At 65.1% G+C, this 57,361-nt stretch carries 48 protein-coding genes and 4 tRNA genes (2 of these 52 cut by a window edge); 15 read left to right on the forward strand and 37 right to left on the reverse strand.

What is annotated here, in order from left to right:
- Positions 1-1,249: the 5' portion of an ammonium transporter gene (locus ACQCSV_RS12570; RefSeq protein WP_354153707.1), read on the reverse strand. 101 nt of this gene lie to the left of the window's left edge; 1,249 of the gene's 1,350 nt are visible here — the first part of the coding sequence; the start codon lies at positions 1,247-1,249; the stop codon falls past the left edge of the window.
- A gap of 226 nt (positions 1,250-1,475) precedes the next feature.
- Between ACQCSV_RS12570 and ACQCSV_RS12575 the strand changes: the two genes are divergently transcribed.
- Complete coding sequence (locus ACQCSV_RS12575) at positions 1,476-2,717, forward strand: MFS transporter (RefSeq protein ID WP_354153706.1); 1,242 nt, start codon at positions 1,476-1,478, stop codon at positions 2,715-2,717.
- Positions 2,718-2,798: 81 nt separating this feature from the next.
- On the opposite strand, the gene ftsY is transcribed toward ACQCSV_RS12575, so the two are convergent.
- From ftsY to coaD, 7 genes are all read right to left on the reverse strand, one after another.
- Positions 2,799-4,001 (reverse strand): signal recognition particle-docking protein FtsY, encoded by a 1,203-nt coding sequence (gene ftsY, locus ACQCSV_RS12580; RefSeq protein WP_426938521.1) that lies wholly within the window; start codon positions 3,999-4,001, stop codon positions 2,799-2,801.
- Positions 4,002-4,055: 54 nt separating this feature from the next.
- Positions 4,056-7,646 (reverse strand): chromosome segregation protein SMC, encoded by a 3,591-nt coding sequence (gene smc, locus ACQCSV_RS12585; protein WP_426938522.1) that lies wholly within the window; start codon positions 7,644-7,646, stop codon positions 4,056-4,058.
- A 140-nt stretch (positions 7,647-7,786) separates the two neighbouring features.
- Positions 7,787-8,734: a bifunctional DNA-formamidopyrimidine glycosylase/DNA-(apurinic or apyrimidinic site) lyase gene (mutM, locus tag ACQCSV_RS12590; RefSeq protein ID WP_354153703.1), complete on the reverse strand. Its 948-nt coding sequence runs from the start codon at positions 8,732-8,734 to the stop codon at positions 7,787-7,789.
- 8 nt (positions 8,735-8,742) lie between these two features.
- Positions 8,743-9,483 carry a ribonuclease III gene (rnc, locus tag ACQCSV_RS12595; RefSeq protein WP_426939562.1) on the reverse strand — a complete coding sequence of 247 codons (741 nt, stop codon included), beginning with the start codon at positions 9,481-9,483 and terminating at the stop codon, positions 8,743-8,745.
- Positions 9,484-9,504: 21 nt separating this feature from the next.
- Positions 9,505-9,708 carry a 50S ribosomal protein L32 gene (gene rpmF / locus ACQCSV_RS12600; RefSeq protein WP_009356569.1) on the reverse strand — a complete coding sequence of 68 codons (204 nt, stop codon included), beginning with the start codon at positions 9,706-9,708 and terminating at the stop codon, positions 9,505-9,507.
- A gap of 36 nt (positions 9,709-9,744) precedes the next feature.
- On the reverse strand, positions 9,745-10,269 hold the full coding sequence (locus ACQCSV_RS12605; RefSeq protein ID WP_185260838.1) for a YceD family protein: 525 nt from the start codon (positions 10,267-10,269) through the stop codon (positions 9,745-9,747).
- 124 nt (positions 10,270-10,393) lie between these two features.
- A complete protein-coding gene (gene coaD / locus ACQCSV_RS12610) occupies positions 10,394-10,894 on the reverse strand; it encodes a pantetheine-phosphate adenylyltransferase (protein WP_185260839.1) in 501 nt (166 codons plus the stop codon).
- A gap of 43 nt (positions 10,895-10,937) precedes the next feature.
- Here coaD and ACQCSV_RS12615 point away from each other — a divergent pair, with 43 nt between their 5' ends.
- Together ACQCSV_RS12615 and ACQCSV_RS12620 are read left to right on the forward strand one after the other, a co-directional pair.
- Positions 10,938-12,167, forward strand: coding sequence for an aminotransferase class I/II-fold pyridoxal phosphate-dependent enzyme (locus ACQCSV_RS12615; RefSeq protein WP_426938523.1), 1,230 nt, complete (start codon positions 10,938-10,940; stop codon positions 12,165-12,167).
- Entirely contained in the window at positions 12,167-12,955 is a 789-nt protein-coding gene (locus tag ACQCSV_RS12620; protein ID WP_426938524.1) for a spermidine synthase, read from the forward strand. Before ACQCSV_RS12615 ends, ACQCSV_RS12620 begins: the two co-directional genes overlap by 1 nt.
- Before the next feature lie 3 nt (positions 12,956-12,958).
- Here the strand turns inward: ACQCSV_RS12620 and rsmD are convergent, their stop codons facing one another.
- The 4 genes from rsmD to thiL are packed head-to-tail and all read right to left on the reverse strand — an operon-like array spanning position 12,959 to position 17,895.
- Entirely contained in the window at positions 12,959-13,540 is a 582-nt protein-coding gene (gene rsmD / locus ACQCSV_RS12625) for a 16S rRNA (guanine(966)-N(2))-methyltransferase RsmD (protein ID WP_426938525.1), read from the reverse strand.
- A 9-nt stretch (positions 13,541-13,549) separates the two neighbouring features.
- Positions 13,550-15,832 carry an ATP-dependent DNA helicase RecG gene (locus ACQCSV_RS12630; RefSeq protein WP_354153697.1) on the reverse strand — a complete coding sequence of 761 codons (2,283 nt, stop codon included), beginning with the start codon at positions 15,830-15,832 and terminating at the stop codon, positions 13,550-13,552.
- Positions 15,822-16,832 (reverse strand): DAK2 domain-containing protein, encoded by a 1,011-nt coding sequence (locus ACQCSV_RS12635; RefSeq protein ID WP_354153696.1) that lies wholly within the window; start codon positions 16,830-16,832, stop codon positions 15,822-15,824. The genes ACQCSV_RS12630 and ACQCSV_RS12635 overlap by 11 nt, the downstream gene beginning before the upstream one ends.
- Positions 16,833-16,854: 22 nt before the next feature.
- A complete protein-coding gene (gene thiL / locus ACQCSV_RS12640) occupies positions 16,855-17,895 on the reverse strand; it encodes a thiamine-phosphate kinase (RefSeq protein WP_354153695.1) in 1,041 nt (346 codons plus the stop codon).
- A 122-nt stretch (positions 17,896-18,017) separates the two neighbouring features.
- On the opposite strand from thiL, the gene ACQCSV_RS12645 reads away from it, so the two are divergent.
- Complete coding sequence (locus ACQCSV_RS12645; protein ID WP_354153694.1) at positions 18,018-18,521, forward strand: DUF3515 domain-containing protein; 504 nt, start codon at positions 18,018-18,020, stop codon at positions 18,519-18,521.
- A 73-nt stretch (positions 18,522-18,594) separates the two neighbouring features.
- Here the strand turns inward: ACQCSV_RS12645 and ACQCSV_RS12650 are convergent, their stop codons facing one another.
- The 6 genes from ACQCSV_RS12650 to leuC form a co-directional block, all read right to left on the reverse strand.
- Positions 18,595-19,743 (reverse strand): D-alanine--D-alanine ligase family protein, encoded by a 1,149-nt coding sequence (locus ACQCSV_RS12650; protein ID WP_354153693.1) that lies wholly within the window; start codon positions 19,741-19,743, stop codon positions 18,595-18,597.
- Between the two features lie 2 nt (positions 19,744-19,745).
- Positions 19,746-20,795, reverse strand: a complete 1,050-nt coding sequence (locus tag ACQCSV_RS12655; protein ID WP_354153692.1) for an NAD(P)H-dependent glycerol-3-phosphate dehydrogenase — start codon at positions 20,793-20,795, stop codon at positions 19,746-19,748.
- Positions 20,795-21,562: a lysophospholipid acyltransferase family protein gene (locus tag ACQCSV_RS12660; protein ID WP_354153691.1), complete on the reverse strand. Its 768-nt coding sequence runs from the start codon at positions 21,560-21,562 to the stop codon at positions 20,795-20,797. The genes ACQCSV_RS12655 and ACQCSV_RS12660 overlap by 1 nt, the downstream gene beginning before the upstream one ends.
- Before the next feature lie 10 nt (positions 21,563-21,572).
- Positions 21,573-22,898: a UDP-N-acetylglucosamine 1-carboxyvinyltransferase gene (gene murA / locus ACQCSV_RS12665; RefSeq protein WP_354153690.1), complete on the reverse strand. Its 1,326-nt coding sequence runs from the start codon at positions 22,896-22,898 to the stop codon at positions 21,573-21,575.
- A gap of 215 nt (positions 22,899-23,113) precedes the next feature.
- Positions 23,114-23,716, reverse strand: coding sequence for a 3-isopropylmalate dehydratase small subunit (gene leuD / locus ACQCSV_RS12670; RefSeq protein ID WP_354153689.1), 603 nt, complete (start codon positions 23,714-23,716; stop codon positions 23,114-23,116).
- 9 nt (positions 23,717-23,725) lie between these two features.
- Positions 23,726-25,180: a 3-isopropylmalate dehydratase large subunit gene (gene leuC, locus ACQCSV_RS12675; protein ID WP_282329022.1), complete on the reverse strand. Its 1,455-nt coding sequence runs from the start codon at positions 25,178-25,180 to the stop codon at positions 23,726-23,728.
- 113 nt (positions 25,181-25,293) lie between these two features.
- Between leuC and ACQCSV_RS12680 the strand changes: the two genes are divergently transcribed.
- Together ACQCSV_RS12680 and ACQCSV_RS12685 are read left to right on the forward strand one after the other, a co-directional pair.
- Positions 25,294-26,013, forward strand: a complete 720-nt coding sequence (locus tag ACQCSV_RS12680; RefSeq protein ID WP_185260852.1) for an IclR family transcriptional regulator — start codon at positions 25,294-25,296, stop codon at positions 26,011-26,013.
- Between the two features lie 67 nt (positions 26,014-26,080).
- Positions 26,081-26,620, forward strand: a complete 540-nt coding sequence (locus tag ACQCSV_RS12685; RefSeq protein ID WP_354153688.1) for a DUF1697 domain-containing protein — start codon at positions 26,081-26,083, stop codon at positions 26,618-26,620.
- 5 nt (positions 26,621-26,625) lie between these two features.
- Here the strand turns inward: ACQCSV_RS12685 and ACQCSV_RS12690 are convergent, their stop codons facing one another.
- The 13 genes from ACQCSV_RS12690 to ACQCSV_RS12750 form a co-directional block, all read right to left on the reverse strand.
- Positions 26,626-28,242, reverse strand: a complete 1,617-nt coding sequence (locus ACQCSV_RS12690) for a GTPase (protein WP_354153687.1) — start codon at positions 28,240-28,242, stop codon at positions 26,626-26,628.
- Positions 28,239-30,008 carry a dynamin family protein gene (locus ACQCSV_RS12695; RefSeq protein WP_426938526.1) on the reverse strand — a complete coding sequence of 590 codons (1,770 nt, stop codon included), beginning with the start codon at positions 30,006-30,008 and terminating at the stop codon, positions 28,239-28,241. Before ACQCSV_RS12695 ends, ACQCSV_RS12690 begins: the two co-directional genes overlap by 4 nt.
- Positions 30,009-30,168: 160 nt before the next feature.
- Positions 30,169-30,244 (reverse strand) — tRNA-Glu (locus ACQCSV_RS12700).
- Between the two features lie 143 nt (positions 30,245-30,387).
- Positions 30,388-30,459, reverse strand: a tRNA-Gln gene (locus tag ACQCSV_RS12705).
- A gap of 446 nt (positions 30,460-30,905) precedes the next feature.
- Positions 30,906-31,643 (reverse strand): HAD family hydrolase, encoded by a 738-nt coding sequence (locus ACQCSV_RS12710; protein ID WP_354153685.1) that lies wholly within the window; start codon positions 31,641-31,643, stop codon positions 30,906-30,908.
- Positions 31,643-33,157 carry a glutamate--tRNA ligase gene (gene gltX, locus ACQCSV_RS12715; RefSeq protein ID WP_354153684.1) on the reverse strand — a complete coding sequence of 505 codons (1,515 nt, stop codon included), beginning with the start codon at positions 33,155-33,157 and terminating at the stop codon, positions 31,643-31,645. The genes ACQCSV_RS12710 and gltX overlap by 1 nt, the downstream gene beginning before the upstream one ends.
- Before the next feature lie 20 nt (positions 33,158-33,177).
- On the reverse strand, positions 33,178-33,954 hold the full coding sequence (locus ACQCSV_RS12720) for a fumarylacetoacetate hydrolase family protein (protein WP_058932084.1): 777 nt from the start codon (positions 33,952-33,954) through the stop codon (positions 33,178-33,180).
- A gap of 56 nt (positions 33,955-34,010) precedes the next feature.
- Positions 34,011-34,808 carry an MBL fold metallo-hydrolase gene (locus ACQCSV_RS12725; protein ID WP_354223087.1) on the reverse strand — a complete coding sequence of 266 codons (798 nt, stop codon included), beginning with the start codon at positions 34,806-34,808 and terminating at the stop codon, positions 34,011-34,013.
- 178 nt (positions 34,809-34,986) lie between these two features.
- Positions 34,987-36,099 (reverse strand): branched-chain amino acid aminotransferase, encoded by a 1,113-nt coding sequence (locus tag ACQCSV_RS12730; RefSeq protein WP_354153682.1) that lies wholly within the window; start codon positions 36,097-36,099, stop codon positions 34,987-34,989.
- A 112-nt stretch (positions 36,100-36,211) separates the two neighbouring features.
- Complete coding sequence (locus ACQCSV_RS12735; RefSeq protein WP_426938527.1) at positions 36,212-37,264, reverse strand: 3-isopropylmalate dehydrogenase; 1,053 nt, start codon at positions 37,262-37,264, stop codon at positions 36,212-36,214.
- Between the two features lie 177 nt (positions 37,265-37,441).
- On the reverse strand, positions 37,442-39,001 hold the full coding sequence (gene metG, locus ACQCSV_RS12740; protein ID WP_354223091.1) for a methionine--tRNA ligase: 1,560 nt from the start codon (positions 38,999-39,001) through the stop codon (positions 37,442-37,444).
- A 34-nt stretch (positions 39,002-39,035) separates the two neighbouring features.
- Positions 39,036-39,791: an ABC transporter ATP-binding protein gene (locus tag ACQCSV_RS12745; protein ID WP_282329009.1), complete on the reverse strand. Its 756-nt coding sequence runs from the start codon at positions 39,789-39,791 to the stop codon at positions 39,036-39,038.
- Positions 39,788-42,583 (reverse strand): FtsX-like permease family protein, encoded by a 2,796-nt coding sequence (locus ACQCSV_RS12750; RefSeq protein WP_354153679.1) that lies wholly within the window; start codon positions 42,581-42,583, stop codon positions 39,788-39,790. Before ACQCSV_RS12750 ends, ACQCSV_RS12745 begins: the two co-directional genes overlap by 4 nt.
- On the opposite strand from ACQCSV_RS12750, the gene ACQCSV_RS12755 reads away from it, so the two are divergent.
- Positions 42,513-42,719: a hypothetical protein gene (locus ACQCSV_RS12755; protein ID WP_354153794.1), complete on the forward strand. Its 207-nt coding sequence runs from the start codon at positions 42,513-42,515 to the stop codon at positions 42,717-42,719. The genes ACQCSV_RS12750 and ACQCSV_RS12755 overlap by 71 nt on opposite strands.
- A 67-nt stretch (positions 42,720-42,786) precedes the next feature.
- On the opposite strand, the gene serA is transcribed toward ACQCSV_RS12755, so the two are convergent.
- The 5 genes from serA to ilvD all read right to left on the reverse strand — a co-directional run bounded on the left by serA (position 42,787) and on the right by ilvD (position 50,155).
- Positions 42,787-44,376 carry a phosphoglycerate dehydrogenase gene (gene serA / locus ACQCSV_RS12760; protein ID WP_426938528.1) on the reverse strand — a complete coding sequence of 530 codons (1,590 nt, stop codon included), beginning with the start codon at positions 44,374-44,376 and terminating at the stop codon, positions 42,787-42,789.
- Positions 44,377-44,502: 126 nt separating this feature from the next.
- Complete coding sequence (gene ilvC, locus ACQCSV_RS12765) at positions 44,503-45,528, reverse strand: ketol-acid reductoisomerase (RefSeq protein WP_354153677.1); 1,026 nt, start codon at positions 45,526-45,528, stop codon at positions 44,503-44,505.
- 98 nt (positions 45,529-45,626) lie between these two features.
- Complete coding sequence (ilvN, locus tag ACQCSV_RS12770) at positions 45,627-46,139, reverse strand: acetolactate synthase small subunit (protein ID WP_354153676.1); 513 nt, start codon at positions 46,137-46,139, stop codon at positions 45,627-45,629.
- A gap of 2 nt (positions 46,140-46,141) precedes the next feature.
- Positions 46,142-48,049, reverse strand: coding sequence for an acetolactate synthase large subunit (locus ACQCSV_RS12775; RefSeq protein ID WP_354153675.1), 1,908 nt, complete (start codon positions 48,047-48,049; stop codon positions 46,142-46,144).
- 384 nt (positions 48,050-48,433) lie between these two features.
- Positions 48,434-50,155: a dihydroxy-acid dehydratase gene (gene ilvD / locus ACQCSV_RS12780; protein ID WP_354153674.1), complete on the reverse strand. Its 1,722-nt coding sequence runs from the start codon at positions 50,153-50,155 to the stop codon at positions 48,434-48,436.
- A gap of 208 nt (positions 50,156-50,363) precedes the next feature.
- Here ilvD and ACQCSV_RS12785 point away from each other — a divergent pair, with 208 nt between their 5' ends.
- The 3 genes from ACQCSV_RS12785 (at position 50,364) to ACQCSV_RS12795 (ending at position 52,671) form a co-directional block, all read left to right on the forward strand.
- Entirely contained in the window at positions 50,364-51,338 is a 975-nt protein-coding gene (locus tag ACQCSV_RS12785) for a hypothetical protein (RefSeq protein WP_354153673.1), read from the forward strand.
- Entirely contained in the window at positions 51,292-52,479 is a 1,188-nt protein-coding gene (locus tag ACQCSV_RS12790) for a PQQ-dependent sugar dehydrogenase (RefSeq protein WP_426938529.1), read from the forward strand. The genes ACQCSV_RS12785 and ACQCSV_RS12790 overlap by 47 nt, the downstream gene beginning before the upstream one ends.
- A gap of 116 nt (positions 52,480-52,595) precedes the next feature.
- A tRNA-Lys gene (locus ACQCSV_RS12795) sits at positions 52,596-52,671 on the forward strand.
- A 167-nt stretch (positions 52,672-52,838) separates the two neighbouring features.
- Here ACQCSV_RS12795 and ACQCSV_RS12800 read toward each other — a convergent pair.
- On the reverse strand, positions 52,839-53,294 hold the full coding sequence (locus ACQCSV_RS12800) for a MarR family transcriptional regulator (protein WP_354153790.1): 456 nt from the start codon (positions 53,292-53,294) through the stop codon (positions 52,839-52,841).
- Positions 53,295-53,389: 95 nt separating this feature from the next.
- Between ACQCSV_RS12800 and bcp the strand changes: the two genes are divergently transcribed.
- From bcp to ACQCSV_RS12825, 5 genes are all read left to right on the forward strand, one after another.
- Positions 53,390-53,863, forward strand: a complete 474-nt coding sequence (gene bcp / locus ACQCSV_RS12805; RefSeq protein ID WP_354153671.1) for a thioredoxin-dependent thiol peroxidase — start codon at positions 53,390-53,392, stop codon at positions 53,861-53,863.
- Between the two features lie 157 nt (positions 53,864-54,020).
- A tRNA-Leu gene (locus ACQCSV_RS12810) sits at positions 54,021-54,102 on the forward strand.
- A 270-nt stretch (positions 54,103-54,372) separates the two neighbouring features.
- Positions 54,373-55,044, forward strand: coding sequence for a fasciclin domain-containing protein (locus ACQCSV_RS12815; protein ID WP_354153670.1), 672 nt, complete (start codon positions 54,373-54,375; stop codon positions 55,042-55,044).
- A 193-nt stretch (positions 55,045-55,237) separates the two neighbouring features.
- Complete coding sequence (locus ACQCSV_RS12820) at positions 55,238-56,860, forward strand: ABC transporter substrate-binding protein (protein ID WP_426939563.1); 1,623 nt, start codon at positions 55,238-55,240, stop codon at positions 56,858-56,860.
- Between the two features lie 79 nt (positions 56,861-56,939).
- A protein-coding gene (locus tag ACQCSV_RS12825) for a malate:quinone oxidoreductase (protein ID WP_354153669.1) crosses the window boundary here: on the forward strand, positions 56,940-57,361 show its 5' end (the start). Its footprint extends 1,081 nt past the window's final position; only the first 422 of its 1,503 coding nucleotides appear in the window; the start codon lies at positions 56,940-56,942; the stop codon falls past the right edge of the window.

Genomic DNA, 57,361 nt, shown 5'->3' on the forward strand with positions numbered 1-57,361 from the left:
ACGGCTGGAAGCTCCCGCCGTGGCCGCCCACTCCGAACTCGTACGCCGTTTCGGCGTGCAGGCTGAGGTCAACGCCAACAGCTTCCTGTTCCTGGGATACCCGGAAGCCCATGGTCTTGTGGATGGCGAAGGCGATGATCGCCGTGAGGGTCGCCGAGTAGGCGATGACGATGCCTGCCGCTGCGAGCTGGGCCCAAAGCTGGGCCGCGCCGCCGCCGTAGAAGAGGCCGCCGCCCACACCGTCGGCGGGGAGTGCGATGAAGCCCAGGGCAACCGTTCCGATGATGCCGGAGACCAAGTGAACGCCCACAACATCCAGGGAGTCATCGAAGCCCCAGCGAAACTTGAGGCCGACGGCCAGGGCCGAGGCGACACCGGCGACGACACCGAGACCGAGCGCGCCCACCGGGCTGACGTTGGCACAGGCAGGGGTGATGGCAACCAGGCCGGCAACCACACCGGAGGCTGCCCCAAGGGAGGTGGGGTGTCCGTCGCGGATGCGCTCTGTGACGAGCCAGCCGAGCATTGCCGCGGCAGGGGCTGCGAGGGTGTTGACCCAGATCAGGCCGCCCTGCTCAGCAGTGGTGGCCGCGCCGCCGTTGAAGCCGAACCAGCCGAACCACAGGATGGCTGCACCGAGCATCACGAACGGGATGTTGTGCGGGCGGTGGTTGGGGTCTTTGCCGAATCCGCGGCGGTTGCCGATGATCAGGACGAGTACGAGGGCTGCCACACCGGCATTAATGTGGACCACGGTGCCGCCGGCGAAGTCGATGGCCGGGCCGAGGGCCTGGCCAATGGCGCCTTCGGAGCCGAAGAGGCCGCCGCCCCAGACCATGTAGGCCAGGGGGCAGTAGACGAGGGTGACCCAGACGGGGACGAAGACGGTCCAGGCGCCAAACTTGGCGCGGTCAGCGATCGCGCCACTGATGAGGGCGACGGTGATGATGGCGAAGGTGGCGGCATAGCCGACCTTGATGAGCCCGTCAGGGCTGGTGATGCCTTCAAGGCCGAAGGTGGCGAACGGATTCCCGACGATCTGCAGGAACCCCTCGCCGGAGCTCATCGAAGCGCCCCAGAGCACCCAGACTACGCCGACCATGCCGATGGAGATGAAGCTCATCATCATCATGTTCAGTGCAGCTTTGGCGCGCGTCATGCCGCCGTAGAAAAATGCCAGACCTGGTGTCATGAACAGCACGAGTGCTGCTGCCACCATGAGCCATACGTGACCTGCGGTAAGTTCCATGGTGCACGTCCTCCCTGTGATCGATGCTGCGGAATACTCCGCCTTACTAACGCCTTTTGCGTCCTGCATCGAGTCTGTCGCTGCGGTGTTTCGGCCGCAGAGGATTTTCATTGCTGGCTTGTTACAACAACCTCCCGGAAGTAAATGGTGCATATCTGGCTTGTTACGGTTATGTTTCACCACTGCCGCCGACCCTCGGCTGCCTACCTTGCAAGGAAACCGCCCCATGACGGCACCATCACGCGTGAGCCGCGCCACAACGCGGATTTTGTCAGTTGTCCGCCCGCAGAGGCCCACGCTTCCGCGCGACATCAAGGTGATGCTCGCTGCGGCGTTCCTGATTGCCCTCGGCTTTGGGCTGGTGGCGCCGGTTCTGCCCCAGTTCGCCACCACTTTCGACGTCGGGGCGACGGCCGCCGCCGTGATCGTGAGCATCTTCGCCTTCATGCGGCTGGTGTTCGCGCCGGCGGGCGGGGCCTTGATAGCCCGTTGGGGTGAGCGGCCGGTCTATGTGGCGGGGCTGCTGATTGTTGCGGTTTCAACCGCGGCATGCGCCTTTGCCCAGGACTATTGGCAGCTCCTGGTCTTCCGGGGGCTTGGCGGTGTGGGCTCAGTGATGTTCACGGTGGCTTCCATGGCCCTTGTGGTGCGACTGGCACCGCCGCAAAGCCGGGGCAGGATATCCGGCGCCTACGCATCCGCGTTTCTGATCGGCAGCGTCCTGGGCCCGGTGGTGGGCGGGCTGCTGGCTGGATTCGGCTTGCGGGTCCCGTTCCTTTGCTACGCGGCCGCGCTGATCCTTGCTGCCGCTGTGGTGCAGACCCAGCTCAGCCACGCGCCGTCGGCGGACCGGTCCACGGTGGGCCGCGCCCCTGACATGCCGTTCATCGAGGCCTGGCAAGTTGGTGCGTACCGCTCGGCACTGATGTCCAGCTTCGCCAACGGCTGGGCCACGTTCGGTGTGCGGATGGCCATCGTCCCGCTGTTTGCGGTTGCTGCGCTCGGCGCCGGTCCGGAGGCTGCCGGGCTGGCGCTGGCCGTTTTTGCTGCCGGCAATGCCGCCGCGCTGACATTCTCCGGCCGGCTGGCGGACAGCCTGGGCAGGCGGCCGTTGATGGTCGTCGGGCTCCTGGTCGCCGGGCTCGCCACGGCCGCCATCGGCTTCACGTCCCACCTGGGGTGGTTCCTGGCCGCCTCGGTTGTAGCCGGGGTGGGGTCCGGTCTGCTGGGACCTGCCCAGCAGGCAGCCGTCGCTGATGTCATCGGCAATGAGCGCTCCGGCGGGCGCGTCCTGGCCGCCTACCAGATGACCTCGGACGTCGGCGCCATTGCCGGACCGGTCCTGGTGGGAGTTCTGGCAGACCGGCTGGGCTACGGCTGGGCATTCGGGGTCACCGGCGGTGTGCTGGTGCTCGCGGCGGCCTGCTGGGCTGTGACGCGAGAGCCGCTTAAACGAATTGAGGGGTGAGTTCCCGCCACTGAAGCTTCGGCTTAGCGGCGGGGACTCACCCCTCGTTTGCTTAACCCGGTGTTTGGGTAAACCCGGTTCCTAGTTCAGCAGGGCGTCGACGAAGCTCTCGGCTTCGAACGGGGCCAGGTCATCGGCGCCTTCGCCGAGTCCGATCAGCTTGACCGGCACGCCGAGTGATTTCTGGATGGCCACCACGATGCCGCCCTTCGCGGTCCCGTCCAGTTTGGTCAGGACAATGCCGGTGATGTTCACTACCTCGGCGAAGACGCGGGCCTGGTTCAGGCCGTTCTGGCCGGTGGTGGCGTCCAGAACCAGCAGGACCTCATCCACCTCGGCCAGCTTTTCGATGACACGCTTGACCTTGCCGAGTTCATCCATGAGGCCGGTCTTGTTCTGCAAGCGGCCGGCGGTGTCGATCATGACAACATCGACTTCCTGGTCAATGCCGGCCTTAACCGCCTCATAGGCGACGGACGCTGGGTCTGCGCCGTCGACGTCGGACTTCACGGTGGGTACACCCACACGCTGGCCCCACGTGGCCAGCTGCTCGGCGGCTGCGGCGCGGAAGGTGTCCGCCGCGCCCAGCAGGACGTCCTTGTCCTCGGCAACAAGCACGCGGGCGAGCTTGCCCACGGTGGTGGTTTTGCCCACGCCGTTGACGCCGACCACCAGCACGATGGCCGGCTTGTCCGCGTGCCTGTCGGTGCGCAGTGCGCGGTCCATGGTGGGGTCCACCAGCTTGATCAGTTCCTCGCGGAGCAGAGCCTTGACCTGGTCGGGTGTCCTGGTGCCGAGTATTTTCACGCGCTCCCGGAGGGCGTCGACCAGCTGCATGGTGGGTTCGGTGCCGAGGTCGGCCAGCAGGAGGGTCTCCTCCACTTCATCCCAGACGTTCTCGTCGATTTTGTCGCTGGAGAGCAACGCAAGCAGGCTCTTGCCGAGGATGTTGTTCGACCGGACCAGACGCTCGCGGAGCCGGGTCAGGCGGCCGGCAACGGGGAGGGGGGTCTCAACCTGGATGGTTTCCAGGCCTGCCACGTCATCAGGAACGTCGGTGACTTCAAGGACTTCGAGGTCGACGCCGGCGGGAGCGTTGCGCTCGGCCGGAACCACGGGCGCGTCCTCGAGCAGTGTTCCCCCGCCGGCGACGGGATCATTGGCGTCACGGGTCCCGGGGTACTGGGTGATGTTCTTCCGCGTCTTCAACAGGACCGGGATCAGCCCGCCAATAACCGCCAGGGCAGCAACAATGGACAGAATAATGGGGAGGATGTCATTCACTCCCCTAGCTTCTCACAAACGTGGCAGGGGATCGGGTGGCCACCTGCGCGGACTCTATACGTCGGCGCCCAGCCGCTGGCTGATGACGGTGGACACGCCGTCGCCGCGCATGGTGACGCCGTACAGGGCATCAGCCACTTCCATGGTCCGTTTCTGGTGCGTGATCACGATCAGCTGGCTGGACTCCCGCAGCTCTTCGAAGATGGTGATGAGCCGGCCGAGGTTGGTGTCATCAAGGGCCGCTTCAACCTCGTCCATAACATAGAACGGCGAGGGGCGGGCTTTGAAGATAGCAACCAAAAGGGCGACGGCGGTGAGGGACCGTTCTCCTCCAGACAACAGTGAGAGGCGCTTGATTTTCTTGCCGGCAGGTCGCGCTTCGACCTCGATTCCGGTGGTGAGCATGTCCGAAGGATCCGTCAGCACCAACCGGCCTTCGCCGCCGGGAAAGAGGCGTTCAAAGACGTGGACGAACTGGTCCCGGGTGTCCTCAAAGGCCTCGGTAAAGACACGCTGGACCCGGTCATCCACTTCCTTGATGATGTCCAGCAGGTCCTTGCGGCTGGATTTCAGGTCCTCCAGCTGGGTGCTGAGGAACTGGTGCCGTTCCTCCAGGGCGGCGAACTCCTCGAGCGCCAGCGGGTTGACCTTGCCCAGGGCTGACAGGTCCCTTTCGGCTTTCCGGAGGCGCTTCTCCTGCTCCTCGCGGACAAAGGGCTTGCCGTCGGGGACCGGTGTGCCGTCGTCGTCCACCGGGGTCCGCAGGGCCGCCCATTTGTCGCCACTTTCCGCTGCGGGGACGGGCACGGGAACGTCCGGGCCGAAGTCCGCCACCAGGACGTCCGGCGTGATCCCGAGTTCTTCGATGGAACGTGTTTCCAGGGCTCCAATCCGCGCCCGCTGCTGGGCGCGGGCCAGTTCGTCCCGGTGAACCGAGTCAGTTAGTTCCGCCAGCTCGCGGGCCAGGATGTCATTGGTTGTCCGGGTCTCCAGCAGCGCACGGTCCCCTTCTTCCCGGTTCTCTTCGGCGAGGTCGCGTTCATGCCGGGCCAGCGCCACAGACACGTCGATGAACCGGAGTGCCAGCTCCACCGCAGCGGAGACAGCAGCCGCCCGTTGGGCCTGGATCCGACGGCGGCGCGCCCGTTCGGCGGCCTCTTCGCGTGCCCGGCGTTCAGTGGCCGCTGCCCGTTCCAGCGACAGAGCCCGGTTGCTCGTGGCGGTCAACTGCTCTTCCGTGCTGCGCAGCGAAAGCCTCGCGTCCATCTCCGCAGACCTGGCCAACGACGCCGCCAAAGCGAGGGCATCACGTTGTTCGGTGGAGGGTTCCTTTTCAGCCGGCGCCTCCTGCGCCGCAGCAAGGCGCGCGGTAACGGCGGCGAGCGCCTGCTCCTCTGTCACAACATTCGCCTCCGCCCTGGCCAGCGAAGTGGCCAGCCTGTCGCTTTCACCGACGGCGCTGCGCAGGATGGAGTTCAGGTGGCCGAGCCTTTCGGCCACGGCCGCGAGCCGGGCGTCGGAATCGTGCAGGCGGTCCAGGGCAGCCTCCGCTCTCGTCCGGGCCTCGGCGCGCCGGGCCTCGGCGCCGGCCAGGGCGAATCGGTTCCGTTCCAGATCCGCGGTGACAACGGCCAGCCGGGCCTCGGCGTCGTCCACGGCGGCCTGCACCTCGAGCAGGGACGGCGCATTTGCCGAGCCTCCGGTCACCGTCAGGGCGGTGAACACATCCCCGGCCCGGGTCACGGCTGTCAGGTCCGGCCGTTCGGCAACGAGCAGCCCCGCACCATCCAGGTCTTCAACAACTGCCACCCCGGTCAGGAGCGCGGCCACCGTAAGGGCGGCCCCGCCCTCGGCGGATGCCAAGTCCACAGCCCAGCGTGCGCCTGCCGGCAGGAGCTCGCCCGTGCCGGAAGTTGCGTCCCGCACGGGCACAGCAGACGCCAGCAGCAGGGAAGCACGCCCCGCATCGTCGTCTTTAAGAAGTTGAACCACGACGGCGGCCACGTCAGGATCCAGGACCACGATCGCTTCGGAGGCCCCGCCCAGCGCCGCGGCAATCGCAGCCTCATAACCCGGTTGAATAGTCAGGCTCGAGGCAAGCGCCCCCGCAACGCCATCCAGCCCGGAGTTGAGGGCGTGCGCCGCGCCGTCTTTTCGGTTGAGGCCAAGCTGCAGTGCGTCCCTGCGGGCCAAGAGGGCGTCACGTTCGCGGACAGCTTCCCGCCCCACGGACGTAAGCTCGGCAATCTCCTGGACGACGGCGTCGAGCTCTGCGCTGGCGTCCTCGTAGTCGGCGTCGAGGCTTTCCTCCCCCTCCTCCGCCCCCGCCACCTGGGTTTCCAAGGCGGTGAACTCGGACTGGGCCCGGTAGCGGCGTTCCTGTCCGGCGGCGAGTGACTCCCGTAGACGGCCCAGCTCGGCCTGCGCGGATTCAACCCGCGATCGTGCGGCACCAACCTGTCCGGCAAGCTTCGCAAGGCCCTCGCGGCGGTCCGCTGCGGCCCGGAGGACGGCAGTCAGCCTTTTCTCCTCGGCAGACGCCTCGAGTTCGGCCGCGTTCTTCGCCGCCGTCGCCGAGTCCAGCGCGCTGCGCCGGTCAAGGATGTGGCGCTCCAGCTCCATCAACTCATCCCGGACCCGGACGGCTTGCCGTTCCAGCTGCTCAGGATCCCTGCCCGAGTACGGTTCGGCATCAACGGCACCCAGCAGGCGGCCGCGTTCCTGGGCCAGTGAGCCCAGGGAACGAAGCCGTTCCCTGGAAGCGGAGAGCCGGTACCACGTATCCCGGGCGGCGTTGAGCTTTGGTGTTGCCTCGGCTGCGAGCTGTTCCACGGCTGCCTGTTGCCGGCGGCCCGCCTCCAGCTGCTGCTCCACCACCGCGCGGCGGGCCTTCAGCGCCGTTTCGTCGGCCACGTCCTGCTCAAGTGAACTCTGTTCCTGGACGAGGTCGTCGGCCAACAGCCGCGCGCGTGCGTCGCGGACGTCGAACTGGACCCGTTGGGCGCGGCGTGCCACATCGGCCTGCTTGCCGAGTGGCGTGAGCTGGCGCCTGATCTCCCCGGTCAGATCGCTCAGCCGCTGCAGGTTCGCCTGCATGGCTTCAAGCTTGCGGACCGTTTTTTCCTTGCGGCGGCGGTGCTTGAGGATCCCGGCCGCCTCCTCGATGAAGCCGCGGCGGTCCTCCGGCGTGGCGTGCAGGACCTTGTCCAGCTGGCCCTGGCCCACAATGACATGCATTTCCCGCCCCATACCGGAATCCGAGAGCAGCTCCTGGATGTCGAGGAGGCGGCAGCTGGCACCGTTAACGGCGTATTCTGAGCCGCCGGTGCGGAAGAGAGTCCGCGAGATGGTGACTTCGCTGTATTCGATGGGCAGGGCACCGTCGGTGTTGTCGATGGTCAGGGAGACGTGGGCCCGGCCAAGCGGCGGGCGCCCGGAGGTCCCCGCAAAAATGACATCCTCCATTTTGCCGCCGCGGAGCGTTTTAGCTCCCTGCTCCCCCATCACCCAGGAGAGGGCGTCCACCACGTTGGACTTGCCGGAGCCGTTCGGCCCCACGACTGCCGTGATGCCAGGCTCAAAATCGAAGGTTGTGGCCGATGCAAACGACTTGAACCCACGGACGGTAAGGCTTTTGAGGTGCAAGGTGTTTCTGGTCTCCTGAGTGGCTGAAGCGGCTGCTTTGCTGCCCCAAATCTACTGTGTTATAGCGGAAAGCCGCGGATTTCCGGGCGTCTGTCCCTGCACCGGACAGCGCCCGATCATGCCCGGCAGGGCGCGGCGCGCTACCAGCGTCCGTTGCGCGGGCGCGGCTGACAGACCGGGCAGGAGTATGAGGACCGATTCATGAACTGCTCGCGGCGGATCGTGGAGTTCATTCCGACGGCGGCACAACGGCTGCAGGGTTTGCCTTCCCGCCCGTAGGCGTTCAGGGAGCGGTCGAAATAACCAGAGGCGCCGTTGACGTTGACGTACAACGCATCGAAACTGGTGCCCCCTGCCGCCAGAGCGTCCAGCATGACCTCGCGGGAGCTGGTGATAAGCCGTTCCGCGTCGCCGCGGCGCAGCGTGTCGGTGGGCCTGGCGTAGTGCAGCTTTGCCCGCCACAGGGCCTCATCGGCATAGATGTTGCCGATTCCTGAGACGAGTCCCTGGTCCAACAACGCGCGTTTAAGGCCCGTCCTGCGCTTGCGCAGCCTGCCGTAAAAAAGGTCAAAGGAAAACGCCGGGTCCAGCGGGTCCCGGGCGATGTGGGAAGCTTCCTCAGCGATCAGCGCAACGGGAGATTCGGACTGGCCGCCAGGGCCGCCGTCGTCCGTGGGAATCATGCCGGTGACGAACAGCCCGCCGAAAATCCGCTGGTCAACAAACCTGAGTTGTTCAGGCATTCCGGCCACGGGGCTCAGCCGCAGCCTGACCTTGAGGTGTTTCTCGTCCGGCACTTCGCCGTCCTGCATCAGGAGCTGGCCGCTCATCCCGAGGTGGGCCATCAGGGCAACAGGCGGTGCGCCAGCGGACTCCGCAGCCGCGCTCAGCGGCATCCACAGGAATTTTCCGCGGCGCACAATGTCCACAACCTTGGTGCCCTGGAGGTTGCCCCTGAAGTCTTCAGGGCCCATTGCATGCCGGCGGAGGGAGCGCGGGTCCAGCACGTCTACCCCTGTGATGGTTCGGCCGCGGACCCAGCTCACCAGTCCGCGGCGGACCACTTCAACTTCAGGCAGTTCGGGCACGGCTCAGCCTAGACGCTGCGGGAAGACTCTGGTGATGCGCCCTCCGCTGCAGGGGCAGCGGCGGCTCCGGGAGTTCCGGAGAGCTGACGCCAGGCGTCCGCGGCAGCTTCCTGTTCCGCTTCCTTCTTCGAGTGGCCTGATCCGTTGCCGTACGGTTTGCCACCAATATTCAGGACCGCTGTAAAGGTCCGGGCGTGGTCCGGCCCCGCCCCCTCAACGGCGTAGTAGATAGTGCCCATCTGCCTGCTGGCTGACAGTTCCTGGATGCTGGTTTTCCAGTCGGTGCCGGCGCCGAGGGCGGCAGCATCCTTCAGGAGCGGGCCAATCAGGCGCATAACCAGCTGACGGGCAGTCTCGATGTCGTTGGACACGTAGGTGGCACCAATGAGTGCTTCCATGGTGTCCGCCAGGATGGAAGCCTTGTTCTTGCCCGCGGTGAGCTTTTCGCCCTGCCCCAGGTAGATGTAATCCCCGATGCCGAGGCTTCGGCCGATGCCGGCGAGGGCGCGCGTGCTGACCACCGCAGAGCGGCGTTTGGCAAGGTCGCCCTCTGGCAGGGTGGGATTGTCCCGGTACAGGGCATCGGTCACGGAGAAGCCCAGGATGGAGTCGCCCAGGAATTCGAGCCGCTCGTTAGTGGGGATGCCGCCGTTTTCGTAGGCGTAGGAACGGTGTGTGAGAGCAAGACGAAGCGTCCCGGCGTCAATGGAGACACCGAGACGCTTCAGAAGCTCTTCAGTTGAAGACATCATGTCAGCCCAAGCGGCCGATTAGACGTCTGCGACCTTGCGGCCCTTGTACTCAAGGAACAACGCAGTGCCAGCCGAGTCGGTAACGACCTTCGCCTGGTGCGGCAGGCTGTAAGTAACCTGGCCGTTCTCTACGGTCTTCACCAGGTGGGGGGCAGTTGCCTTCCACTGGGAGCGGCGGGCGCGGGTATTCGAGCGAGACATTTTCCGCTTCGGGACAGCCACGGCTAACTCATTTCTCTCTAGAAAAACACTTACAAATCAGTTTTGCCGGTCAGGCTTAGCCAAGTCAGCTAGGGCAGCCCAGCGAGGATCTACGACCTCGTGGTGGTGCCCCGGCTCGTCTTCCAGGCGTACTCCGCATTCGGAGCAAAGGCCCTGGCAGTCTTCCCGGCACACCGGCTGGAACGGCAGCATGGTTACAACTGCGTCCCGCAACACCGGCTCAAGATCGATTAGATCGTACTCGATTCGATATTGCTCTTCTTCGTCTTCTCCGTCGGAGAACTGAGCGCCCTCGTAGAAGAAAAGTTCTTGCACATTGACCTCAAGGTCATACGCAAGGGGATCCAGGCATCGGCCGCACTCGCCTTTTACTTCGGCGACCGCGGTTCCTGATACCAGAATTCCTTCGTGTACGGCCTCAAGCCTCAGATCCAGCTCGATGTCCGAGCCTTCCTGAACGCCAATGAGTGCCACACCAAGGTCACTTGGTGCGGGTACATGTTCTTTCAGTGTCCGCATGCTTCCCGGGCTGCGCCCGATGTCCTTGACGTCGAACGCCAAGGGCGAACTAGCATCTCGTTTAATGAGAACTCCTGTTGAACATATGACCGACGTACCATCCTAGCCTGAAGAACCGCAGGGACTCAAACCAGGCGACGGACGGCCGTCGAAGTACCGGACTAGCCTACCCTCTTGGCGGCTGATCGGAGGCAGACCCGCCCGCGAGCAACCTTTTATGTACCGACCGGGGCACATAGTCGGACACGCTGCCACCCAGACCGGCCACTTCTTTGATCAGGGTGGATGACAAATGCAGGTAGTGCGCCTCGGCCGGCAGGAACACCGTTTCGACGCCGCTGAGCTGGCGGTTCATCGTGGCCATCGGAAGTTCGTAGTCGAAGTCTGAGGACGAGCGGAGACCTTTGACGATCGCGGAGACCCCTCGCTGGCGGCAGTACTCGGCCAAAAGACCGTCGCCCACCGGTTCCACCACAATGCCTTTGAGTGACGCCAGGGTTTCGCGCGCCATATCCAGGCGGTCCCCCAGACTGAACATGTACTTCTTCGCATAATTGGTCGACACCGCCACGATCACCTCATCGAAGAGGCCCGCGGCACGGGCGATGACCTCGAGATGGCCGTTGTGAATGGGGTCAAAGGATCCGGGGCAGACAGCGCGTCTCATCCACCGAACCTACCGCATGGGACGGCCGGGATACCATGACTGGATGCATCCACCACGGGACCTTTCCATGTCCACAGTGCCTGCCCCGTGGCAGCGCACCGCCTCAGGCGCCAACCTGTTGGGACCCGCCGGCCAACTGGGCGTCACCATCTTCGAGGAGATGACCACGCTGGCGGGGCAGACCGGCGCCATCAACCTCGGGCAGGGTTTTCCTGACGAGGACGGACCGCTGGAAATCAAGGCGGCCGCGGTGGCCGCCATCGAAGCCGGAGCCAACCAGTACGCACCCGGTAAGGGCATCCTGGAACTGCGTGAGGCCGTGGCCGCACACCAGGAGCGTTTCTACGGGCTGACCCCGGACCCGTTGACCGAGGTCATCATCAGCACCGGCGCCACCGAAGGGATCGCCGCAACGTTGCTGGCGTTCGTCGGCCCCGGTGATGAGGTGCTGACGTTTGAACCCTTTTATGACGCGTATGGCGCCGTAATCGGCCTGTCCGGCGCCACCCACGTCACGGCCCCGCTGCTGGCTCCGGACTTTTACCCGGACATGACGGCGCTGGAAGCGGCCTTCACCGACCGCACCAGGGTGGTGCTGTTGAATAATCCGCACAACCCCACCGGTACCGTCTTCCCCCGGCATGTCCTGCAGCGCGTCGTCGAGCTTGCCACAAAGCATGACTGCCTCATCGTCACCGACGAGGTGTACGAGCACCTCACCTTCGGGGTCAGGCACATTCCCGTCGCCTCGCTGCCGGGTGCCGCTGAGCGGACCATCACCATCTCGTCCGCCGGAAAGACCTTCTCCTTCACCGGCTGGAAGATCGGCTGGCTGACCGGCCCGGAACACCTGGTGGCGGCTGTCCGCACGGTCAAGCAGTTCCTGACCTACAGCTCCGGTACACCGTTCCAGTCGGCCATTGCGACCGGCCTCGCGCTGCCGGACGAGTTTTACCGGGGCGTTTCGGCAAGTCTCCAGAAGAAGCGGGACATCCTCAGCGAGGGCCTCCGCGCCGCAGGATTCGACGTTTACACGCCGCAGGGAACGTATTTCGTCACCGTGGACATATCACCCCTTGGCATCAGCGACTCCGTGGATTTGGCACGAAGGCTACCCGGACTGGTGGGAGTGGCCGCCATCCCCGTCCCCGTCTTCTGTCACCCGGAGGGCGCGGAACGGACACGGAGCCTGCTCAGGTTCGCGTTCTGCAAGAAAGTTGAGCTCCTCGAGGAGGCCGCCGCCAGGCTGGCAACCCTCAGCGGAAAGCTCTGATGGCGGAGCCGGGCGGCACACGATCCACGCGGTTCCTGCGGACCACTGGACAGCACGCCTCCATCGAGCCCGATGCCTTCACCGACGGCGGCTACGTGCTGAGCATCGGCGGGGCCGAGCAGTCCCACGTTAATCTGGCGCATCCTGAGGAGATCTTCTACGAGTACCTGCGACGGATCGGCCACATGGTGGACCTCGCCGCTCCCGAAGGCCGGCCAATCACCGCGCTCCATCTTGGTGCCGGAGCCCTGACCCTTGCGCGCTACATCCAGGCGACGAGGCCTGGATCCGTCCAGTATGCGGTGGAGCTGGAACGCGAGCTCCTCGACTTTGTCCTGCAGCACCTCCCCCTTCCTGACGGAACCGACCTGCATTCCGTGATCGGCGATGCCCGCGACGCCCTGGCGGAGCTGGACCCTGAACTTCACTTCGACGTCGTGATCCTGGACATTTTCTCTGGTCCGGAAGCCCCGGCCCACATCGCCTGCCAAGAGTTCTACCAGGAGGTCCGGGCACGCCTCGCAACGGAAGGCTTGCTGATCGTGAACGTGGGCGACGAACCCGGGCTGACCCTGGTGCGGAGTCAGGCTGCCGCCATGCGCAGCGCCATGGCGGACGTTGCCGCCTTCGCCGAAACCGGGATGTTCGCGGGCCGCTACCCCGGCAACATCATCCTCGCCGGAACGCAGACTCCGTGGCCCGAAGCCTGGACAGCCGAATTGACGGAACGAGGCCCGCACCCCGCGAAGGTTCTCGCCGGCGTGGACCTGGATGGGCTCGCCGGCTGAATCTCAGTCCTCCGGAAGCACCGAAGGCTCGGCAAACCAGAGCCGCGTTTCGCCGTACTTCTTCTCCGCGAACTGTTCCAGGCCGGCCGGCCAGAACGGCTCCGGTGAACGCGTGGACCGCTCCACCACCACCACGGCAGCAGGGGCCAGGTGATGCGCTAATTTGCCCAGCACCGCCGACAGGGCCGGATCATCCAGCGGATACGGCGGGTCCAGGAACACCAGGTCCCAGCTGGACGGCTCCGCCGCGCGCTCCAGGAAGGACTCCACCTTGGACCGGTGGACCGTCACGGCCTTGCGGCCCAGTACACCGTTGATCAGGTCCGCGTTGCGCTGGCACACGGAACTGGCCTTGGCATCGAATTCCACCAGGTCAACGGTGTCAGCGCCCCTGCTGCCGCTCTCCACGCCCAACGAGCCGGACCCTGCGTACAGGTCCAGGACCCGGGCACCGGCAATGATCCCAAAGGCGTCGAGCCGGGAGAACAGCGCCTCCTTAACGCGGTCGGTGGTGGGCCTGGTGAGGGAGCCGGGGACGCTGACCAGAGGTGTCCCGCCTGCGGCGCCCGCGATGATGCGGCTCATGGCCGCCTCCTATCCGCGCTCAAGGAACGCCTCCTTCTCGGGGTTCAAGTATTCGTCGATGGCCTCCGCCAGCCGCGGATGCCGCGCCAGGGCAGGATCTGCGCCCACAATTTCCTGGGCGTCCTGGCGCGCCTGCGCAATGATGTCCTCGTGCTCCAGCACGCGCAGCAGTTTCAGTGTGGAGCGGCCGCCGGACTGCGAAGCGCCCAGGATGTCGCCCTCGCGGCGCAGCTTCAAGTCCTCCTGCGACAACTCGAAGCCGTCGGTGGTTGCCGCGACGGCGTCCAGCCGGCGGCGGCTCGGGTGCCCGCGTTCCAGGGTGGTGACCAGCAGGCACGTCCCGGGAAGCCCGCCGCGGCCCACCCTGCCGCGCAGCTGGTGCAGCTGGGAAATGCCGAAGCGGTCGGCGTCGAGGATCACCATCAGCGTTGCGTTATGGACGTCGACGCCGACTTCGATAACGGTGGTGGAGACCAGGAGCTTGGTCCGGTTGGCGGTGAAGTCGGCCATCGCGGCGGTCTTCACTGCGGCGTCCAAACGGCCGTGCATCGGCCCAAGGGGCACACCGGCCAGGGCCGGCTCCTGCTGGAGATGTTCGACGACGGCAGTCACCGACGCGAGCTCGCGCGCAGCGCCGTCCCCTGCCACGTCAGCCACGGAAGGTTCCGCTTCCCCGGGAGTGAAATCGCCGTCGTCGTCCGTTCCGATCCTGGGGCACACCACATATACCTGGTGCCCGGCGTCGATTTCCTCACGGGATCGGGACCAGATGCGGTCGGCCCAGCCGGGATTCTCGGCCAGGCCCACCACATGCGTGGAAATCGGCGCCCGGCCGGCGGGGAGTTCGTCCAGGACGGAGGTTTCGAGGTCGCCGAAGACCGTCATGGCCACGGTTCGTGGAATGGGCGTGGCCGTCATGACCAGCAGATGCGGCGGCTTGTTCGCCTTTGACCGCAGGACGTCCCGCTGCTCCACGCCGAACCGGTGCTGTTCGTCCACCACGATCAGGCCAAGGTCGTAGAACGCGACGTTGTCGCTGAGCAGCGCATGCGTGCCGATCACGATCCCTGCCGCGCCGGATGCGGCGTCCAGCATGGCCCGTTTCCGGGCGGCGGTCGGCATGGAGCCGGTGAGGAGAGTGACCTGCACGGCCCCTTCGGCCAGGCTGCCCAGCAGCCCGTCAGGGGACAGCATGGGGTCGCGGGACAGGGAGCCCAGGGTCCGCCGGATGGAATCGAAGTGCTGGGCGGCGAGGACCTCCGTTGGCGCCAGAAGCGCAGCCTGCCCGCCGGCATCCACCACCTGCAGCATGGCCCGCAGCGCGACGATGGTCTTGCCCGAGCCGACCTCGCCCTGCAGCAGCCGGTTCATGGGGCTGTCCTGCGCCAGTTCTGCCGCAAGCTTTTTTCCGACGGCGTCCTGCCCGGCGGTGAGGGTGAAGGGAAGCTGCTTGTCGAACGCCGTCAGGAGCCCGTTGGTGGCCGGGCGCCGCGCCGTGGCTTCTTCGGCCGCAAGCTGGGCCCGGCGTCGTGCCAATGCCGCCTGCAGGACCAGGGCCTCCTGGTAGCGCAATCGCTCCTGGGCCTTCTTCCAGTCTGCGTGCGATTCCGGCTTGTGGATGAGTCGGTAGGCCTCAGCCACAGGCAGGAAATCCTCCCGCGCGGCGACCGCCTCCGGCAGCGGATCCGGCAGGGCGTCCAGATCCACTGTTTCCAACAGCGTGGAAATGACTTTCTGAATCGACCAGCTGGTGAGTTTTGCGGTGGCCGGATACACCGGGATGGGCATGGCGGCGAGCTTTTCGGGGTCTGTGGCCGGCATGTCCGGGTCCTCGTCCAGGAGGTGGAAGTCCGGGTTGGTCAGCCCCAGTGAGGGGCCGTACCTGGTCACCTTGCCGGAGAACATCACGCGGCGGCCGGGCAGGAGCTGGGCTTGGGCCCGGTAGCCGCTGAAGAAGGTGATCTTGAGCGTGCCGTGCCCGCTGCCGGGGCCCACGGCGGCAAGGCGCGGACGTCCGTGGGAGGCGGCGTCGTCAGTAATCACGACGTCGGTGATGGAACCGCGGCGGGTATGCATCTTGCGCGTGCTGTTGGAGAGCACCCGCGCAATGAGCGTGACCTCCTCGTCCACGGGAAGCTCGCTGATGGGTGTCAGTTCGCCGCGGTTCAGGTAGCGGCGGGGGAAGTAATTCAGCAGGCCGCCCACTGTGGCGATGCCCAGGTGCTTCTCAATAGCCTGCGCTGACCGCTTTCCGATCAGGCGTTCCAGGCCAAGGCCGAGTTCAGCGCTCATGCCCACTGGAGTTCACCGGAGCTGGTTCGGGATCCCGGGCCATGGCGAGTTCGCTGACCGAAATGTCACTGGGTTCACCAAGGGATCGGATCAGGGCGACCGCGGGTGCGGAGTCCGGGACGTGGACGTGGACCCGCCACCGGTAGCTGCCCTCAGCATCGGCCAGGCTGTCCACCTGGCTCATGATGACGGACTCGCCGATTTCGTCGAGCCGCTGGCGCAGGGTGGCCGCGCTGAGAGGCGAAAGGCTGATGGTGCACATGACCTCAACGCCGTCGTCAACCGGCATGTCAGCATGGATGTGGGGGTCCTGCACGTCATAGCCGTGGAGCCCGTCGAGGAGTTCGCCCTGCAGCCCTTCGCCCAGGACGGCTGAACGGAGGCAGTCAAGGATGAGCAGCATGCCAACGCCCCCGGCATCGACCACATGGGCGGCTTCAAGGGCGGCCAGCTGGCTCTCGGTGCTGACGACGGCTTCTAATGCACCGTTGACGGCAGCGTCGAGGGCTTTGCCCAGGGCTTGATTGCTGTCGTCGCCGTTGTGCCCGGCGTCCACCGCCGCGGCGGCCCGGGCGGCGGCTTCCATGACCGAGAGCATGGTGCCTGGGACGGGATCGCTCAACGCGGACCAGGCCCGGATCTGGGCACGGTTCAATGCGGCGGCCAGGAGGGTGGACGTCAGGCGGGTGTGACCGGCCAGGGGCTCAGCCGCGGCGCAGAGGAAGACCGCGAAGAGGGTTCCGGAGTTACCGCGGGCCTGCTCCATCGCGGCCCGGCCGGCGCGCGCCAGCACTGCCCCGACATCCGACTGGCCAGCATCAGCAGGGACTGCCTCGTCCTGCCCTGCAGGGTCTCTGTGCAGGGCACGGGCGGCTGCCCGCACGGTGAGGTAAAGGTTTGTGCCGGTGTCACCATCCGCCACGGGGAAGATGTTGATGGCATTCAGGCGGTCGCTGTGGTTGGCCACGGCGGTTTCAGCGTTGTCCAACCACCGCTTCATCGCTAGCGCGTTGGCCGCAACCTTAGTCTGCAAAGTGATCCCATCCCCCGGTGCCAGCGGCGTGACCCGCAATTGTGACGCCCGGTGGTGTGGAGCTTTCCGGGGCATGTACTGAGCCTATCGCAGTGAATCCGGCAGGCAGCTGAACGCCGGCAGGGAACGTGGCCAGCAGCCCGTGGTCCTCTCCCCCGCCAAGTACCCAGGCCATGGGGTCAGCGTGGAGAAGGTCCGACGCCGGACGCAGGGCTTCTGCGAGAGGTTTCAGTGCTGCGGGGTCAAGGTCCAGGGCGACGCCGCTGGCGGCGGCGAGGCGGCCGCCGTCGCGCACCAGTCCGTCAGAGATGTCCAGCATGGCGGTTGCACCGGCGGCCATGGCCAGCGGCCCGGCCGTCAGTGGCGGCCGCGGTCTGCACTGGAGTTCCACGAGCATCCGCTGCGCCGGTGGCAGTGACTGCACCGCGTTCTCCGATTCCAGGAGCGCCAGACCGGCTGCGGCCCGGCCCACGGTCCCGGCCAAGGCCACGACGTCCCCGGCCCGGGCCCCTGACCGCAGCACGGCCTTGCCGCCAGCCAAAGAACCCAGCACGGCGACCGTCACAGAGATTTCCCTGCCGCGGCCCAGATCACCCCCGGCCACCGAGCAGTCGGTGGCCCCGAGTTCCCTGATACCCGCGGTCAGGCCGTCCGCCAGGTCCGCCACCCAGCTGACAGGAGTTGCGGGCGGCAACGTCAGGCTCACCACGAGCGACGTGGCCACGGCGCCCATGGCGTTGATGTCGCTCAGGTTCTGGGCCGCCGCCTTCCAGCCGACGTCGAAGCCTGTGGTCCGGTAGCCGTTGTTCCACTCGAGGCGGAAATCCTGGTCCTGGGTCTGGGTGTCGATGCTGATTACCGTCCTGCCGTCCGGAGCGGCGACAATGGCGGCATCGTCTCCAGGGCCGAGCAGGGTTGCCGAACCGTGATTTCCACCCATTTCCAGCCGCGGGAAGATCCGGGCCAGCAATTCGGTTTCGGACAGCGCGGCGACAGTCAGCGTTTCTTCAGTCAACGGGATTTCAGGCACGCCCCTACGCTACAGCGCGGCACCGACATTGTTGATCGGCCAGTCGCTGGCCAGTTGCTCTAGAGGGCCGCACGGTCCATTGGGCGTCCCGCAGCACACGGCAGCGACGATAGGCTGGATGGATGCGCAATCCCCGTTTTCCCCTGCCTATCCGCGTGTCCGGAATCCTGCTGACTGCGTCCGTCGCAGGAGCTCTTCTGTCCGCCTGCGCCCCGACCGTGGATGTCACCGCCGCCGGCGATGCGGCGAACCCGGCCTGCGCACCGATGATGGTTGCCCTTCCGGACGCCATCGGCGATGCTGCCCTGCGGAAAACCAACAGCCAGGCCACTGCGGCGTGGGGGGACCCGTCCCAGGTGATCCTGCGCTGCGGCGTTAATGTTCCGGGCCCGACGACAGACCGGTGCGTGAGTGTCAACGGCATCGACTGGGTCATCAAGGAAGGCGATCCAGTGTGGACGCTGACTACCTTCGGCCGCGAACCCGCCACGGAAATCCTGATGGATCCGGAGAAGATCAGCTCCGCGACCGTCCTGGCGGATCTTTCCGCGTCAGTCGGAAAGGTCCCGGCCAGCCGGAACTGCGTGGGCCAGGCAGATCTGCAGAACCTGCCCACCACCCGGTAGAAGGGCAGGTGGTGGGCCCACGCCGGTAGGGTTCCCTGGCCGAAGCGGAGCGAGGTTAGGGTACCGGTGGGGACTACCGAAGACCGGTCTTCCGGTTTAAGGCCAGGTAAATCAGCTCATCAATCAGGGCCGCATAGTCCAGGCCTGACGCTGCCCACATCTGCGGGTACATGCTCTTGGGCGTAAACCCGGGCATGGTGTTGATCTCGTTGATGATCAGGTCACCGTCGGGCGTATAGAAGAAGTCCACGCGGCTCAGGCCCTCGGCCCCCACCGCGTCAAAGGCGGCCGCCGCGAGTTCCCGGACGCGCACGATGGCTTCCTCGGGAATGTCGGCGGGGCAGCTCAGCGAGGCGGCGTCGTCTTCAACATACTTGGCGTTGAAATCGTAAAATTCGTGCGTTCCGGCGGCGACGGAAATTTCACCCGGCATGGACGTCCGGGGGGAATCGGTCCCGCGTCCTTCCAGGACGGCACATTCAATTTCCCGCCCTACGATGCCGGCCTCGATGACCAGCTTGAGGTCGTGGCGTCGGGCTTCCTCGACGGCGGCGTCGAGTTCCTCAAGCGAGTCCACTTTGGAGATTCCCATGGACGAACCCGCCCGCGCCGGCTTGACGAACACCGGGAAGCCGAGCTGGTCCACCTTTTTGCGGACGGCCTCCGCGTCCTTGACCCACTGCCGGTCCGTGACGGCAATGTAGGGCCCCACGTGCAGCCCGGCGGCCTCGAACACAACCTTCATGTAGTGCTTGTCCATGCCTACAGCCGACGCCAGCACGCCGGCGCCGACGTAGCGGGTGTCGGACAGTTCCAGGAGCCCCTGGATGGTGCCGTCCTCGCCAAAGGGACCATGGAGAAGGGGAAACACAACGTCCACCGTGCCGAGTTCCTGCGCGACCTGGTTCGGCGAGGCGACGATCAGCTGGTGCTCGCCGCCGATCTCGGCCAGTGTCACGGTTTGTGCTGACGGAGCTACCTCCGGCAGCGACGACGCGGATAGCGACCACTGGGTGGTATCCCCCGAGGCCAGCACCCACTGCCCCGATTTGGCGATGCCGATGGGGATGACTTCGTACTTGTCTTTGCTGATGGCGCCCAGCACGCCGGCGGCGGTCACGCAGCTCACGGCATGCTCGCTGGACCGGCCACCAAAAAGCACCGCGACGCGGGGTTTGGCCCGGGGGGCTGAGTCCGCTGCGGTCAGGTTATCGTCGGACATCGTCAGTAATCGCCTTCGGGTTTCAGGTCCCGGGCCAGCAGCAGCGGCCCCAGTTGGTCAACGGACAGTTTGCCGGCCAGGACGGCTACGACGGCGGCAGTAATGGGCATTTCAACACCCAGCTTCCCGGCAAGTTCGTGGACAGCCTGGCCGGACTTTATACCTTCGGCTGTTTGGGTCATCTGCTGGGCCAGTTGCTCGAGGGTGAGTCCCTGGCCCAGCATCCGGCCAGCCGTATGGTTTCGTGACAGCGGCGAGGAACACGTTGCCACCAAGTCCCCCAGACCGGCCAGCCCTGCCATGGTCCGGGCGTCGCCACCAAGGGCAAGCGCGAGCCTTGACGTTTCGGCCAAGCCCCGCGTGATCACGGAGGCCTTGGTATTGTCCCCCATCTGTTTACCTTCACAGATGCCCACGGCCAACGCGATGACGTTCTTGACGACTCCGCCGATTTCCACGCCGACCACGTCCGCTGTGGTGTATGGACGGAAGTATGGCGCTGTGCAGCTCCTCGCGATCCAGCCTGCGGCGGCCGCATCGGTACAGGCCACCACTGAGGCCGTGGGTTCCTCACGGGCGATCTCCATGGCCAGGTTGGGGCCGGAAACCACTGCGATGCGTTCCGCGGGAATCCCCAGTTCATCGCTGATGACCTCGCTCATCCGAGCGTCGGTGCCGAGCTCCAGGCCCTTCATCAGTGACACCACCATGGCGTCAGAAGCAATCAGCGGCTTCCATTCACGTAGCTGGAGGCGCAGTGACTGGGCCGGAACAGCGAGGACCACCAGGTCCGCGCCCGCCAGCACGGCACGGACGTCCGTGGACGCTGAGATGCAGGGCGGCAGTTCGGTGTCCTTCAGGTACTGGACGTTGCGGTGCGTGCTGTTTATTTGCTCCACCACTTCGCTGCGCCGGCCCCAGATTCGGATGCTACGTTCTTCCCCCGCTACGCCGGCCGCGTCGGCGAGAATCTTGGCGAATGTGGTACCCCAGGAACCGGCGCCCAGGACAGCGACAGACCGGGCGGAACCCTGACGGCTTCCGTCAGCCATCAGGTGGCATCCGCAGCGTCGTCAGGATTTTCCCGCACAACGAAGCGACCGTGCGTGGCTTGATTGTGCTTGGAAGGGTCCCAGCGTTCAGCGGGCGGCTCCTCCCCGCGGATGTCGGCCAGCAAACCGGTCACGGCATCCATGATCTTCTCGGTAGCCGCGGTCAGCGTTGCCTTGTCCAGTGGCCGGCCCATGAACTGGCTGAGGTCAACGGGCTTGCCCACCATCACCCTGGACGTCCTGCGCGGGAAAAGGTGGAACCGCTTCGCATAACGCGGGAACACCTCATGGGCCCCCCAGTGAGCGATCGGAACCACAGGAATGCCGCCTTCCAAGGCAAGACGGGCAGCGCCGGTGTGGCCCTTCATCGGCCACATGGCGGGATCGCGCGTGAGCGTACCTTCGGGGTAAATGATGATGGCACCGCCGTCCGCCACAATCTCCTGGGCAAGCTGCAGCGAGCGGTTCGCTCCCGCCGTCGAGCGTTCCACCGGGATTTGCCGGGTGGCACGCAGGACCGCGCCCAGCACCGGAACCTTGAACAGTCCGGCCTTGGCCAGGAAGTGCGGGGCGCGCTTCTGGTTGTAGAGAATATGCCCCACGATCAGCGGATCGATTTCCGTGCAGTGGTTGGGCGCAGCAATAAATCCGCCGGCGGGGAGGTTCTCGAGGCCTTCCCACTTCTTGTTCATCATTGCGTTCAGCACCGGTCGCACTATAGCTGCGACCACAACGAATGTGGCCTGGCTCTTGGCCGTTTCCTTCACGTACCCACCGCTACTTTGTCGAGCTGATGTCGAAGTCGGCGCCGAGGCCGGACAGCTTTTCGGTGAAACGCTCGTAGCCGCGGTTGATGATATCGATCCCGGTCACCCGCGACGTGCCGGAAGCGGCCAGCGCCGCGATCAGGTGGCTGAAGCCGCCCCGCAGGTCCGGTACGTCGATGTCGGTGCCCTTAAGCTGGGTGGGGCCGGAGATGACGGCGGAGTGGAGGAAGTTGCGCTGGCCGAAGCGGCACGGCACGCTCCCCAGGCACTCGCGGTGAACCTGGATGCTGGCGCCCATCCGGATAAGCGCATCGGTGAAGCCAAACCTGTTTTCGTAGACGGTTTCATGGACGATTGATACGCCTTCGGCCTGGGTCAGCGCCACCACGAGCGGCTGCTGCCAGTCGGTCATAAAGCCGGGGTGCACGTCGGTTTCCAGAACCAGCGGGTTGAGCTTGCCGCCCCGGTGGTAGAAGCGGATGCCGTCCTCGCCGATGTCCATGCCGCCGCCCACCTTCCGGTAGGTGTTCAGGAACGTCATCATGTCCCGCTGTGAGGCGCCTTCAACGAAAATGTCACCGCGGGTCACCAGCGCCGCGGAGGCCCACGACGCCGATTCGTTGCGGTCCGAAAGGGCGCGGTGGTTATAGCCGCCCAGGTCACGGACGCCTTCAATGCGGATGGTCCGGTCTGTCTGGACGCTGATGATGGCGCCCATCTTCTGCAGCACGGCAATGAGGTCGATGATCTCAGGCTCGGTGGCGGCGCCGGAAAGCTCGGTGATCCCTTCGGCGCGGGTGGCGCTGAGCAGCACCTGTTCCGTGGCGCCGACCGAGGGATACGGCAGATTGATCTTGGCGCCGTGCAGGCCCTTGGGCGCGGAGATATGGATGCCGCCCGGGCGCTTCTCCACCACGGCGCCGAACTGGCGGAGCACGTTGAGGTGGTAGTCGATGGGCCGGTCACCGATCTTGCAGCCGCCAAGGTCCGGAATGAAAGCCTCACCGATCGCATGGATCAGGGGTCCGCAGAGCAGGATGGGGATCCGTGAATCACCGGCGTGGGCATCGATCGCAGTGCTCGGGGCGGTTTTTGCCGCCTTCGGATCCAGGGTGAGGTCGCCGCTGACGGGATCCTTGACCACTGTGACTCCGTGCAACTGCAGGAGCGAGGTGACAACCTCCACATCCTTGATCTCCGGAACGTTCCGCAACACCGACGGCTCGTTGCCCAGCAATGCTGCCACCATTGCCTTCGGAACAAGGTTTTTGGCCCCCCGGACGCTGACGCGGCCTGTAAGCGGGACTCCGCCGCGGATTGTCAGAACACTACTCATATACCGGTTTCCTTACGATTACTCGCCCCAAAATCCATGCAAAGGCTCCAGCTAAGCATAGGAGGTTGCGTTACCGAACCGAAATACGGCGTGCGCAGCGCCGTCGTGACTTCCCAACGTCGCCACCGCCAGGAGAGATGCAACGCGGGGTCATTTACGGCCCGTCCTGGGACCTGACATGGGCCGCAAGTGACCCCGCGTTGCCCCAGCGGTACTCAGGAAAGGCGGGCCGGAAGCGTTGTGGGCATAAAGGCCGGACGGGTGGTCTCGAAGGCGGTGATGTCCTCTTCGTGCTGGAGGGTCAGGCCAATATCGTCCAGGCCCTCCAGAAGGCGCCAGCGGGTATAATCGTCGATCTCAAAGGGTGCCACGATACTGCCGCAGCTGACGGTCTTGGACGGCAGGTCAACGGTGACTTCGGTGCCCGGGGCGTTTTCCAGTTCCTTCCAGATCAGTTCGATGTCGTCCTGGGCGAGCTCGGCGGCCAGCAGTCCCTGCTTGCCGGAGTTGCCGCGGAAAATATCGGCGAACCGGGAGGAGAGGACGGTCTTGAAGCCGTAGTCCTTCAGGGCCCAGACGGCGTGTTCACGGGATGAACCGGTGCCGAAATCCGGGCCCGCCACCAGGACGGAGCCGGCGTTGAACGGCGCCTGGTTCAGGATGAAGGCCGGGTCCTTGCGCCAGGCCGAGAACAGGGCATCCTCGAAGCCGGTACGGGTGATCCGCTTGAGGTAGACCGCGGGGATGATCTGGTCCGTATCAACGTTGCTCTGCCGCAGCGGGACGCCGATGCCGGTGTGGGTGGTGAACTTTTCCATGGCGGCCTCCTAGGCTGCGTTGGTGCGGATGGCGGCGGACTCGGGAGCAGGATCGAGGTCCGACGGCGAACTCAGGGTGCCACGGATGGCCGTGGCCGCTGCCACCACCGGAGAAACCAGGTGGGTGCGGCCGCCCTTGCCCTGACGCCCTTCAAAGTTGCGGTTTGAGGTCGAGGCGCAGCGCTCCCCCACCTCCAGCTGGTCCGGATTCATGCCCAGGCACATTGAGCAGCCCGCGAAGCGCCACTCGGCACCAAAGTCCTTAAAGACCTTGTCCAGGCCTTCTGCCTCTGCTTCGAGCCGCACGCGCGCCGAACCGGGTACCACCAGCATCCGGATGTTGGGGTCCTTCTGGCGGCCGCGGATGATGTCCGCGGCCGCGCGAAGGTCCTCCATGCGTGAGTTGGTGCAGGAGCCCAGGAAGACCGTGTCCACCCGGATCTCCTTCATGGGTGTACCGGCGGTCAGTCCCATGTACTGCAGGGCGCGTTCGGCGGCAGCCTTGGCGTTCTCGTCGCCGAAGTCCTCCGGGGACGGCACCTTGGAAGACAGCGAAACGCCTTGGCCCGGGTTAGTGCCCCAGGTGACAAACGGCTCCAGCGTGTCGGCATCCAGGTCCACCTCGACATCGAACGCCGCGTCGTCGTCGGTCCTTAGCGTGTTCCAGTACGCGACGGCGGCATCCCAGTCCGAACCCTGTGGCGCATGCGGGCGGCCAAACATGTAGTCGTAGGTGATTTGGTCCGGGGCCACCAGGCCGGCGCGGGCACCGGCTTCGATGGACATGTTGCAGATGGTCATCCGGGCATCCATGGACAGCGCTCGGATGGCGGAACCGCGGTATTCCAGGACGTAGCCCTGGCCTCCGCCGGTACCGATCTTGGCAATCACGGCCAGGATGATGTCCTTGGCGGTGACGCCCGGGCGCAGGGTGCCTTCAACGTTGATGGCCATGGTCTTGAACGGCTTCAGGGACAGCGTCTGGGTGGCCATGACGTGCTCCACCTCGGACGTGCCGATGCCCATCGCCAAGGCACCGAACGCGCCATGGGTGGACGTGTGGGAGTCACCGCAGACAACGGTCATGCCAGGCTGGGTGAGGCCCAGTTGCGGGCCAACAACGTGCACAATGCCCTGTTCCGCGTCGCCGAGCGAGTGCAGGCGGACACCGAACTCCGCGCAGTTGTTGCGCAGCGTCTGAATCTGCGTGCGGCTGGTGAGATCGGCGATGGGTTTGTGGATGTCCAGCGTGGGAGTGTTGTGGTCCTCCGTGGCGATGGTGAGATCCGGGCGGCGCAGCTTGCGGCCGGCCAGGCGCAGGCCCTCGAAAGCCTGCGGAGAAGTCACCTCATGGACAAGGTGAAGGTCAATGAAGAGGAGGTCGGGCTGGGCATTGGCTCCTTCGCCCTCGCCTTTGCGCACCACATGTGCGTCCCAGACTTTCTCGGCCAGTGTCTTTGCCACGGCCATCTCCCTTCACTGCTGTTTGGCTGTTTGGTTCCACTGAACCAGCAGGGCTGCATTTTGTGCCAGCCCAAAGATTTGCATCTCAGATAATGAGACGTCAATATCATTACATGGACAATTCTAGTGGAGTCGGTGTCATTGATAAAGCAGCCCATGTGCTTGATGCATTGGAGGCCGGACCCACCACGCTGGCACAGCTGGTGGCCGCCACTGGCCTGGCCCGGCCCACCGTGCACAGGCTTGCCCTGGCCCTGATCCACCACCGGCTGGTGAGCCGCGATATCCAGGGCCGGTTTGTCCTCGGCAGCCGCCTGGTGGAGCTCGCCTCCGCCGCCGGCGAGGACCGCCTCATCGCTTCCGCAGGCCCGGTCCTGATGCAGCTGCGCGACGCCACCGGCGAAAGTTCCCAGATCTTCCGCCGCCAGGGCGAATGGCGTATTTGCGTCGCCTCCGCGGAACGCCCCATCGGCCTGCGCGACACCATCCCCGTGGGCACGAAACTCTCCATGAAGGCCGGCTCCGCCGCGCAGGTGCTGCTCGCCTGGGAAGACCACGACCGGCTTCTTGAGGGCCTTCAGGCCGCGCGCTTCACGCCCACCGTGCTGGCAGGCGTACGACGGCGGGGCTGGGGCCAGAGCCTCGGCGAACGCGAGCCCGGGGTCGCCTCGGTCTCGGCCCCCGTCCGGGGACCGTCCGGACGCGTGATCGCCGCCGTCTCGATCTCCGGCCCCATCGAGCGGCTCACCCGCCAGCCGGGCCGGCTCCACGCCGAGGTGGTCTGCAACGCCGCCCGGCTACTCACCGAGGCCCTGCGCAAGAGCACCGATTGAGGTCCCGCCTCCGTCCAGGCCTGGCTGCCCGCGGCTAGGCTGTGCGCATGGCGGCTAGGCTGTGCGCATGAACAGCTACGCAGTCTTCCTCCGCGGGATCAACGTCGGCGGGATCAACATCAAGATGGCGGACCTCAAGAACGCCCTTGCATCGCGGGGCTTCGCGGACGTCAAGACGCTGCTGGCCAGCGGCAACGTGGTGCTTGCAAGCGACGAGGATCCTGCTGCCGTCAAACGGACCTTTGAGAAGTGCCTGCGTGACGCGTTCGGCTACGACGCCTGGGTGGTGGTTTTGACCGCCCAGCGGGTCTCCGAACTTGTGGCGGCCTGCCCGTACCCGGCGGACGATAAGGCAACGCACACCTACATCACGCTGGCATCGGACACCGCCATGCTCGACGAGCTGGACGCCGCCGGAGCGGCCCTTGAAGGTACGCAGCAGAAACGCCTCGGCCCGGAGGCATTGGCCTGGCTGGCTCCGGCCGGGGGGACGTTGGACAGCCCGTTCGGCAAGATTTCGTCCAAGGCCAGGTTCAAGGCAACCACTACCACGCGGAACCTGCGGACGCTGATCAAGGTCAGGGACGCCGCAACCGCACTGGCGTAACTACCTTAGTTTCCGCCCGCGACCTTCAGTGCGGCGTTGAATGACGCGAGCCTGCTGACCTCAATTTCAACCGGCTCCACCACGAAGTCCCGGGCAACCCCGCTCACCGCTGCCCGCAGCCGTTTCCTGGCCCTGGCTGCGCGCGCCCTCGCGGCTCCTGACCCAATGAATTTTCCAGTCAGCGCCAGGAAGATCCCCAGCACCACACCGCCGGCAATCAACAGCGTGGGCACCGGCCAGCCCTCCATCTTCGGAACCTGCGGCACGGGCAGCTGGAGATAGCCGAGCCCGGCCAGCACACCCAGCCAGCCCAGTCCGCCCAGGACTGTCAGCAGCGCAAGCCACTGGACGACGTTGAACACGCCCCACCACCAGGACTTCCGGGACGCCATCAGGTCCGTGCCTGCGATGGCCTGGTCCAAGGCATCCGGCAACGCCTCCCGCCCTTGCCGGGCAGCACCCCTGATGGCGGCACGCCACGGTCCGGGTGCGCCCGCACTGGCCGCGTCCGCAAACTCACGGACAGCAGCATCCGTCCGGGCACGTTCCGGGGCGCCCGCGGCCGGGAGCGAGGTCCGGTTAAGTCGGGACGGAGAAGAACTTCTCAGATTGAGCCGGCGGAGCGGATCAGGCCGGAACCGCACCAGCCACCGCGTCACCGGCCACCCCGTGCGGCGCGTCGACTCGATGCGGTAGGACCGCGCAACTGCGTCCACCACCACGGGCACGTTGGCGGCCGTTGCCAGCTCATCGGTGAGCCGGGATCTCGACGCCGGCCTGACACCGACGGCTTCCCCGGCGCCGGCGGCTTTCCGGAGTTGCCCTGAGGCCCGCGAAACGTCCGCGGCCAGCCGCTGCGAAAGTGCTTGGCGCTGCACCACCACACCGCGGATGGCACTCCGGACCTTGTCCACGCCGGTGCCCTTCAGGGCGGATGCGCCCAGGACCTGAACCTTTCCCAGCCCGTCGCGGGCAAGGATCCCTTTCAAGGACTCCAGCACAGGCTGCACGTCCCGTTCGGGCAAGCGGTCCACCTGGTTGAGGACCACCAGGGTCACGGCGCCATGCGCGGACAGGGGCGCCAGGAAATCGTTGTGTACCGCCGCATCGGCGTACTTTTGCGGATCCAGGACCCAGACCAGGACATCAACCAGGCCAACCATGCGCTCCACGATCTCGCGGTTCGCGGCCCTGGTGGAATCGAAGTCCGGCAGGTCCAGCAGGATCAGCCCCGTGCCCTCGTCCGCGAAGCCTGCCACGGGCTCCGCATGGTGGCGGTTGCCCACCTCAAGCCAGTCCAGCAGCGGCTCGCTGCCGTCCGCTCCCCAGACACCAGCCAAAGGTTCCGACGTTGTGGGCCGGCGGGCGGCCGCCGTCGCGATTTCAGCGCCGCTGACCGCGTTGAAGAGTGACGATTTTCCGCTACCGGTGGCACCGAAGAACCCTACAACGGTGTGATCAGCCGACAGTGACCGCCGGGAGCTCGCACGTTCCAGGAGCCGGAACAACCCCTCAAGTGCGGCATCCGGCAGGACGCCTTCGGCGAGTTCGCGGGCATCATTGAGGGCTTGGAGCCTGCGGTCCAGCTGCGACGCTTCACGGGCGACGCTGTGGCGGCTCATGCTTGGGCCGCCAGCCGGGCCAGTGCAGCGGCATGGTCCGTCAGGATCCGGCCGGTGTCCGCGCCGCCCTCCGGCAGGCGTTGGAGGAACTTCTGCTGCTCTGCCTGCAGCAGCCGCTGGCAACGGGCGTGGAGGTCATCCCGCGCCGTCTGCGCAAGCCGGCGCACCGCGTCTTCGCCGAACACCGCCTCCAGAAGTCGTTGGCCGACGACGGCTGTACCGCCCGCCACACCGATCTCCAGCCCGGTGAGGCCGGCGGTCATGGAAAACACCACGATCATCAGGGCGGCACCCAGCCCGTTGATGCCAAAGGAAAGCCACCTCGCCTGCGTGCGCTTACCTTGGCCTTCAGTGCGGATCAGTTCCATCAGGGCGGCCTGCCAGGCCCGGATCTCCGCTGCGGCCACCTCGGCGAAACCTGGGCTGGTGCCGGACAGATCGACAGTGCCCAGAAGCTCGCGGCCGGCCGGGTCCGAGCGCCAGCGCTGGTCAGTTTCCTCGCCGGCGTTGGCGGCCTCGTCCAGGATGACGGCCTGCAACCCCGTTTCGATGGCGGCTTCAACCCGGACGGCCGGCGTCGGCTCCCCCCGGAAGAAGGCTCCCACCCGGTCCCGCAGCCGTCCGATGTTCTGTTCCAGCGCCCGGAAGAATTCCCCGGTTCCAACGAAATCCTGCCAGCGCGCCAGTACTTCCCCGCGGAGGAGGGCGCCGTCCTTTGTTGCGTCGAGGATCCGGGTTCCGGCATTGCGATAGGCGGCCTCAGCGTCTGCCCGGAGCGTGGCCGCGGCCCGCTCCTGCCCCTGGACCGCGTGCGCCACGGTTCCGACCCGCCCGGCCAGCGCCTTCACCGTTCCGTTGAGCGTACGGCGGGCAATGCCGGACCGTCCCGCGGCGTCGGCTGCAAGATCCTGCAGCCAGCGCCGCAGCGGCTCCACGGCGTGTGTTGGCAGCATGCCGAGATGGTCCAGGTCCGTCTCCGGCACAATGAACAGTCCGGCATCGCCGAGCCCTTCTTTCTGCAGCAACGCACGGAGATCGGCGCTGACTTCGGCTTCCGCCTCGGCCGGCACACGGTCCAGGACCACGGCCACCATGATGTCCCGCAAGGACGCGTCCAGCAGCAGCTTCCACGGGACCGCGTCTGCGTAGCGGTTGGCAGTGGTCACAAAAACCCAGAGGTCCGCGGCGGCCAGCAGCTGTCCGGCCAGTCTGCGGTTGTCGTCGGAAATGGAGTCGACGTCGGGAGCATCAAGCAGCGCGATCCCCTGCGGAACAGCCCGGTCCGATACCAGTACCAGAGAGGAAATGGCCTCCACATCGGGTGTTGCGCCGGCCCGGCTGGCCGGGACGGGTTCCGTGGAAACAGTCCCCCGGATACGGTTGAGGGTGGGCAGCACACGGTGGCCTTCGAACCAGCCGGCATCAGCCGGGTGGTGCAGCAGAATGGGCTGCCGGGTGGTGGGCCTGATGGCGCCGGAGCGGGTGACCGCGTGCCCCACCAGGGCGTTCACCAGCGTTGACTTGCCGGCGCCCGTGGAACCCCCGACGACGGCAAGCAGCGGTGCGTCCAAGCTGCGGTATCGCGGCAGGATGTAGTCATCCAGCTGGGCAACGGCGTTCCGCGTGTCCTGGCGCGCCTGTTCGACGTCCGCAAGGGCAAGCGGCAACAGCACCGCGGAAAGGTCCTCACGTACCGCCTCGAGCAAGGCCACGGCCGGATCAGGCGTCGGGTTGGGCGGGCCAGCCTGCGTTTTCGGTGCGCGCATAGGCTGCGGAGGCTGCGTGGGACGAAGCCCGTCTGAGGAGGTCACAGGATCATCATGCCAGTTGCGCCGCTTTTCCACCGGCCCCCGGTTTTGTCCTGTTTCCGCCGGAGCGGAGTCCACAACGAAAAACGGCCCCGGGCTGAGGCCCGGGACCGTTTCATGGTGACCCCAGCGGGATTCGAACCCGCGTTACCGCCGTGAGAGGGCAGCGTACTAGGCCGCTATACGATGGGGCCGCGTACTTCCAGGAAGTTTTCACTTCCAACCGGCGCCAGGCCGGTTTGCTAAGTGAGTATTTCATACACTCAGCGCGCGTTTCAAATCGGCGAACCGATCTGAAACCACTGATTTGCCGCGGTTAGCCTGCGACCAAACAGAGCTGGGATACCAGGACTCGAACCTAGAATGACGGTACCAGAAACCGTAGTGTTGCCAATTACACCATATCCCAATGATACTTTCGGGCCGGAGTTTCGGGCTTCAAGCCGCGCTCCGTGCGCCTCAGCACGAGAAATTACTTTACCCGAGACTTTGGGCTGGCACAAATCGGCGCTGACGGCTTGGGTGCCGAAGCCCTTGCCATATCCCCGGAATAATTTGCTCTCGGTAAGTTACTAATGAATAACCATCGTCCTGCCCTTGCCCCAGGTCCTCCGGATGTCCTTTGTCGTCCGGGCTACCGCTTGGTTCAGGTGGGTGGCCCCGGCAGGCTCGATCAAGGGGCGTCACCATTGCACGGAGCAACAGGGCGCCTGACAGACGGCTTCGCCGCGCCGGGTGGAAAGCTCAACAGCCGTGCCCCCTCGGACTGGTTGCTGGGCTTGTGTTCGGATCCGCAAGCAGCTACGTCGTTCTATGGAACAGGCGAAGGCTGCAGGCTGCAGAGTAAAAGGCCGCTCAGCCCAGCAGCTGCGACAGCGACGTGACCTCGTGACCGGCGAAATCCGGCGCAGGCTCCCCCACCCTGTTGAGCCAGACGCCGATCAGGCCCGCCGCCGTCGAACCTTCAGCATCCAGCATCCTGTTGTCCCCCACATAGAGGGTTTCCTCCGGTGCGGTCCCCAGCAGCCGGACTCCTTCGAGGTAGATGGCCGGCTGGGGCTTGGCCACCCCTACGGTGTCCGTGCCAACCAGGCGCATGACGCGTTCCAGGCCGGCACTGTCGAGCTTTGCCCGCTGGTAGTCGTGCACGTTGTTGCTGACGGCACCGTAGGGGATGCCGGCCGCGTCCAGCACGTCCAGGAGCGGCAGCACGTCCTCAAAGGCCCGCACATAGCTGGGCTGCAGCCGGCTGTAGGCCGAGAGCCACCCGTGCGATTCTTCGCCCTCGGCAAGTTCCACCCCGAAGTGCCCCAGGGCGGCGCGCCCCCGCAGGAGGCGCTGGTCATTGAAGGTCAGCTCCCCCGCCAGGTACCTGTCGTAGTAGTGCGTGGTCTCGTGCGTGAAGATCCTGCCGAAACGCTCCCACGAGGTCTGGTCCAGACCGGGCAGGAGGTGCTCGCTGACCTCGCGCAGGGCTGTGGTCATGGCGTATTCGAGGTCCACCAGGGTGTCGTCGATGTCGAACAGGACGCCCCGGATGGTCCCGAAGCGCGTCTGCAGAACTCCGTCAGCGGTGGTGCCGGTGGCGGACATCAGCCGCGGAAGGCGCGGAGCCGGCTCAGGGACGAGTCCTTGCCCAGGATCACCATGGATTCGAAGAGCGGCGGGGAGATCCGGCGCCCGGAGACGGCTGTGCGCACAGGACCGAAGGCCAGCCGCGGCTTCAGCCCGAGGTCCTCCACGAGCGCCTGCTTCAGGGCCGCCTGGATCTCCTCCGGGTTCCAGTCCTGAACAGGCTCAAGGGCCGCCAGTGCGGCGTCAAGTACTTCGGTCAGGTTGGCTGGCAGGCCCTTGCGGGCGTCGTCTGCGACGTCGATCGCGTCGTCGGCCTTGAACAGGAAGGCGAGCATCTCCGGGGCCTCCCCCAGCAAGGTGATCCGCTCCTGGACGAGGGGTGCGGCCTCGGTGAGGATCTCTTCCTCCCGGTCGGTGAGGATCTCCCCTACCAGGTCCGCGGCCCGGAGGTACGGCACCAGGCGGGCACGGAAATCGGCGGCCTCAAGCAGCCGGACGTGCGTACCGTTGATGGCCTCTGCCTTCTTCAGGTCAAAACGTGCCGGGTTTGCCAGCACATCGTGGATGTCGAAATGCTCCACGAGCTGCTTGACGGTGAAGATGTCCTCGTCGGCGCTCAGCGACCAGCCCAGGAGGGACAGGTAGTTCAGCAGGCCCTCGGGGATAAAGCCGCGTTCGCGGTGCAGGAACAGGCTGGATTCGGGGTCGCGCTTGGAGAGCTTCTTGTTGCCCTGGCCCATGACGTAGGGAAGGTGGCCGAACTCGGGCATGTACTCGGCCACGCCGATGGCGTAGAGGGCACGGTACAGGGCGATCTGGCGGGGCGTGGAGCTGAGCAGGTCTTCGCCGCGCAGCACGTGGGTGATGCCCATCAGGGCATCGTCCACCGGGTTCACCAGCGTGTACAACGGCGCGCCGTTGGCACGGACCACCGCGAAGTCCGGCACGGAGCCTGCCTTGAACGTGATCTCGCCGCGGACGAGGTCCTTGAAGGTGAGGTCCTCGTCCGGCATCCGCAGGCGCAGCACGGCCTGGCGGCCTTCGGCCTTGTACTGGGCCAGCTGTTCCTCGGTGATGTGCCGGTCAAACCCGTCATACCCCAGCTTGGGGTCACGGGACGCGGCACGGTGGCGGGCTTCGATTTCAGCCGGCGTGGAGTAGGACTCGTAAATGTGGCCGCCGGCCTTCAGACGATCGATGACATCCTGGTAGATGTCGCTGCGCTGGGACTGGCGGTACGGCTCGTGCGGGCCGCCCACCTCGACACCTTCGTCCCACGTGATGCCCAACCACTTCAGCGCGTCCAGCAGCTGGTGGTAGCTTTCCTCGCTGTCCCGCGCGGAGTCCGTGTCCTCGATGCGGAAAACCAGGGTGCCCTTGGTGTGCCGTGCATAGGCCCAGTTGAACAGCGCCGTGCGGATCAGGCCGACGTGCGGGGTGCCCGTGGGTGACGGGCAGAACCGCACCCGGACCGGGGTTTCGGCAGTGACGGACGGGATGGCGGCAGGGTTCAGCGCGGAGGCAGTAGTCATAGTGGTTCCAACTTTACCCGTCAGCGGCGGACCACCGGGTTGGACAGGCGGCCGATACCCTCGATCTCGACGTCATAACGGTCCCCCGCGGTGACGAGGTCGACGCCGGCCGGGGTGCCTGTCATGATGACGTCACCGGGGAGCAGTGTGAAGGCCTGGGACACGATGGAGACGATTTCCCGGACACCGCGGATCATCTGGCTGGTGCTGCCGTCCTGGCGCAGTTCGCCGTTGAGCCAGCCCTTGATGGCCAGGTCTTCGGTGTCCAGCTCGGTCTCGATCCAGGGTCCGAGGGGTGCCGAGGTATCGAAGCCCTTGGCCCTGGCCCACTGCAGGTCCGTTTTCTGGACATCGCGGGCGGTGAGGTCGTTGCCGCAGGTGTAGCCGAAGATGACGTCGTCGACCCGGTCTTCGGGGACGTCCTTGCAGATCCGGCCGATGACCACACACAGCTCGGCTTCGAACGAAACTTCGTCTGAAAATTCCGGCAGCACTATGGGGTCGCCGGGGCCGATGACGGAGGTGTTCGGCTTCAGGAACAGCAGCGGCTGCTGCGGCACTTCGTTGCCCAGTTCGGCGGCGTGCTCGGCGAAGTTGCGGCCCACGCCGATCACCTTGCTGCGGGGAATGATCGGCGCCAGGAGCCGGACGTCTTCGAGCTTGTGCTTGACGTGGGTGCGCTCCACCCCGTTGAAGAAGGGGTCGCCGTTGATGACAGTGATTTCCTCACTGCCGGGTTCACCTTCAACAACGCCGTAGAGGGGATCGGAATCGACTACAAACCTGGCAATACGCATGGTCTCCAGCCTACCGTCTTGAGCGGCGGCACCTGCCTTTGCGTCAGGCCCTATGGTCAGGTGCCGGGCAGCCCACGGAGGTAATCGAGTTGCGCGGCAACCGACATTTCGGCCGCCCGCCGGACGGAAGGGTCAACGTCGGCGTACACGGCGTCTGCCACGTCCGCCACCGTGGCGTCCCGGCCCAGCCGGGCCAGCGCTGCGCGGATCTGTTCCAGCCGCTCCTGCCGGTGCTCGCGGTAGGCGCGGGTGATGGCCTCCAGGGAGGGCAGCACCGGGCCGTGGGCCGGCAGGACGGCGGCCTGACCAAGGGCTTCGAGCCGGTCCAGGGACCGGAGGTAGTCCCGCAGCCTGCCGTCCGGGTAGTCCAGCATGGTGGTGCCCCTGCCCAGGATAGTGTCGCCGGTCAGCACTGAACCGTGGGGGCCGTCGTGGGGAAGATGGAAGCAGACTGAATCGGAGGTATGGCCCGGCGTGGCCAGGACCTGGACCCTCACTCCCGCCGCCTGGATGGTTTCACGGTCCTGAAGGGGTTCGCCGCCGCCGTGGCAGTGCCGGGGATCGGCGGCGCGGACCGGGGCGCCGGTGAGCTCATGGAGCCGCAGGGAGCCCGCGGTGTGGTCTGCATGCCGGTGCGTGACAAGAATGAGTTCCACGGGGCCCGCGTCCGCGAGTCGGCGGAGGTGGCCGTCATCCGCGGGGCCCGGATCCACCACCACGGATGCGCCGGCCCCGGGGGCGGCGATGACGTACGAATTGGTGCCGTCGAGGCTCATAGGCCCGGGGTTGGGCGCCAGGATGAAAGCCGTCAGCGGGCTGCAGGTGTGGAGGGAGCCGCTCGAAGTGGAGTTCACTGCACCATCTTCGCATCCGGCCGGCACGGAATAGCCGCACCCCCCAGGGCTGGTGAGCCCAACGACTGGGAGGGAACTGCGCGCAGTTAAAGGACAACGCGGGGTCACATAGCGCCCGTCCCGATGCGGTTAATGGGCGTTAAGTGACCCCGCGTTGTACTGGCCAGGGTTGGGGAGGTCAGGCCAGGCGGGTCAGCCAGCCGTGGGTATCCGGCGCGGTTCCGGTCTGGATGCCCAGGAGCTGTTCGCGGATGGCCATGGTGGTTTCCCCCGCCGCCGCGTCCTCGGAGCCGATGAATTCGGCGGTGTCCTTCAGGACCCCGATCGGCGTGATCACCGCTGCGGTGCCGCAGGCAAAGACCTCGGTGATCTCGCCGGAGGCCACGCCGTCGCGCCATTCATCAAGGGTGATCTTGCGCTCCGTCACTTCACGGCCCATGTCCCTGGCCACCTGCATGACGGACATGCGGGTCACGCCTTCCAGAATGGTGCCGCTCAAAGCCGGAGTGACCAGTGAGCCGTCCTTCATTACGAAGAATACGTTCATACCCCCGAGCTCTTCCACGGCGTCATCGTTAAAGTGGTCCAGGAACAGCACCTGCTTGCAGCCGTTGGCCTCGGCTTCCTGCTGCGCGATCAGGGAGGCGGCGTAGTTGCCACCGCACTTGGCCGCACCGGTGCCGCCGCGGCCTGCGCGGGCGTACTCGCGGGAGATCCAGATGGACACAGGCTTGAGCTCGCCGCCGAAGTAGTTGCCGGCAGGAGAGGCGATCACCCGGAAGGACACCTCACGCGCTGCCCGGACACCCAGAAACGCCTCGGTGGCGATCATGAAGGGGCGCAGGTACAGGGCCTCGCCGTCACCGGCGGGAACCCATTCCTTGTCCGCCTGCACAAGTTCCCGGATGGCGCCCAGGAAGTATTCCTCGGGCAGTTCCGGCAGCGCCAGGCGTCGGGCCGACTTGTTCAGGCGGGCCGCATTCGCCTCCGGGCGGAAGGTCCAGATTGATCCGTCAGCGTGGCGGTATGCCTTGAGGCCTTCGAAGATTTCCTGGCCGTAGTGCAGCACCGCCGCAGACGGGTCCAGGGAGATGGGTCCGTAGGCCTCAACGCGTGCTGTGTGCCAGCCACCTTCGCCTTGCTCGTTGACGCTGTAGTCGACGACGGCGGTGTGGTCGGTGAAGTAGTTGCCAAATCCCGGGTTCGCCAGGATGACTGCACGCTCTTCAGCTGACTTCGGGGTTGCCGAGAGTTGCTGGTTAAATTCGACGCCATGGGCGGTCTGAGTCATGGTTCCTCCACAATCGGCTGCCTTCTGGATGTGGTTCAGCACTGAACCGCAGGGCAGCATTTGGTGATTCGAAACTAGCTTACGCCGGTTAACCGAGTCTCATGAGCACGGTCTACAGCGCGGCAGCGATCGCATCCCCGACCGCGCTGGTACTGCGGGTACCACCGTCGCGGGTTTCGACGTCGTCGATCACCGCAGCTTCGATCCGGCGGGCCGCGGCGGCGTAGCCGAGGTGGTCCAGCAGGAGCACCGCGGACAGGATGGCCGCGGTGGGATCTGCCTTCTGCTGGCCGGCGATGTCCGGGGCCGAGCCGTGGACCGGTTCAAACATGGACGGAGCAGTACGGTCCATGTTGATGTTGCCGGAGGCCGCCAGCCCGATGCCGCCGGTGATGGCTGCCGCGAGATCGGTGAGGATGTCGCCGAAGAGGTTGTCGGTGACAATGACATCGAAGCGGGACGGGTGGGTGACCATAAAGATGGTGGCCGCATCGACGTGCAGGTAATCGTGGGTGACCTCGGGGAATTCCTGGGCCACCGCCTCGACGGTGCGCTTCCACAGTTGGCCGGCGTAGACCAGGACGTTGTGCTTGTGGACCAGGGTCACATGCCTGCGTTCGCGGGCACTGGCGCGGCGGAAAGCGTCGCGGACAACGCGCTCAACGCCATATGCCGTGTTCAGCGAAACCTCGGTGGCCACCTCGTGGGGCGTGCCGGTGCGAAGGGAGCCGCCGTTCCCCACGTAGGGCCCCTCGGTTCCCTCCCGGACGACGATAAAATCGATGATGCCGGGATTCGCCAGCGGGCTGCCTACCGTTCCGTACAGCCGCGACGGCCGCAGGTTGACGTAGTGGTCCAGGCTGAAGCGGAGCTTGAGCAGCATCTCCCGCTCGATGATGCCGGACGGAATCCGGGTGTCACCGGGGGCGGCGCCTACCGCTCCGAAGAGGATCGCGTCCCGCGTGCGCAGATCGGCAAGGACCTCGTCCGGAAGGGTCTCGCCCGTGGCCAGCCAGTGCTCGGCGCCGAGCTTGTAATGGGTCTGCTCGAGGACCACGCCTTCAGCGGCGACAGCCTTTTCGAGGACTTTCAGTGCCTCGGCAATGACCTCTGGGCCAATGCCGTCACCGGGAATGACAGCGAGATTGATCGTGGATGCGCTCATGCTCCAAGAATATTAAGATCATCCGCATGCCGGACAATCAGTCTCATTTATTGAGACGAAGGGCTGGGTCCTCCGGTGAGGTCACCTGGTCCACACTGCCTTCCATGGCGGACCCTAGCCTCCGGCCCCGGAAACGTACTCAGACCGCGTACCAGCAGGTGGCCGACCGGGGAATACCTAGGCTTCGGCTGGCTCCTCGTACTTCGGGAAGACGGGCGCCGGAGCCGGCAGGGGCGTTCCGGCGACAATCGGCGTAGTAAGCGCGGCGAACTGGCGGGATCCGCCGTCGGGCTGTCCCAAGGTGTCCAATAGCGAGGCCGTGGCCGTGGGCATCACGGGTTGGGCCAGGATCGCCACCATGCGCAGCACTTCCAGCGTCACGTACAGGACGGTGTTCATGCGTTCGACGTCGGTCTTCCGCAGCACCCAGGGGGCCTGCTCGGCAAAGTAGGCGTTGGTGTCCCCCAGGACCCCCCAGATGGCCTCGAGGGCGCGGCTGAATTCCTGCTTTTCGAACGCGGCGCGGGAAGTCTCCAGGAGGCCGTTGGCCTGCGCCAGGATCGCGGTGTCTTCAGGGGTAAAGGCACCCGGAACCGGGACCCGGCCCTCGCAGTTCTTGGCCACCATGGACAGCGAACGCTGCGCCAGGTTGCCGAAGTTGTTGGCCAGGTCCGAGTTCATCCGGCCCACGATGGCCTCATGGTTGTAGCTGCCGTCGGCGCCGAACGGGACCTCGCGGAGGAAGAAGAACCGTACCTGGTCCAGGCCGTACTGCGCCACGAAGTCTGCCGGCGCCACCACGTTGCCGAGCGACTTGGACATCTTCACGCCGTTGTTGTGCAGGAAGCCGTGGATCATCACGCGTTTGGGCAGCTCGATGCCGGCACTCATCAGGAACGCCGGCCAATAGATGGCGTGGAACCGCGAGATGTCCTTGCCGATCACGTGCACGTCGGCGGGCCAGAACTTCTTGAATGATTCCGACTCCACGTCCGGGTAGCCGACGCCGGTCAGGTAGTTGGTGAGCGCGTCCACCCAGACATACATCACGTGCTTGTCGTTGCCGGGGACGGGGACGCCCCAGTCGAAGGTGGTGCGGCTGATCGACAGGTCTTCGAGGCCGCGCTTGACGAAGCTGATGACCTCGTTGAAGCGGGACTGCGGTGCGCCGAACTCCGGCTGGGCCTCGTACAGCGCCAGCAGGCGGTCCTGGTAGGAGGACAGCCGGAAGAAGTAGCTCTCCTCAGCCGTCCACGTCACTTCGGTGTCCGTCTCCTTTGAGTACCGCACGCCGTCGTCCTTGACTACGGTGTCGTCCTCGACGTAGAAGGCCTCGTCCCGGACGGAGTACCAGCCTTCGTACTTGGACAGGTAGATGTCGCCGTTGGCTTCCATCTTCTTCCAGATGGCCTGCGACGCGGCGTAGTGGTCAGCGTCAGTGGTCCGGATGAAGCGGTCGTAGGTGATGCCCAGGGCGGCGTGGGCAGACTTGTAGACTTCCGCGTTGCGGTCCACCAGCGCCTTGGGCGTAAGGCCTTCCTTCTCGGCCGCCTGCGCAATCTTCATGCCGTGCTCATCAGTGCCCGTCAGGAACATCACGTCGAAGCCATCAAGCCGCTTGAAGCGCGCCATGGCGTCGGTGGCGATGTACTCGTAGGCGTGCCCGATGTGCGGAACACCGTTCGGGTAGGTGATGGCCGTGGTGATGTAGAACGGGGTTTTGACTGTTGCGTTCACGTGCGGACGTTACCTTTAGTGCGAAGGGGTAGGGCTAGATCAGTTCAGTCAGCGTATCGCTCAGGCGGACCAGTTCGTGGTCGTGTGAAGCGACCAGTACTGCGATTCCGTCCGAGGTGGTGTCCTTCAGGATGCTGATGATGCGGTTGGCGGAGGCCCGGTCCAGGCTGGCCGTGGGCTCATCAACCACCAGCACACGCGTGCCCAGGATCAGTGCGCGGGCGATCGCCACTCGCTGGCGTTCGCCACCGGACAACTGGGCCGGACGGTGCCGCATCCGACGGCCCAGGCCCACCAGGTCCAGGAGGTCCTTGGCCATGTCGCGGCGCTGGTCCACCTCGCCGTCAGGCACTGCCGGCAGGAGGACGTTTTCGAGGGCGCTCATGCCGTCGATCAGGGCACCGCCCTGGTCGACGTAACCGATCAGGGCCCGACGGCGGTCGGCGATTTCGTCGTCGCCCATGGTTTCGAGGGAATCCCCTTCCCAGAAGACACGGCCCGACGTCGGCAGGGTCAGACCCGCGCCGACGGTCAGGATGCTGGTCTTGCCGGATCCGCTTCGGCCGGCCACGCAGTGCATCTCGCCGGCGTGCAGCGTGAGGTCGAAGCCCTCCACGACACTGACTGCTTCGGCACCGCCCTTGCCGCCGCCGTAGCGGATGGTGATGCCGCTCAGTTCCAGCGGGGTCCCGTGGTCCGCGGCCTTGACGATGGTGTTGGCACGGGTCTGCAGGGGCGCCTCAGCCAGGCCGGACCTCCGGCTCCGGTGAACATTCGTCTCGTTTGTCATTGGACCACTTTCGTTGCAATCGGTATCCAGCAAAGTACAGCCACCAGGCCAGCGACGCCGGCCCACAGTGCGGCATACGGGGCAAGAAGCAGCCCGATGCCCAGCGCGCCCAGGACGCCCAGGGGCAGGGCCACCGTGCCTACCAGCGCGTTTTCGAAGAGCCGGACCTGACGCAGCATGTCCGGGTTCCAGCCCATGGCCTCAAGGATGCCCAGGTATTGGCGTTTGGCGTTCAGCTCAAACCTGCCGGTCACCAACGTCAGGGTAAGGCCCACGACGACGCCGGCGAAAGCAAGGACCATGCTGGGCAGCGCGACGCTTGCTGCGGCCAGTCCGCTGAGCGCACTCGCGCCTGCTGCACGGGGGATGTCGATGAGCAAGGCAACCAGCCCGCCCACCGCGGCGCCAAACACGCCCACTGCGACAGCCAGGGACAGGGTGTTGAACTTGTTCGTACTGAGCTGCCGGTTGGCAAACGTCAGCGGAGAGTCGACCGGGATCAGCCGCTCGTCGTGCTGCGGTTCCTGGTCCACCTCATCGCGGTGGCGCAGCTGTTGCGCGGCGAAGAAAGCTGCTGCCGCATACAGGACCAGAACGGAGGCCGAGACGATGGCTGTGGTCACGCTCCAGCTCACCAGGCTCAGGACAATCCCGGCTACTGCAAGCAGCGCAGCGCCGACGGCGAATTCCTCGAGCACCCACTTCCTGATGCGCAGCTGGGTCCAGCCCATGGCGCGGAGGGTGCCGGCTTCGCGTTTGCGTTTCCGGATGTAGCTGACGGTGGAGGCGCCGGTCAGCAGGGCGGCTCCGCAGAGGGTGAGGAAAAGAAGTGTGACGTTGGACCCGGACAGCGAGCCGGAGACGGCGTCGGCAGCGTTCTGCCGGACCCAGGACTGCTGGACTGTGCCCAGCGCTGACTCCTTGCCGGCGTCGTCCTTTGAGTAGCCGGGGACAAAAATGCTGGCGTCTTCACGCGCGGAACCGGCCACGACAGTAGCCTCGAGACCCATCTCGCGGATCTCGCTGGCGAGCTTTTCGACGTCCGGCTGGGCTTCCTTCCAGCTGCCGGGGGCCTTGGCCCGGACACGCACCGCATCGATCACAGAGGCGTTGTCCTTGTAGCCGCGGGCCGCGGCCAGGCCGTAGAAGTCGGTGATGGCGCCAGCGGACTGGCTTGCCAGTCCGGTGGCACTGAGTGAAGGCTTGAGGCCGGCAGCGGTGACCGGCTTGCCGTCGGCGTCCTTGGTGAGGGTAAACGGGGTGGGGTCATAGCCACCCAGCGGGAGGCGGTTGACGTCGCCGGCCGCCTTTTCGACGGCCGAGGGGTCAAAGGTCCCATAGACCATAGCCAGAGGAGCCGCGAGCTTCTCCCCCGTTGCCAGGTCTTCCCGGTAGGAACGTTCATCCACGGGCTCACGCTGCGTCTGGTCCACCGGGGCGCCGTTCGCACCCTTCTCCGGGAGCCGGTTAACGGTGACCCAGTCGCTGGGCACGGCGGTCTTCTGGACTGCGCCATTGGCTGCGGCTTCGCCGTCGGTGTACTTCGGCGCGGCTGCGAAGTCATTGCTCCACGTAGCCGGGGTATAGAGTCCCTGGTTGAAGTTGCCGGCGCTGCCAAAGAGGCCGGAGTGATCGGTGGAACCGGGCCAGGACAACGCGAAGGGGTCCTTGGACACGAAAGGCAGGTAGTCCTTGCCGAGGGAGCGCGTGGCGGTGCCGACTTCCTTGACCACCTTGCCCGCGGCGTCGATCTCCTCGATCTTTACGTTGTATTTCAGGTCCAGGGAGGTGCCGGAACGGACAATCAGGGGAATCGCCTGCGAGTCCGCGGTCAGCTGTCCGCTGCGCTTGGCCTGCTGGTACTGCGTCATCAGCGGTGCCCAGTATTTGAGTTTGACGCCGAGGAAATCGGGGCCTTCGTTGAGCTCTTGCGTGCTGATGCCATTGGTGAAGAGGCTTTCGAAGTGCCGGCCAATCGCACCGGCGTTGCGCGCATCAGCAGGCGGAGCTTTCTCCAACGGGGCAAGGAAGTCGCCGGCCGAGCCAAGCAAGGCGCGCTCGGAAACGGGATCGACGGCCACCACGGACTCGGTCACTTCGGGAGACAGCGGCAGGGATACAGAAAGGTTGAACAGGTTGTGTTCGGAGCCGCCGGCAGGAGCGGGGAACTTGATGCCCGTCTCGCCTGCGGGAGGTGCGATCCGGATGCTGGTGCCCCCGGCCGTCTTCTCTTCGACCAGGCGGGCCTTTCCCAGGCGGCCCTCGGCGGTGGACTTGAACAGGGTCTGCTCTGAGACACCGTCGGAGCTGACGGCGCTGGCGGTCAGGCGGTAGTTCTTGGCGGCGTCGCCGAGAACTGACTCGGCGGCGGGCCATTTGCTGGGCTCTGTGGCGCCGGCGGCCTGGTCTGTGGTGGCCGTGCCTGCCAATCCGGAGTTATAGCCCAGGTAGTCCATGGCGTCGAGCCGCGGAGCCTCCAGGTTCTGTGTCACACGGGACACCAGGCTGATGGGGGCCGCCACGGAGGTTCCGGAAAGCTTCCGGATGTTCTCGAGCTGGTCAAAGCTGATGCCGCCGCCGCCGTTGGCGATCTCCGGCTGCATCAGCGCCGCGGAGCCTGCCTTGGCCTGCACGAGGACATCGTAGAGGCCCCGTGAGTTCTCATCCACCGTTCGGTTTAGCGCGGCCTGAGACTGGCCTTGGACGAGGACCGACAAGCACATGGCTGCGATCAAGATGGCCGCGGTCAGCAGCAGCACTTTGCTTCTGATGAATCGCTGGACGGCGTTCATGGGGCTCCCTGAAACCTGGATTGCGTGCGCACACCGGGATCCGCAGGCGGCGGACATGGAGGATTTCCTGACTGGTGTGCAAAAAGTATTGGCCGGTCTGCCGGCCTGGTCCCGAAACGGGACTCAGCCATTGTAAGCAGACCGGCCAATCATACGTGGCCGAGGTTAAGCTTCGGTCACGCGAGTTCATGGCGGTGCAGTTCTTAGTCCTCGAGGTCCACTTCGCGGACCATCTCGGCGCCGATGCCTGCCTTGATGGCGTCAAGCACCTGCTGCGGAACGGAGCTGTCGATGGTAAGCAATGCCAGTACCTGGCCACCTTCCGCCTGACGTGCGACCTGCATGCCGGCAATGTTGATGTTGTTCATGCCCAGGATGTGTCCGATGGTTCCGATCACACCGGGCCGGTCGGCGTAGGCAACCACCACGAGGTGCTCGCTGATAGGGATCTCCACGTCGTAGCCGTTGACGCCGACGAGCTTCTGGATCTGCTTCGGGCCAGTGAGCGTACCTGCCACTGAGATCTGGCTGCCGTCACTCAAAGCACCCCGGATGGTCAGGACATTGCGGTAGTCCTCCGCTTCCGCCGACGTGATGAGGCGGACGTTGATGCCGCGCTGTTCGGCTATGACCGGGGCATTGACGTAGGAAACCTGTTCGGTCACCACATCGGCGAAGATACCCTTGAGCGCGGCAAGTTCCAGGACCTTGACGTCAAGGGCCGCGATCTCGCCGGCCACCTCGACGTCGATCTGGGTCAGGGAGGCGTGGGTCAGGGCTGTGAAAATCCGGCCCAGCTTTTCGATCAGCGGGATGCCCGGACGGACGTCGGGGGCGATCACGCCGCCGGCCACGTTCACGGCATCCGGTACGAGTTCGCCGGCCAGCGCCAAACGCACGGACTTGGCTACGGAGACGCCAGCCTTTTCCTGGGCTTCGTCGGTGGATGCACCCAGGTGCGGGGTGACCACTACATTGTCCAGGGCGAAGAACGGCAGGTCCGTGCTGGGTTCCTTGACGAAGACGTCCACGGCTGCGCCGGCGATCTGGCGGTCCTGCAGGGCGGCGTAGAGTGCCTCTTCGTCCACGAGGCCGCCACGGGCCACGTTGATGACGTAGGCGGTGGACTTCATCTTGGTGAACGCATCGGCGCCGAGCATACCGACGGTTTCCGGCGTCTTGGGCATGTGGATGGTGACGAAGTCAGCCTGGCCCAGCAGTTCGTCGAGGGTCACGAGCTTGACGCCGAGCTGCGCGGCGCGTGCAGAGGTGATGTATGGATCATAGGCAAGGATTTCGGTGTCGAAACCCTGGAGGCGGGCAGCAACGAGGGCGCCGATGCGGCCCAGGCCGATGATGCCGACCTTCTTCTCGAACAGTTCGATGCCGGTGTACTTGGAGCGCTTCCATTCACCGTTTTTCAGCGCAGAGCTGGCCTGCGGGATGTGGCGTGCGAGGCTCAGGATGTGGCCCACCGTCAGTTCCGCTGCCGAAATGATGTTTGACGTCGGGGCGTTGACCACCATCACGCCGGCTTGTGTGGCGGCTTTGATGTCAACGTTGTCCAGGCCAACACCGGCGCGGGCGATGACCTTGAGGTTCTTGGCGGCGGCAATGGCTTCGGCGTCCACCTGTGTGGCGGAGCGGACCAGGATGGCGTCCACGTCAGCGATGGCGGCGAGCAGCTGGGCCCGGTCTGCGCCGTCGGTGTGGCGGATCTCGAAGTCCGGGCCGAGGGCCTCGATGGTGGCGGGCGAAAGTTCTTCGGCGAGCAGTACTACGGGTTTTGACACGGCTGATCCTCTGCGTTGCAGTCCTGGGGATGGGAACAAGTCTAGGCTGACAGAAAGGCCGGGCTCACATTGTTAAGTGTGAGCCCGGCCTCACGGTTGCACGGTGATGGCGCCGGAAGGGCAGACTTAGCGGGCTGCGGAGCCGTCTACGTAGTCCTCGTCCGTCTGCTGCCAGGCGAACAGGGAGCGCAGCTCGCGGCCGACGCCCTCGATCGGGTGCTGCTCAGCCTTGGCACGAAGGGCCATGAACTCGGCGCCGCCGTTGTCCTGGTCGTCAATGAAGCGCTTGGCGAAGGCACCACTCTGGATGTCGTTGAGGACGGCCTGCATGTTTTCCTTCACCGCGGGGGTGATGACGCGCGGGCCGGAGACGTAGTCGCCGTACTCTGCGGTGTCGGATACGCTCCAGCGCTGCTTGGCGATGCCGCCTTCCCACATGAGGTCAACGATGAGCTTGAGCTCGTGAAGCACCTCGAAGTAGGCGATCTCGGGCTGGTAGCCGGCCTCGGTCAGGGTCTCGAAGCCGTACTGGACCAGCTGGGACACGCCGCCGCACAGGACAGCCTGCTCGCCAAAGAGGTCGGTTTCGGTCTCTTCGGTGAAGGTGGTCTTGATGACGCCGGCGCGGGTGCCGCCGATGGCTTTTGCGTAAGACTTGGCCAGGTCCCAGGCTGCCCCGGAGGCGTCCTGCTCCACGGCGATGATGTCCGGGATGCCACGGCCGGCTTCGAATTCGCGGCGCACGGTGTGGCCCGGAGCCTTCGGGGCGATCAGGATGACGTCAACGCCCTCAGGCGCTTCGATGTAGCCAAAGCGGATGTTGAAGCCGTGGGCGAAGGCCAGTGCCTTGCCGGGGGTCAGCTTATCCTTGATGGATTCGTTGTAGATGGAGCGCTGGTGCTGGTCCGGTGCCAGGATCATGATGACGTCGGCCCATTCGGCGGCGTCGGCAACGGTCAGGGCCTTGAAGCCGGCTTCTTCGGCCTTGGCGATCGACTTCGAGCCCGCCTTGAGGGCAATGACAACCTCGACGCCGGAATCGCGCAGGTTCAGCGCATGGGCGTGTCCCTGGGAGCCATAGCCAACGATGGCAACCTTGCGACCCTGGATGATCGACAGGTCAGCGTCGTCGTCGTAGAACATTTCAGTCACTTGGGTAACTCCTCTTGAGTGTTTTTGCTGGGTAAATAGTCTGGGGTGTTGCGGTACTGCACGGGCAATGCGCCGCAGGTGGGACGTGCCCCGCCTGACTAAGCGCTGCGCAAAGCCCTGTCACTCATGGAGCGGGATCCCCGTCCAACGGCCACGGTGCCGGACTGCACAATTTCGCGGATGCCGAAGGGCTCGAGCACTGAGAGCAGCGCCGTGAGCTTTTCGGGGTGGCCTGTTGCTTCAATGACCACGGAGTCTGTGGAGACGTCAACCACTGAAGCACGGAACAGGTCTGCAGCCTGGGTCACCTGCAGACGAGTTGCGGCATCCGCACGTACCTTGACCAGGATGTGGTCTCGCTGTACGGAAGATTCGGAGGTCAGCTCAACAATCTTGATCACGTTGACCAATTTGTTGAGCTGCTTGGTGACCTGTTCAATAAGGTCACCGTCGGCGTCGACGACGACGGTCATCCGGGACATGCCCGGAACTTCCGTCGGGCCGACGGCCAGGGAGTTGATGTTAAAGGCGCGTCGGGCAAAGAGGCTCGCGACGCGGGTCAGTACACCGGGCTTGTCTTCGACCAGCACGGACAATGTGTGGCGGGTCATGTTCAGTCCTCCTCTTCCCATTCCGGGGTCATGTTGCGGGCAACCTGGATCTGGTCGTTGCTCACGCCGGCGGGCACCATTGGCCACACCATGGAGTCGGGGCTCACCACGAAGTCGATGACCACGGGTCGGTCATTGATTTCAAGAGCCTTCTGGATGGTGGCATCAATGTCCTCGTCCCGCTCGCAGCGGAAGGAAGCGCAGCCGTAGGCCTCCCCCAGCTTGACGAAGTCCGGGATCCGGACCGTCTCGTGGCCGGTGTTGAGGTCCGTGTTGGAGTAGCGGCCCTCGTAGAACAGGGTCTGCCACTGGCGGACCATGCCCAGCGAGGAGTTGTTGATGATGGCTACCTTGATGGGGATCTTGTTAATGGCGCAGGTGGCCAGTTCCTGGTTGGTCATCTGGAAGCAGCCGTCACCGTCGATGGCCCAGACCACACGGTCCGGATCCCCCACCTTGGCACCCATGGCAGCCGGGACGGCATAGCCCATGGTGCCGGCGCCGCCTGAGTTCAGCCAGGCATGCGGACGCTCGTACTTGATGAACTGTGCGGCCCACATCTGGTGCTGGCCGACGCCGGCAACGTAGATGCCTTCCGGTCCTGTCAACGCGCCGATACGTTCGATGACGCGCTGTGGGGCGCTGAGCCCGTCCTCCGGCTCGGTCCAGCCCAACGGATACGTTTCCTTAAGGTTGTTAAGGAAAGCCCACCAGGTGGTGAGTTCCGGCGTGCCGGCGGACTCGAATTGTGTGCGGACCGCCTCGGTGAGTTCGGGGATGATTTCCTTGACGGATCCCACGATCGGTACGTCGGCGGTCCGGTTCTTGGAGATTTCGGCGGGATCAATATCCGCGTGGATCACCTTGGCGTTGGGCGCAAATGACTTCAGGATGCCCGTCACCCGGTCATCGAAGCGGGCTCCGAGGGTGATGAGCAGATCGGACTGCTGCAGCGCCGTGACGGCGGAAACGGTGCCGTGCATGCCTGGCATGCCCACGTGCTGCGGGTGGGAGTCGGGGAAGGCGCCGCGTGCTGTCAGAGTGGTGACCACAGGCGCGCCTGTCAGTTCGGCCAGCTCGCGGAGCTCAGCAGCGGCGTGCGCCTTGACCACGCCGCCGCCGACGTACAGGACGGGCTTGCTAGCTGCGGCAATGAGTTTGGCGGCTTCGCGGACCTGCTTGTTGTGGCCGCGCGTCACCGGGCGGTAGCCTGGAAGGTCGATTTTCGGCGGCCAGGAGAACGTCATCTGTCCCTGCTGGGCATCCTTGGCGATATCCACCAGCACCGGGCCGGGGCGGCCCGTGGACGCGAGGTGGAAGGCCTCGGCCATGACATGCGGAATATCCTGCGGGTTGGTGACCAGGAAGGAGTGCTTCGTGATCGGCATGGTGATGCCCACGATGTCTGCTTCCTGGAACGCATCGGTGCCGATCACGGCGCTGGATACCTGGCCGGTGATGGCCACCAGCGGCACGGAATCCATGTGGGCATCCATGATGGCGGTAACGAGGTTGGTGGCACCGGGGCCCGAGGTGGCGATACAGACGCCAACCCGTCCGGTAACCATGGCATAGCCTTGCGCGGCGTGGCCGGCTCCCTGTTCGTGACGGACCAGGATGTGATTCATCTTGGAAGCCATCAAGGGGTCATAGGTAGGCAGGATCGCGCCACCGGGCAAACCAAAAATATCGTCGACGCCGAGTTCTTCGAGCGATCGGACAATAGCTTGTGAGCCGGTCATCACCGTTGGGGGTACAACGTTGTTCGGCCCAAGGACAGGAGAGACGGCGGCAAGATCAGCGACGACGGCGGCCTGGTCAGCCGTTCGGTCGGCGCGTTCCGGAGCCTTGGGGGCTCCAGCGGACTTAGTAGCCATCAGCGAGGGGCTGATCGGCGATCCTTTGCTCATCGGACTCTTCCTTGTGGATCATCTGTGTACTTGGAAAATGCGGAAATAAAAAAACCCCTCAGCCAGGTGGCCTTCGAGGGGTTGCGCGTGACGGTTCGTTACCAGTCGGGCTAGTCAGCCACGCGCTTGGTAAGGACGACGGATACACCCAAAGCGGCGCCGACTGTAACGAATGCGATCATGCGTTCAGTTTTCCCTCTGCGTGAGATGCCTGTCAACGAGGACTGTGCGCATCTCACAGTGTGGACTCCATTGTCCACGGACTGATCCTACCCCGCATCTCCGGCGCAAGCGCCGTCCGCCCGGGGACCCTGGATCAGCCCTTATTAAGCCCTGCCGCCTCCGGCAGCCGCGTCGCCACCGGAGGCTTGAGGTACTTGGGTATCACCCGCAGTATGCACCCGTGCTCGCGCTGTGCACCAGCTTGGCGTACTTGGCGAGCACGCCCTTGGTGAACTTGGCGGGGAGGGGCTCCCAGCCAATCCTGCGGGATTCGAGGTCGGCCTCGCCGACCAGCAGGTCGAAGCTTCGGGCGGCGATGTCCACCCGGATCCGGTCTCCGTCCTGGACGAAGGCGATGGGGCCGCCGTCGGCTGCTTCCGGTGCCACGTGGCCGATGCACAGGCCTGTGGTTCCACCGGAAAAGCGGCCGTCGGTGAGGAGCAGTACGTCCTTGCCCAGTCCGGCGCCCTTGATGGCGCCGGTGATGGCGAGCATCTCGCGCATGCCCGGCCCACCCTTGGGGCCCTCGTAACGGATGACCACAACGTCGCCGGCCTTGATCAGGCCCTGGTCCAGTGCGGCCAGGGCGCCCTGCTCACGCTCAAACACACGGGCCGTGCCTTCGAAGACGTCGGCGTCGAAACCGGCGCTCTTCACTACCGCACCTTCAGGCGCCATGGAGCCGTGCAGGATGGTGATGCCGCCGGTCTTGTGGATCGGGTTGTCCATGGCACGGAGGATCTTGCCGTCCAGGTCCGGCGGGTTGATCGCGGCGAGGTTCTCGGCAACGGTCTTGCCGGTGACGGTGAGGCAGTCGCCGTGCAGCAGCCCGGCATCGAGCAGTGCGCGCATGATGACCGGAACACCGCCGATCTTGTCAACGTCAGTCATGACGTAGCGGCCGAACGGCTTAAGGTCACCGAGGTGCGGAATCTTGTCGCCGATGCGGTTGAAGTCCTCCAGGTTCAGCTCGACCTCTGCTTCACGGGCGATGGCCAGCAGGTGCAGGACGGCGTTAGTGGAGCCACCGAAGGCCATGGTGACGGCGATGGCGTTTTCGAAGGCCTTCTTGGTCATGATGTCCCGGGCGGTGATGCCGAGGCGGAGCAGGTTCACCACGGCTTCGCCGGACTTGCGGGCAAATTCATCACGACGGCGGTCTGCCGAGGGCGGGGCGGCCGAGCCGGGGAGGGACATGCCCAGGGCTTCGCCGATGCAGGCCATGGTGTTGGCGGTGTACATACCGCCGCAGGCGCCTTCGCCGGGACAGATGGCCTTTTCGATGCGGGTCAGGTCTTCGAGGCTCATCTTGCCGGCGGCGCAGGCGCCGACGGCTTCGAAGGCGTCAATGAGGGTGACTTCTTTTTCGGAGCCGTCCTCAAGCTTGACCCAGCCAGGCATGATGGAGCCCGCGTACAGGAAGACGCTGGCGAGGTCCAGGCGGGCGGCAGCCATGAGCATGCCCGGCAGGGACTTGTCACAGCCGGCGAGCAGGACGGAGCCGTCGATTCGCTCGGCCTGCATAACGGTTTCCACGGAGTCGGCAATGACTTCACGGGAAACGAGCGAGAAGTGCATGCCTTCGTGGCCCATGGAGATGCCGTCGGAGACGGAGATGGTGCCGAACTGCATTGGGAAACCGCCGCCCGCGTGGACGCCTTCCTTGGCGCCCTGGGCCAGCCGGTTCAGGGAGAGGTTGCAGGGAGTGATTTCATTCCAGGAACTGGCAACGCCGATCTGGGGCTTGGCGAAGTCGTCGTCGCCCATGCCGACTGCGCGGAACATGCCGCGCGCGGGGGCGGCATGGATCCCGTCGGTAACGACCCGGCTTCGGGGCTTGATGTCGATCTTGTTCTCGGTTGCTGTTTGGGTGTCCTCACTCATGGGTCAAAGTCTATGGCTCCGATCGGGACGCCAACGACTCGAACAGCACGGTTGGCCCATTTTCAGGAATATTTCGATCAAATAGTGGACTCTCGTCTCAAATTCTGAGACGGACTCTTATGGGCCTGGCGGAACCTAGACAGCCCCGTTCGCGCCGACGTACCGTCAGGGAACGGCAACCGTGCCATCCGGACTGAAGGGCCCTGCTATGGATTTTGTCTTCTGGATTATCCTCATCGTGCTGATCGTGGGCGTTGTGTGGTGGCTGCTGAACCGCAGCAACTCCTCGAGCACCGGCGACTCCACGCCGATCCGGACGGACGGCGGGCTCGCTGGCGGAAGCGCAGCTGCCTCGGCGGAAGCCGCCGGCACAACGGGCATTCCCAGCGCTGCGGGCTTCGGCGCTGCTGAGCCGGCACCACCAATGACGGCCGATGATGCGCCCGAGCACGACAGCATGGCAGAACTCCAGGATCCCGCCGCCGTGCATCAAACCGGCCTTGAAGAAGTCGACGTTGAAAAGGATCCCAGCGATGGGCTGGACGCCGGTCTTGAACCCGTCGCTGCCGGTTCCACGGACGCTGACGCGGAGGATCCGGTCCGCCCGGAGGACGTATCAACGCAGCAACCTGGAATCCAAGAAGCCGGCAGCCAGGAGAGTGTGAGCCGGCAGGCAGACGAATCTGAGTGGGAAACCCAGTGGTCAGAGGCAAGTGCGCCAACCCAACCCGCGGCCAGCCACAGGCCATCAGACGACTCAGCCACCATGATGGCAGATATCCCGCTGTCCGAACTGCCAGCGACCCAGGGCACCGGGCCTGAGCATCACCCGGAGTACACGGAGCCCCACGCGCCCACGCTGCCCGGCGCCGAAACGGCCGCTGCCGAAGCAGTTGAAACGGAATCCGCGGCCATGGAGCCCGCAGCGGTGGCGGACTCCGACGCTGCGCCGGAACCAACCGGGCATCTGGCCGCGGATCAGCCCTATGGCGCCGGTTCCGCGTCGCCCGGCCCGGACGGCAGCGGCCCGGCGGATTTCGAGGTCAAGGCCAACGCCGGAACCATGGTCTATTACGAGGAGGGGCATCCTGACTATGAGCAGACGACAGCCGACGTCTGGTTTGAGTCAGCGGCCCATGCCGAAGCTGCAGGTTTCCGGGCTCCCCGACGCACCCGAATCTGACCGGACGGGAACGCGCTTTCATAGGTTCGCGGCGGCCACGCCTCCTGCGGGCGCCTTCGCAGTGATCCTGGCCCTGCTGCTGTCGGGCTGCACTGGGGACGCCACCGTTGCCCCCACCGCCAGCATTTCGGGAAGAGTGAGCGGACCCGGCACGGAAATTGGACCGGTCCCGGGAAGCACGACGCCGCCCGAGATTGTGGCGCGGCTCGATCTTCAGCTCGACATCCCCTGGGCCGCGGTATTCCTGCCGAACGGAACTGCCGTCATCTCCGAGCGTGACTCTGCGCTGCTGAAAGCTGTCCGTGATGGCAAGTCCATCACCCTCGGCCAGGTCCCCGGCGTTGCTCCAGGCGGTGAGGGAGGACTTTTGGGCCTCGCCCTCTCCCCCAATTTTCCGGCCGACAGCTACCTTTACCTGTACTTCACGTCCGCGGAGGACAACCGGATCGCCCGGTTGAAACTGACTGAACAGCCTGACGGAGCCCTGGACCTCGGCGAGCCTGAGGTGGTCTTTTCCGGAATCCCGAATGCGTCCACGCACAACGGCGGCCGGATCCGGTTCGGCCCGGATGGGTTCCTGTACGTGGGTACTGGAGACTCCCAGCGCCGGGAACAGCCGCAGGACCCGAATGCCCTGGGCGGGAAGATCCTGCGGCTGACGCCGGAGGGAGACCCCGCCCCCGGCAACCCTTTTGGCAATGCCGTCTACAGCCTGGGGCACCGAAACGTCCAGGGTCTGGCGTGGGACAGTTCCGGCCGGCTCTGGGCCAGCGAGTTCGGCCCGGACGTCAACGACGAACTCAACCTCATTGAACCGGGCGCCAACTACGGGTGGCCCGCAGTGACCGGGGCGCCGCATCGGGAGGAGTACCGCGACGCAAAGGTGGTGTGGCCTTCGACGGCGGACTCCTCACCCAGCGGCCTGGAAATTGTCGGGTCGACCGCATACCTCGGCGCCCTGCGCGGCCAACGCCTCTGGACTGTGGCACTGTCCGGCGCAGAAGCAGGAGCACCTGTGGCTTATTTCACAGGCGAATACGGCAGGATCCGTGACGTCACCCAAACCCCCGACGGCGGTCTATGGCTGCTCACCAACAACAGAAACCCTGATTTTGTACTGGTTCTGGCCCCTCCCGGGTGAGCCTGCTGGCCCCAGCAGCTTCGATTTCACATGGCCCGAAAGTTCGTGTAGAGTTTCATGTCGTTGCGGAGATCAACCGGGAAAGAAAAAGCCCGGAAGGTCATCACATGAGAGATGCACCTCTAGCTCAATTGGCAGAGCAATTGACTCTTAATCAATGGGTTCCGGGTTCAAGTCCCGGGGGGTGCACCAAGGAAAAAACAGCTCCTGGCACGCGGAAACGCTGGCCAGGAGCTGTTTTGTTAGTGGCGGAAGATCAGCTTGTGCTGACAGGACTACAGCGGCAAAAACCGGCGCCACCACTGCAACACTTCGCAGCGGCGATACCGGCGGGGTCTTTTTCCGAACTCCGGGGATTGCTAGCCTAGCGGGGAACCGTCAATCAGGGCGCGCGTTGACGGCGAGGCGAACTGGCTGGCTAATTCCCGGACCACGGCCTGGAGTTCCTGCCGCAGGGAGTCGGGATCAATGGTTGCCGCGGCGAGTACGGAGCGTTCCATCTCAACTGCCGCGGCCGCAGCTTCCCGTCCGCTGTCGGTGAGGGACACCACCTGGCTGCGGCGGTCCGAAGTGCTGCGGACGCGGACAATGTGGCCGTGGGACTCCAACCGACTCAACGTCTTACCCATGGTCTGGGCCTGAACGCGCACATATTGGGCGAGTTGGGCCTGCGTCATCGGCCCTTGTGCTGAGAGAACTTCGATAGCGATCACGCCGGCATGCGTCAGTCCGATGGCGCTTAGCTTTTCGTTCCAGGAGTGTTCAACGAGGCGTGCCGCAGTGGACAATAGGCGCCCAGTGGGCCAGCGATCCATGTCAGGCATACGAGCAAGTATAGCTAAGGCTGGTTAGTACCGGCCCTGAATGCTTACTAAAATGGTGTGTTCCGCCTGCAACGAGGAGATTAATAGTGGCTGACAGACTCTTGACCGGGGATTTAGCGCCCGGCTTCACCCTGAAGGACTCGTCCGGCAAGGACGTCAGTCTTGCTTCGCGTCACGGCGGCAGCACCATCGTCTATTTCTACCCCGCCGCCGCGACACCGGGATGCACCAAGCAGGCCTGCGATTTCCGCGACAGCCTCGCGTCGTTCACATCGTCCGGCTATCGGGTCCTGGGCGTCTCCCCCGATTCTGTGAATAAGCTTGCTGCCTTTGCCGCCAAAGAGGACCTGAGCTTTCCGTTGCTTTCGGACGAGGACCACGCCGTCGCCGAGGCCTATGGCGCCTGGGGCGAGAAGAAGAACTACGGACGGACCTATGAGGGACTGATCCGCAGCACCGTGGTGATCGACCCCGACGGCAAGGTGGCATTAGCCCAGTACAACGTCCGGGCCACCGGACACGTGGCGAAACTGCGCCGCGACCTCAAACTGGACTCCTAACGCATTGCGCCTTACGGGGCGCCGGTTCCGGCGTGGAGGATCCGACTGACCCGAACCGCGCTTGCCCGCAGCTACAATGGAAACTGGCATCCGCCGTCGTACGTTTTATCCCGTTGGTCAGATGGCCAAGGTCAAGACGAATGGCGGCAACCGCCAAGCGCGAGTGGTGAAATTGGCAGACACGCAGGATTTAGGTTCCTGTGCCTTCGGGCGTGGGGGTTCAAGTCCCCCCTTGCGCACACATACACAGAGATCCCAGGCCCGGAGGCCTGGGGTCTCTGTCGTTTAACTGCCCCCAGACACCGTGTTCTAGTGGGCTTTTTCTCCGGGCTGGCGACAAAACTAAAAAACTCTTGGCAGTCCACCCATCCGCTTCCGCGCTTCGACCGAATACCCATTGAGACACCAGCCAAGGGCAGGTGCCCAACAGTCGGAAAAGGCCACGCAGCAGGCACAACGCCTGCGGCAGGCAAGAACTCGGCAGAAACCACAAAACAAGGAGAACCGAAATGCAGTCATTCAAGCGCACATCCTTCACCGTCGCAGGCGTTGCAGCTGCAGCCCTGTTGAGCCTCACCGCCTGCGGTGGAGCCGCGACAACAACCCCGAGCTCCTCGGCTCCGGCCGCCGCACCGTCAGCAACGAAGGCGGCCCCGTCCCCCTCCGCCAGTGCTAAGGCCATGGATCCGGCCGCAAACCTCGTTGGCGCAGGCTGCGCCGGCTACGCGGAGAAGGTCCCCACCGGTGCAGGCTCGGTTGCCGGGATGGCCCTGGACCCGGTAGCGGTCGCGGCATCCAACAACCCCATCCTGACCACCCTGACAGCTGCTGTTTCCGGCAAGCTGAACCCCAAGGTTAACCTGGTTGACACCCTTAACGGCGGCGAGTTCACGGTCTTCGCTCCGGTAGACTCCGCCTTCGCCAAGATCGATGCGGCCACCATCGAAAAGCTCAAGACCGACGACGCCCTGCTGAGCAAGATCCTGACCTACCACGTGGTCCCCGGCCAGATCACCCCGGACAAGATCGCCGGCACACACGCCACGGTCGAGGGCGGATCAGTCACCGTGACCGGCAGCAAGGATGCCCTCATGGTTGACGGCGCCAGCGTAATCTGCGGCGGGGTCCAGACCAAGAACGCCACCGTATACCTGATCGACTCGGTGCTGATGCCCAAGTAGTCCGCTCTAAAACCCAGAGGCCTGTTCCCGCCGGAACAGGCCTCTGGCGTGTGCCCAGGGAGCACGGAGGTCTGTCAACTAGACTGTGTCCTTGGCCCGCAGTAGGCGGCGCCCGCCAAAAGCAGCCAGAGGTGATAGACGAGTGCCCAGCAGTACTTCGCGGCGAACGGTCATCAAGACCGGGGCCGTTTTTATGGCGTTAGGCCTGACATCCTGTACCGGCATCCCGTCGCCGTCAGCAACACCCACATCACCTTCAACGGCTCCCGCCGGCATTGAGCCCACCGAAACCTTTACTTTCGGCACGGCGTCCCGGCCCCTTGGCCTCGACCCTGCGCTCTCAAGCGATGTGGAAAGCTACCGGATCACGCGGCAGATTCTCGAAGGCCTGGTGGGCGTGGACCAGACCACCGGGAAACCCACGCCGCTGCTGGCGACGGACTGGTCCGAAGACGACGAAGGCCGCTCCTACACGTTCAAACTCCGCAGCGGCGTCTCGTTCCAGGACGGCACGCCCTTCAATGCCGACGCCGTATGCGCCAACTTCAACCGCTGGTTCGCCTTCTCCCCGGATTTGCGGCGGCAGGCGCCGGGAAGCTCGTTCAAGAGCGTGTTCAAGGCACATTCCGACGACGCTGCGCTGTCCATTTTCAAGAGCTGCACGGCCCTCTCCGCTGACACTGTCCGGATCGACCTGACCCAGCGCTTCACCGCTTTCCTCCAAGCGCTCACCCTGCCGGCATTCGCTATCGCGTCCCCGGCCGCCCTGGCCGCGGGCACGGCGGATGTCCTGGACCAGACCCGTGGCGGAAACCCGATCTCCAGGTTCGCCACCAACCCTGTGGGAACCGGGCCGTTCAGCCTGGCCGCCTGGGACGAGGCGAGTGTCCGGCTCGTCAGCCACAAAAACTACTGGGGTGACCGCGGGCAGATCTCCACCATCAATTTCGTCACGTACGACCACCCCCAGACGAGGCTTCAGGCCCTCCTGGCCGGCAAGATCGACGGCTACGACGCCGTCACCGTGGGCAATTTCGATCAGCTGGTCAAACGGGGCATGCAGATCGTCCAGCGGGATCCGTTCTCGGTGATGTACCTGGGCATTAACCAGGAAATTCCGGTGCTGCAGAACGAAAAGGTCCGGCAGGCCATTGAGCTGGCCATCGACAAGGAAACCCTGATCCGCAAGTTCTTCATCGACAACACGGCCAAGGCATCACAGTTCGTTCCACCCAAGATCAGCGGTTTCAATAACGACGCCCCCGCGCTGGGCCACGATCCGGTCAAAGCCAAGGCCTACCTGGCCGAGGCCGGCTACATCGGGGAAGAGATCAGGTTCTACTACCCGCTCAATGCCACCCGCCCCTATCTGCCGACGCCGGAGAAAATCTACGCCGAAATCAGCCGGCAACTGACCGCCGTCGGGCTCAACATCAAACCTGTCCCGGTGGACTGGTCCGCGGGCTATCTCCAGAAAGTGCAGTCACCCGGGGACCACGGGCTCCACCTGCTGGGCTGGAACGGCGCGTACGCTGACGCCGATAACTTTGTGGGCCCGCTGTTCGGCGAAAAGAACGGCGAATTCGGCTACCAAGACCCGCAGGTCTTTTCCAAGATCAACCGCGCCCGCGGCCTACCTGCGGGCAAGGAACGCGACGAGCTATACCACACCATCAACGCCCAGATCGCGGCCACAGTGCCGGCCGTTCCCATCGCCTTCCCCATCTCGGCTCTGGCACTCTCGGACCGCGTCAGCATCTACCCGGCGTCCCCGGTCCTGAATGAAGTTTTCACAAAAGTAGAGCTAAAGGCTTGACGGTCCGGCCCAATTTCAGTATGCGGGCCGCCCGGGGATATTCTTTGACAGCCAGAGCCGCTGCTATCGGAGACTGATTGTGACCTTCATATCCAAGACCCAACATGCCGACGTCGTACTGATTGGCGGCGGCATCATGAGCGCCACACTCGGGGCGTTCATCAAGCAGCTTGAACCTAACTGGACCATCTCCCTGTTCGAACGCCTGGATCAGCCCGGGCTGGAAAGCTCCGACCCCTGGAACAACGCCGGAACCGGCCATGCCGCCCTGTGCGAACTCAACTACTCCCCCGCAGCCAAAGACGGCTCGGTGGACCCTGCCAAGGCACTGCTCATCAACGAACAGTTCCAGCTGTCCCGCCAGTTCTGGTCCCATTTTGTGGACGAATCCCTGATCGGTTCGCCCAAGGGCTTTATCAACACCGTCCCGCACATGAGCTTTGTGATCGGCGAGAACAACGCCAAGTTCCTCAAGACCCGCTACGAGGCACTCAAGCCCCA

This window comes from Pseudarthrobacter sp. S3, from assembly GCF_050156905.1.
Lineage (GTDB): Bacteria > Actinomycetota > Actinomycetes > Actinomycetales > Micrococcaceae > Arthrobacter.

What these genes read in the sequence shown, in the direction of transcription:
- ACQCSV_RS12575 (WP_354153706.1), top strand. Translation starts at nt 1,476, where the DNA reads ATGACGGCACCATCACGCGTGAGCCGCGCCACAACGCGGATTTTGTCA.
- rnc (WP_426939562.1), bottom strand. Translation starts at nt 9,483, where the DNA reads ATGTCTTCAACTGAAGAGCTTCTGAAGCGTCTCGGTGTCTCCATTGAC.
- coaD (WP_185260839.1), bottom strand. Translation starts at nt 10,894, where the DNA reads ATGAGACGCGCTGTCTGCCCCGGATCCTTTGACCCCATTCACAACGGC.
- ACQCSV_RS12615 (WP_426938523.1), top strand. Translation starts at nt 10,938, where the DNA reads ATGCATCCACCACGGGACCTTTCCATGTCCACAGTGCCTGCCCCGTGG.
- ACQCSV_RS12620 (WP_426938524.1), top strand. Translation starts at nt 12,167, where the DNA reads ATGGCGGAGCCGGGCGGCACACGATCCACGCGGTTCCTGCGGACCACT.
- rsmD (WP_426938525.1), bottom strand. Translation starts at nt 13,540, where the DNA reads ATGAGCCGCATCATCGCGGGCGCCGCAGGCGGGACACCTCTGGTCAGC.
- ACQCSV_RS12630 (WP_354153697.1), bottom strand. Translation starts at nt 15,832, where the DNA reads ATGAGCGCTGAACTCGGCCTTGGCCTGGAACGCCTGATCGGAAAGCGG.
- ACQCSV_RS12635 (WP_354153696.1), bottom strand. Translation starts at nt 16,832, where the DNA reads ATGAAGCGGTGGTTGGACAACGCTGAAACCGCCGTGGCCAACCACAGC.
- ACQCSV_RS12645 (WP_354153694.1), top strand. Translation starts at nt 18,018, where the DNA reads ATGCGCAATCCCCGTTTTCCCCTGCCTATCCGCGTGTCCGGAATCCTG.
- ACQCSV_RS12650 (WP_354153693.1), bottom strand. Translation starts at nt 19,743, where the DNA reads ATGTCCGACGATAACCTGACCGCAGCGGACTCAGCCCCCCGGGCCAAA.
- ACQCSV_RS12655 (WP_354153692.1), bottom strand. Translation starts at nt 20,795, where the DNA reads ATGGCTGACGGAAGCCGTCAGGGTTCCGCCCGGTCTGTCGCTGTCCTG.
- murA (WP_354153690.1), bottom strand. Translation starts at nt 22,898, where the DNA reads ATGAGTAGTGTTCTGACAATCCGCGGCGGAGTCCCGCTTACAGGCCGC.
- leuD (WP_354153689.1), bottom strand. Translation starts at nt 23,716, where the DNA reads ATGGAAAAGTTCACCACCCACACCGGCATCGGCGTCCCGCTGCGGCAG.
- ACQCSV_RS12680 (WP_185260852.1), top strand. Translation starts at nt 25,294, where the DNA reads ATGGACAATTCTAGTGGAGTCGGTGTCATTGATAAAGCAGCCCATGTG.
- ACQCSV_RS12685 (WP_354153688.1), top strand. Translation starts at nt 26,081, where the DNA reads ATGAACAGCTACGCAGTCTTCCTCCGCGGGATCAACGTCGGCGGGATC.
- ACQCSV_RS12690 (WP_354153687.1), bottom strand. Translation starts at nt 28,242, where the DNA reads ATGAGCCGCCACAGCGTCGCCCGTGAAGCGTCGCAGCTGGACCGCAGG.
- ACQCSV_RS12695 (WP_426938526.1), bottom strand. Translation starts at nt 30,008, where the DNA reads ATGCGCGCACCGAAAACGCAGGCTGGCCCGCCCAACCCGACGCCTGAT.
- ACQCSV_RS12710 (WP_354153685.1), bottom strand. Translation starts at nt 31,643, where the DNA reads ATGTCCGCCACCGGCACCACCGCTGACGGAGTTCTGCAGACGCGCTTC.
- gltX (WP_354153684.1), bottom strand. Translation starts at nt 33,157, where the DNA reads ATGACTACTGCCTCCGCGCTGAACCCTGCCGCCATCCCGTCCGTCACT.
- ACQCSV_RS12720 (WP_058932084.1), bottom strand. Translation starts at nt 33,954, where the DNA reads ATGCGTATTGCCAGGTTTGTAGTCGATTCCGATCCCCTCTACGGCGTT.
- ACQCSV_RS12730 (WP_354153682.1), bottom strand. Translation starts at nt 36,099, where the DNA reads ATGACTCAGACCGCCCATGGCGTCGAATTTAACCAGCAACTCTCGGCA.
- ACQCSV_RS12735 (WP_426938527.1), bottom strand. Translation starts at nt 37,264, where the DNA reads ATGAGCGCATCCACGATCAATCTCGCTGTCATTCCCGGTGACGGCATT.
- ACQCSV_RS12745 (WP_282329009.1), bottom strand. Translation starts at nt 39,791, where the DNA reads ATGACAAACGAGACGAATGTTCACCGGAGCCGGAGGTCCGGCCTGGCT.
- ACQCSV_RS12755 (WP_354153794.1), top strand. Translation starts at nt 42,513, where the DNA reads ATGGCTGCGATCAAGATGGCCGCGGTCAGCAGCAGCACTTTGCTTCTG.
- ACQCSV_RS12750 (WP_354153679.1), bottom strand. Translation starts at nt 42,583, where the DNA reads ATGAACGCCGTCCAGCGATTCATCAGAAGCAAAGTGCTGCTGCTGACC.
- ilvN (WP_354153676.1), bottom strand. Translation starts at nt 46,139, where the DNA reads ATGACCCGCCACACATTGTCCGTGCTGGTCGAAGACAAGCCCGGTGTA.
- ACQCSV_RS12775 (WP_354153675.1), bottom strand. Translation starts at nt 48,049, where the DNA reads ATGAGCAAAGGATCGCCGATCAGCCCCTCGCTGATGGCTACTAAGTCC.
- ilvD (WP_354153674.1), bottom strand. Translation starts at nt 50,155, where the DNA reads ATGAGTGAGGACACCCAAACAGCAACCGAGAACAAGATCGACATCAAG.
- ACQCSV_RS12785 (WP_354153673.1), top strand. Translation starts at nt 50,364, where the DNA reads ATGGATTTTGTCTTCTGGATTATCCTCATCGTGCTGATCGTGGGCGTT.
- ACQCSV_RS12790 (WP_426938529.1), top strand. Translation starts at nt 51,292, where the DNA reads ATGCCGAAGCTGCAGGTTTCCGGGCTCCCCGACGCACCCGAATCTGAC.
- ACQCSV_RS12800 (WP_354153790.1), bottom strand. Translation starts at nt 53,294, where the DNA reads ATGGATCGCTGGCCCACTGGGCGCCTATTGTCCACTGCGGCACGCCTC.
- ACQCSV_RS12815 (WP_354153670.1), top strand. Translation starts at nt 54,373, where the DNA reads ATGCAGTCATTCAAGCGCACATCCTTCACCGTCGCAGGCGTTGCAGCT.
- ACQCSV_RS12820 (WP_426939563.1), top strand. Translation starts at nt 55,238, where the DNA reads ATGGCGTTAGGCCTGACATCCTGTACCGGCATCCCGTCGCCGTCAGCA.